Genomic DNA, 44973 nt, shown 5'->3' on the forward strand with positions numbered 1-44973 from the left:
CTTCCCGGTGCTGAACTCCGCCTGGAACAACGGCCAGATGGAGCTGCACGACCACATCGATGTCGGGATCGCGATCGCCATCGAGGGCGGGCTGATCTCGCCGTTCGTCCCCAGCGCCGACGAGAAGTCGCTCGGCGCAATCGCCCGGCTGACCAAGGATCTGGCCAGGCGGGCCCGCGAGGGTGGCCTGAAGCCGGAGGAGTACCACGGCGGGACGTTCACGACCTCGAACCTCGGTATGTTCGGGGTGGAGGAGTTCATCGCGATCATCAACCCGCCGCAGGCCGCCATCCTCGCCATCGGCGCGGCGAAGGCCCAGCCGGTCTGGAACGCGGACAAGGGCAAGTTCAAGCCCGAGACGATCATGAAGGTCACAATGTCCGCCGACCACCGCCTCACCGACGGCGCCGAAGTCGCGCGCTACCTGCAGAAGCTCAAGGCCCTGCTGGAAGCGCCGATGACGCTGCTGGTGGGGTAGGAGGGCTGGCCCTCACCCCTGCCCCTCTCCCAATGCTGGGAGAGGGGTTCTCTTGCGCGCCGGACTTCGCTTTAGTTGTGAATTGCTTGCATCCGGCGGGCGGCGGGGCTAGGATGATCGCGCGACCTGGGGCAAGCGAACGACGATGGTGATGCGTGGGGGGTGGCGTGAGCAACGGGAACCTGAGCTGGGTCACGAACTTCATCTGGGGGATCGCCGACGACGTCCTGCGCGACGTCTACGTGCGCGGCAAGTACCGCGACGTGATCCTGCCGATGGTGGTGATCCGGCGGCTCGACGCGGTGCTGGAGCCGACCAAGCCGGCCGTGCTGGAGATGAAGAAGTCACTCGACGCGGCCGGGTTCGTCAACCAGGATTCCGCCCTTCGCACGGCAGCCGGCCAGGCGTTCTACAACACGTCGCCGTTCCTGCTGCGCGACCTCCGTTCCCGCGCTCGCATCCAGCAACTGCGCGCCGACTTCGAGGCATACCTGGATGGCTTCTCGCCGAACGTCCAGGAGATCCTCGACAAGTTCAAGTTCCGCAACCAGATTCAGACGCTGATTGACGCCGAGGTGTTGGGCGCGCTGATCGAGAAGTTCCTCGACCACTCGATCAACGTCGCGCCGACACCGGTCTTCGCCAGCGACGGCACGGTCCGGCTGCCGGGGCTGGACAACCACGCGATGGGCACCATCTTCGAGGAGCTGATCCGGCGCTTCAACGAGGAAAACAACGAGGAGGCCGGCGAGCACTTCACCCCGCGCGATGTCGTCCGGCTGATGGCCGACCTCATCTTCCTGCCGGTTGCCGAGCAGATCGAGTCCGGCACCTACCTCGTCTACGACGGAGCGTGCGGGACCGGCGGGATGCTGACCGTCGCCGAGGAGCGGCTGGCCGAGCTGGCCGATGAGCACGACAAGGAAGTCTCGATCCACCTGTTCGGGCAGGAGATCAACCCGGAGACGTTCGCGATCTCGAAGGCCGACCTGCTGATCAAGGGCGAGGGGGAGGAGGCCGAGAACTTCCGCTTCGGCTCGACCCTCTCGCAGGACGGCTTCCCGTCACACGAGTTCGACTTCATGCTCTCCAACCCGCCCTATGGCAAGAGCTGGAAGACCGATCTGGAGAAGATGGGCGGCAAGAGCGGCCTCAACGACCCGCGCTTCGTCGTCCACCACGCTGGCGACCCGGAGCACAGCCTCGTCACCCGCACGAGCGACGGCCAGATGATGTTCCTGGCCAACATGCTGTCGAAGATGAAGCACAACACGCCGCTCGGCAGCCGCATCGCCGAGGTGCACAACGGCTCGGCGCTCTTCACCGGCGACGCCGGACAGGGCGAGAGCAACATCCGCCGCTGGATCATCGAGAACGACTGGCTGGAGGCGATCGTCGCGCTGCCGCTGAACATCTTCTATAACACCGGCATCGCCACCTACATCTGGGTGCTGAGCAACCGCAAGCCGGCCCACCGGCGCGGCAAGGCGCAGCTGATCGACGCGACCGGCTGGCGCCAGCCACTGCGCAAGAACCTGGGCAAGAAGAACTGCGAGCTCTCCGCCGACGACATCCGGCGTATCGTCGATCGCTACCTGGCGTTCGAGGAAGACGAGCAGTCGAAGATCTTCCCGAACGAGGCGTTCGGCTACTGGAAGGTGACGGTCGAACGCCCGCTGCGGCTGCGCGGCATCGACCCCGGCCGCGCCTACAGCGCCAAGGAGATCCGCGAGCTGAAGGAGACGGCCGAGCGGGCCGAGGACGCGCCGCCGGTCATCCGCAAGGTGCTGGCGCGCGGGAACGCCGCCCGATCCGCTCCACGGTCGCTTCGAGGCCGTCATCAACGGCCGGCCGGCGATCGTCGAGTACGAGCCGGACAGCGACCTGCGCGACACCGAGCAGGTGCCGCTGCTGGAGGAGGGCGGCATCGACGCCTTCATCGCGCGCGAGGTCCTGCCGTTCGCGCCCGACGCCTGGGTCGTGCCGGACGCGACGAAGGTGGGCTACGAGATCTCGTTCACGCGCTACTTCTACAAGCCCCAGCCGCTGCGGACGCTGGCCGAGATCCGCGCCGACATCGAGGCGCTGGAGCGCGAGACGGACGGGCTTGCTCGACCAGGTGCTGGTGACAGTCGGAGACGGGCGATGAGCCTGGAGCTGCGATCCGTATCCTGAGTACGATGCGCGATGACGAGCCATGGCCGCGATCGCGCACGCTCACCGGCGCACTCGAGAAGCTGACAGTTCGTGATCGAGCAGTTTGCTCGGCGGGACCGACGACCGAATTGCACGCAACCGGATACTGAGACGGTGATATCGCTGTCGGTACGACAGCCTCGAGCTGTTAGCCGACCTCAACGCGCTTCACGATCAAGCGCAATCAGCCTGTCGATCGAGCGGCTGGCATCGTGTACAAGCGTCAGTCGTTCCCGGATGGTAGCGTAGTCTACGAATCGCGAGCGCCAGTTGGCAAGGTCGCCATAGCGGCGCGCTGGAGCTGGGCTCATTAGCCCAGGCTGTAAAGCGATCGTTCCGCGACCGATCGACGATAGTTGACACGCCTATGCTGACTATTCACTGTTGCGGTCCGCGATGCAGGCAGCACTATCGGAGTCGATCTCGAACGGACTCGGCACTGGATCAGCCGAGCTATCAATCGACTCTACTGAGTCGAGCGCTACCAAACGATTCCTGTGCCCTCCGCCCATCCGAACAGGTGCACCATAGCTGGCTTCCTGACGCACCATGTGACGCCGAATCCACCCGCCTCATCCGCGCCAAGCGCCGCCAGATCGAGCTGCTGAACGAGCAGAAGCAGGCGATCATCCACCAGGCGGTGACGCGCGGCCTCGACCCGGCACGTGCCGCTCAAGCCGTCGGGCATCGACTGGCTCGGCGACGTGCCGGCGCATTGGTACACGCATACACCTCGGCAAGATGCGTCGACGTCGAAGCGAATTACCGGTCGCTCATCTTGTCCCGTACTAACGGAACGCCCGATAGTCCAGTGGGACCGCGTGAACACCGTCGGATCATGCCGATGATGGACATCGAGCCGCGTGAGTACGACCGATATACGACTCCAAGACGGTGATCTGCTCGTGGTGTGAAGGTGGGGAAGTCAGCCGCTCATGCGTTCTGGAATGGGTCGTTGCCCGTCTGTGGCTCTCAGCAAGGCGTTACATCGCTGTGATGCGCCCAGCAACACACTGCAGCGCGACGTAGGCGCGATCTCCTGTATCACTTGAGTCCGGATGATAGCGATAGCGTGGAGTGTTCTCTCGGTACGGAAGTGAAAACACCGATCTTGCAGACACCTGACCGATATGAGAAGCTCCGACGGTACCGGATGGTTTGTCCTCCGGTACAAAGAGCAGATGCGACATCGCTGAGTACCTGGATACCGAAACCGAAACGCATCGACTGATGCAGTCGATCGCCGTATCGAACGAGAGATCGACCTCATCCGCGAGTACCGCACGCGGTTGATCGCCGATGTCGTGACTGGCAAGCTGGACGTACGCGGGATTGAACTGTCGGAGGGCGACGCGGCGTGGGACGAGGACGACGAGCTCGACGAACCCGATGACGGCGACGAGACGCTGGACGACGCGGAGGGCGAAGGGGGGTTCGAATGAGCGAGCTGGGACGCATCACGGTCGCGCCGGGGCAGGCCGGCGGGAGGCCCTGCATCCGCGGGACGCGCGTGCGAGTGAAGGATGTCCTGGAGCTGCTGGCGGCCGGGGCGAGCCGTGAGGAGATCATCGAGGACTACCCGTACCTGGAGCCGGGCGACATCACGGCCGCGCTCGAATTCGCCGCCCAACAGGCCGACCACCCGGTCCTGCGCGTCGCCTGATGCGCTTTCTGGTCGACGCGCAGCTCCCGCCGGCCCTGGCGCGGTGGCTGGCGGAACGTGGCCATGACGGCGAGCACGTCGCGGACGTCGGGCTGCTCTTGGCGACCGACCAGGAGATCTGGGACTACGCGCGCAGCGTCGGAGCGGCCGTGGTGACGAAGGACGAGGATTTCGCCCTCCGTCGGGGGCTGGCGTCGGATGGTCCGGCCGTCGTCTGGGTCCGGCGCGGCAACACGACGCGACGCGAGCTGCTGGCGTGGTTCGAGCCGCTGTTGCCGGCCATCCTGGCGGCGCTCGCCGACGGAGAAGCACTGATCGAGATTGTCTGAGGACGACGATGCCGACCGACACCACCGAGCACGGGCTTGAGGATCTGATTGTCGCGACGATGACTGGCCACCGAACGACCGCGGAATCGGGCGGGCTGAACGACGAACGGCCGGCCTACGGCGGCGCGGGTTACATGCTGGGACACTCGGCCGACTACGACCGCGCCCACGCCGTCGACCTGGACAAGCTGCTGGCGTTCCTGCGCCCGACCCAGCCGGCCGTCTACGACCGGCTCGACCTCGCCGAGGACACGCCGTCGCGCGGGAAGTTTCTGGGGCGGTTGCAGGGCGAGATCGAGCGGCGCGGGGTTATCGACGTGCTGCGCAAGGGCATCGACGACCGCTCGGCGCACATCGACCTGTTCTACGGAACGCCCTCGCCGGGCAACGAGTCGGCCGCCGCGCGCTACGCGGCCAACATCTTCAGCGTCACCCGCCAGCTGCGCTACAGCGCCGACGAGACGCAGCTGGCGCTCGACCTCGTCCTGTTCATCAACGGGCTGCCGGTCGCCACGTTCGAATTGAAGAACAGCCTCACCAAGCAGACCGTCACCGACGCCGTCGAGCAGTACAAGCGCGACCGCGACCCGCGCGAGCTGCTGTTTCACCTCGGGCGCTGCCTGGCCCACTTCGCGGTAGACGACAGCCAGGTTCAGTTCACGACCGAGCTGCGCGGCGAAAGCTCGTGGTTCCTGCCGTTCGACAAGGGCTACGACGACGGCGCCGGCAACCCGCCGAATCCGAGCGGGCTCAAGACCGACTACCTCTGGCGCGAGATCCTCACCCGCGACGGCCTGACCGACATCATCGAGAACTACGCCCAGATCGTCGCGGAGAAGGACGACCGCTCCCGGCGCAAGTCGCGCAGGCAGATCTTCCCGCGCTACCACCAGCTCGACGTCGTGCGGAAGCTGCTGGCCGATGTGTCGGCGCGGGGAGCGGGGCGGCGCTACCTGATCCAGCACTCGGCCGGCAGCGGCAAGAGCAACTCGATCGCCTGGCTCGTCCATCAGATGGTCGGCCTGCAGCGCGATGGTGGTGAGGTCTTCGACTCCATCATCGTCGTCACCGACCGGCGGGTGCTCGACAAGCAGATCCGCGACACGATCAGGCAGTTCGCGCAGGTTGGCAACACCGTCGGCCACGCCGAACAATCCGGCGATCTGCGCCGCTTCATCAGCAGCGGCAAGAAGATCATCATCACCACGATCCAGAAGTTCCCCTTCATCCTCGACGAGATCGGCGACGAACACAGCGGCCGTCGGTTCGCCATCGTCATCGACGAGGCGCACTCCAGCCAGGGCGGTCGCACAGCAGCCCAGATGCATCGCGCGCTGGCGGGTGTGACCGCTGAGGATGATGACACCTACGAAGACCAGATCAACCGCATCATGGAGACGCGCAAGATGCTGCCGAACGCCAGCTATTTCGCGTTCACGGCAACGCCGAAGAACAAGACACTGGAGATCTTTGGCGAGCGCGACAACGCCAGCGGTATCGTCAAGCCACGTCCGTTCCACAGCTACACGATGAAGCAGGCCATTCAGGAAGGGTTCATCCTCGACGTCCTCAAGAACTACACGCCCGTCCAGAGCTACTATCGCCTGATGAAGACGGTCGAGGACGACCCGGAGTACGACGTTCGCAAGGCGAAGAAGAAGTTACGCCGTTACGTCGAATCGCACGATCGGGCCATCCGCAGCAAGGCCGAGATCATGGTCGACCACTTCCACGAGCAGGTCATCGACCGACGAAAGATCGGCGGAGCGGCTCGGGCAATGGTCGTCACCGGCAGCATCGAGCGGGCAATCGACTACTACATGGCGTTCACCGACTACCTTCGCGAGCGTAAGAGCCCATACCGGGCGATCGTCGCCTTCTCAGGTGAGCCGGAATATCAGGGCGAGAAGGTCACCGAGGCGTCGCTCAACGGGTTCCCGAGTAGCAAGATCGAGGAGCGGATTCGTGAGGATCCGTACCGCTTCCTGATCTGCGCCGACAAGTTCCAGACCGGCTACGACGAGCCGCTGCTGCACACGATGTACGTCGATAAGCCGCTATCCGGTGTCAAGGCGGTCCAGACCCTCTCGCGGCTGAACCGCGCGCACCCGCAGAAGCACGACACGTTCGTGCTGGACTTCCAGAACAACGCCGACATGATTCGCGCCTCGTTCGAGCCGTACTACCGCACGACGATCCTTAGCGAGGAGACCGACCCGAACAAGCTCCACGACCTCAAGGCCGACCTGGACGGCTATCAGGTCTACGAACAGGGGCAGGTCGACGCGCTGGTCGAGCGCTACCTCGGCGGCGCAGACCGCGACAAGCTCGACCCGATCCTCGACACCTGCGTGGCGACCTACAATGAGGAACTGGACGAGGACGGCCAGGTCGACTTCAAGGCCAAGGCCAAGGCGTTCCCACGGACCTACGAGTTCCTGTCGTCGATCCTGCCCTATTCCAACGTCGGCTGGGAGAAGCTGTCGATCTTCCTGAACTTTCTGACGCCGAAGCTGCCGGCCCCGAAGGAGGACGACCTCTCAAAGGGCATCCTCGAAGCGATCGACATGGACAGCTACCGCGTCGAGGTTCGCTCAGCGCTGGCGATTGCGCTGGCCGACGCAGACGGCCCCATTGGGCCAGTGCCGATGTCAGTGGGCGGTTATGTTCCCGAGCCGGAGATTGAGCCGCTCAGCAGCATCATCAAGACGTTCAACGACCTGTTCGGCAATATCGAATGGCACGACGACGACAAGATTCGCTACCTGATTGCCGAGGAGATCCCGCGCAAGGTCGCCGCCAATCGAGCGTATCAAAACGCAATAAGAAACTCCGACAAGCAGAACGCAGAGATTGAGCACGAGAAGGCGCTAAAGGGCGTTATCACTGACCTGATGTCAGATCATCTCGAACTGTTCAAGCAGTTTCAGGACAATCAGGCGTTCCGCAAGTGGCTCAGGGACACCGTCTTCGCCGCGACGTATACCGGGCCGCCATCCTAGAGGCCGACGCCTGCATCGCGACCCGCCGACGGATACGGCTCACCTGAGCTGGCTCGTCGATATCCTGCGGGACAGCGACTGGCCCCGCGTAGGCCCTCTCCAGGGCGCCGGCCAGGCCAGAGGCGCTGTCCCTACGGGCCGGTTGCTCGCTCGTCTCCCCTCTCCCAGGGTTGGGAGAGGGGCGGGGGGTGAGGGCCGTCCCCCCGGCTCACTCCATCGTCGCGCCCGGGTCGCCGTACACGAGGAAGGCGAGCCAGGTGGCGTCGCCGAGGGTCTTGGCGGCGGCGCGGGCGGTGGTGGTGGCTGCGCCGAGGGTGGCGCCGGCCAGCAGGGCGTCGTAGAAGGCGCGAGCGAACGCGGTGGCCGGCTTCTCGTGGACCGACCAGGAGGCGCCGACGAACGCGCCGGCCCCGGCGGCCCAGAACGCGGCCGGCCAGCCACCCAGCCGCGTCAGGCTGGATCCCTCGCGGCCCGACTGGCAGGCGTTCAGGAAGACGAGCGGCGACCGCGCGCTCAGGTTCGCGGTCTGCTGGACGGTCAGCGCGTCGATCGCGACCGGCTGGATGCCGTGGCGGACGGTCTGGCGGTCGCCGATGATCAGCCGGGCGTCGTCGGCCCTGGCCGGGTCGGTCTGGCCGTGGCAGGCGATGTGGAGCACGTCGAACGCGCCGGCCTGGAGCGCCAGCAGCGCGTCCTTTTCGGTTGCGTCAATCTTTGCCGGGTGGATGCCGCGGCCTGGCAGTGTCGTCGCCAGGTAGCTCACGTCCTCGGAGAGCGTCGCTTGCGTCTTGTTCGGATATTCGCCGGCGAGATAGGCCCAGGCGGCTTTGCCGATCTTCCGTGGGCGCATCGTGCCGCCGAGGTTGCGCACCAGCCCGTATTCGCAGAGGTAGCGGTCGTCCACCTCGCCCGTATCCGGGTGGCGCAGGCGGACGAGCTCCCACGGGATCGACGGCTCGCGGGAGTAGACCTTGATGCCGTGGATGGCGTCGCGATGCTCCCAGATGGCGCGGACGAAGACAGGGTCGAAGAGCTGGTCGGACATGTCGGTGCTGATCGCCCGTAGCTTGATGTCGAACACCGCGAAGTCGTCGTACGTCTCCAGCACCTGCGACTCGATGCGCGTGTAGATGCCGTCGACGTAGCCCTGCGCGGCCGTGCCGCCGGAGCCGGCCAGCCGCCCGAACGGCTTCGACTGGAACGGCGCATGGTCCAGCTTGAGCGCGTCGGACGAGACGGAGTAGGCGAAGACCAGTCCGTCGCCGAAGGGAAACTCGGTGATCAGGAGCACGAGGTAGTCGGCATCTTGCGGGGCGGGGGGCTGGGCGGTCGTCTGCGCAGCCTGGCGGACGGCGCGCGGTCGTGACGCGGTGATCGTCACCGGGAAGGAGAGGGCGCCGAGGTCGGACATTCCCTGCTGGAACAGCACGTCGATCGTCGTTGCGCCAGCCACCCGGCCGGAGACGGCGAACGCGCCGAGGCTGGGGGCGTTGGGAGCCGGCGGCGAAAGCCGGAGCTGGTATGGCCCGTCGATCGACACCTTCGTCGCGTCGACCGAGAGGGTGGCGACGACGTCGGTGGTTGACGCAATCGTCACTTCTGGCAATGCGGTCGGCAGCGGGGTGGCGCCCGCGGCAATCTCCAGCCGGATGTCGATGACTGCCTTCTTGCCGACCCCAAGCTTCCTCGGCGCGTCACCGGAGAGGATGACATCGAGCGATTCGGACGGGTCTGGAGCGGGGGTGGGGAGCGTGGCCGGCAGCTCGTCATCGATGCCCATCGCCGGGCCGAGGTCGGGCGCGATGGCGGCAGCCTCGGCAATATACGCCTCGAAACGCCCGGCGACCTGACCTTCCCAGCCGACCATCTCGCCGATCGCCGTGACCCGCCGGGCCGAGCGAAGCTGGATGATCCGCAGCGCCGATGGCTGGCGCGCCTCGGTGGGCGGGATGATGGTGGACTCCGGCTGCCCGGGTGGCGCTTCGATGCTGCGGTCGTCTTCATGCAGATCGAGCGCGATCGTCGCTGGCTGCGGGCCAGACCCGACCACCCGCCAGCGGAAGGCCGCAAGCTCGCGAGGGCGAAAGGCATAGAGCGCGCCTGCTTCCGGCCGGCGCAGGATTACCCAGTCTGGTGGATGCTCGGCAGCCTCAAGCTCGTCGACGATCTCATCGAGCGTCTGGCTGGCTTCGAAGAAGCGGAACGTCGCGCCGACGTGCCACTCGATCCGCATCTCACGCTCCTTCGCTTGCTCAGGCCGGCGGGGTCAGTGTCGTGAAGATGTCCGCAACCTGCTCTACTGCCGTCCCGCCGCTGACGGTGACGCGGTAGACATCCGGTGGCAGCGGATCGAAGGTTGCCTCCTGCCAGGTGTCGCCGGCCGGCGCGAGCGTCTTGCGAACGACCACAGCGCCGGTGGTCGTGCTGGAGATGGTTGCATCGATGGCAGTGCCATCGACGCTTGGCCGAACGCGGACGGGGATCGTGTCGTCGGTCCAGTAGATATCGTCGAGATCGAGCGAGAGGGTGATATTGACGACGGCGGGGGCGAGGTATTCGCCGAGCGGATCGTAGAGGCCGAAGATGGCGCCCTTGAGGTGCGTCAGGCCGGCGTCGGCGTTCTGCAATGAGGCGTGCCGGTCGGCAGCGTACATCCCGCGGGCAGACCCCTCCAGCTCGATTGGCGTCGCCGAGGCGCGCGGCACGGTGCCATCGCCGAGATCGTCGTGGACGCTGCCATCGGCGTAGGTGTATTCGCGCAGCAGCTCCACCCGGCCATCCGTCAGCCGGCCGGACTGGTTCGTCGGCTGCTCGATGCCGACGATCGGGAAGATCTTGTAGCCGCGCTGGCGGTATTCGTCGTCCTGCTGGTTGCGCGTCACCGCGTCGCGGATTTCGTGGTGGAAGGCGAGCGCAGCGGCGGCGCGGCCGGGGTCGACGTTCGGGATGCCGGTGGTCTCGCCGATCCGCACCCACGGGCTGCCCGGGCCGGCCGCATAGCAGCGGTAGGTCGGCAGCAGCTGGTATGTTGAGGTGAAGGAGCGCACCGTCTCGGACAGGTCGAGTAGTTGTCGCGGGCCTTTGTAGCAGCCGTTGGCCAGCGTGTCGAGCGAGTTGACCGAGCCGCGGTAGGGCGTGCCGAAGGTCAGCAGCGCCCGCGTGTCGCGCCAGCCCTCCATGCATTCGAGGTAGTAGCGCGCGACGAGCCCGCCCATCGAGTGGCCGACGATGATCAGCTTTGCGTCGGGGTTGTTGGTGTCCTGCCTCCATCGACGCAGGAGGCCTTCGCCCAGCTCGGTCTGCAGCCGCTTCGCCGCCAGTCGGTTGTCGAGCCGCCAGTCGTAGGGGAATTCGACGAAGTTGACGCCGGGGCTGACCTCGAAAACCGCCTGGATCGTGTCACTGGCCTTGCGGTAACCGTCGATCTTCCACAGGCCGGGGATGATGTGGACATCGGGCATCAGCCGCTTCGGGGTGATGCCATCCTGTGGGTCCAGGCCATCGCTGCCGGCCGGCAGGCGCAGCTCCTGGAGGCTGTCGCCCCGGCTGAAGAGCGCAGACAGCACCGCGCCGGTCGAGACGTCCCAGACGTCCTTGCCGCCCTTCCGCAGCGCGCTGCCCATGATCCCGGGGATGAGGACGATGACATCAGGCATCGGTATGCGAGACATGGTTGCCTCCTGATGCGTGGTGCGAAGACGTATAGCTTCATCATAGGGAGAGTCAGGTCGATGTCAATGATTTCTCACACGCGCCACTTTGCGCAGCCGAACAGGCAGACGCGCGTTACTCCGGGTGATCCAGCTCGTACAGCGCCACCTGGTTGCCGTGGTAGATCGTCTGTCCTGCGTTTCGCATGCCGGCCTTCTCCAGCACGCGGCACGAGGCGGCGTTCGCCGGGATAGTCACCGCGACGATGCGATCCAGCCCGAGGGCGCCGAACCCGTGCCGCAGCAGTCCGATGGTCAGCTCGGTCGCGTACCCCCGGCCCCAGACGGACCGCGCGAAGTAGTAGCCGACCTGGACCGGGTTGTCGTCGCCGATCGCCGCGTGGTCGAGCACCGCGCCGCCGACTGTCTGCCCCGTCTCTGTCTCGATCGCCGCCCAGAAGCCCAGCCCGCTGGATGGATCGTGGCGGGCGATACGCGCGTCCAGCCAGGCGCGGGCTTCGTCGCGGGTGGCGCAGGACATGTGGTCGGGCAGGTAGCGTGTGACGTCGGGGTCGCGGTTCATCGCGTAGACGGCGTCGAGGTCGCCGGCCTGCCATGGGCGGACGACGAGGCGGTCGGTGCGGAAGATCTCGGTCACGGCGGCGCCCCTTCAACGAGCGACAGTGGAGATGGCAACCACCGTTATACTGGCTTGGCGCGGTATTGGACAGCGGTGAGGAGGAGAGTATGAAGATCGGGATCATGCTGCTCTCGGGCGGGTCGCCGGCCGAGATCGGGGCGCAGGTCGCCGACGCCGAGCGGCGCGGATTCTCCAGCGCCTGGCTGGCGAATATCCGCGGGGTGGATGCGCTGACTGCGCTGGCGGTGGCCGGCGCGCAGACGGAGCGGATCGAGCTCGGCACGTTTATCGTCCCGACCTTTCCACGCCATCCGACGGCAATGGCGCAGCAGGCGCTGACCGTTCAGGCGGCGACGGGCAACCGGCTGGCGCTCGGCATCGGCCTCAGCCATCGGGTGTCGATGGAGCAGGGGCTAGGCTTCGACTGGAGCCACCCGATCCGGCACACCCGCGAGTACCTGGCGACGCTCATCCCGTTGCTGGCGCAGGAGCTGGTGAGCTTCGAGGGCGAGGAGTACACCGTCCGCGGCTTCCAGCTGGCAATCCCCGGCGCGACGCCGCCGCCGGTGCTGGTCGCCGCGCTTGGCCCGCAGATGTTGCGTCTGACCGGCGCGATGGCCGACGGCACGGCGATCTGGCTGGGCGGGGCGCGGTACATCGCCGAGACGGCGACGCCGACGATCCGCGAGGCTGCCGCGCGGGCTGGCCGGCCGGAACCGCGCGTCGTCGCCGGACTGCCGATCTGTGTCACCGACAACGCCGGGAAAGTTCGCGACAAGATGGCCCAGGCGTTCTCGCGCTATGGCGAGCTGCCGTCGTATCGCGCGATCCTCGACCGCGAGGGCGCCGCGGGGCCGGCCGACGTCGCGATCGTTGGCGACGAGGCGGAGGTCCGCGCCGGGCTGGCTGACCTTGCCGCGGCCGGCGTCACCGACTTCGCCGCCTCCCTCTTCGTCCCCCGTGGCGAGGACATCGAACGCACGATGGCGGCGTTGCTGGGGTGAGGGGTGAGCCATTCCCAATTCCCAACCCCTTAGGGGTCAGGAAATTAGGAATTTGGGAATGACCGTCGCGGCAGACCGGCAGCCACCCGGCATGGTTTGTCATCCTGAGGCGCGCACGCCGAAGGATCTCTCCTGCGTTCGGACGTGTATCGAGCGTGGTGGGAGATGCTTCGCTGAGGCTCAGCATGACAAAGGGTGGGGTCGGCAGCCACCCGGCATGCCTTGTCATCCTGAGGCCGCAGCCGAAGGATCTCTCCTGCGTTCGGACTGTGATCTGGCGTGGAGGGAGATGCTTCGCTGAGGCTCAGCATGACAAAGGGCGGGGTCGGCTGCCACCCGGCTGGCTTGTCATCCTGAGGCGCGCACGCCGAAGGATCTCTCCTGCGTTCGAACGTGGCATCCGGCGTGGGGGAGATGCTTCGCTGAGGCTCAGCATGACAAAGGGCGGGGTCGGCTGCCACCCGGCTGGTTTGTCATCCTGAGCGCGCACGCGAAGGATCTCTCCTGCGTTCGAGTGGCATCCAGCGTAGGGAGATGCTTCGCTGAGGCTCAGCATGACAAAGGGCGGGGTCGGCAGCCACCCGGCTGGTTTGTCATCCTGAGGCCGCAGCCGAAGGATCTCTCCTGCGTTCGAACGTGACTGGCGTGGAGGAGATGCTTCGCTGAGGCTCAGCATGACAAAGGGCGGACCGGCAGCCACCCCGTATGGCTTGTCATCCTGAGCGCGCACGCGAAGGATCTCTCCTGCGTTGGACTGTCACATGCCTGTGGGAGATCCTTCACTGCCGGGCGCCCTCTGGGCGGAGGAAGACAGGACAAAAGGCAGGCTGCCAGACCCGACAGTCTTTGGTCGCAGCGTGCTCAGGACGATTCCCAAATTCCCAAATTCCTGACCCCTAAGGGGTTGGGAATTAGGAATCCGGACGGCGTTTGACGAAGATGTCTCAATCATCGTACCATCGCCACAAACACGAGCAACATTTACGCGATCCAGCGATCCAGCGGAGGGCATCAGCGGCGATGAACGTCGAGACGATCCTGTCCCAAATTGAGCTTGGGGCAATGGCACTGCCCGAGTTTCAACGCGGCTACGTCTGGAACAGAGATCAGGTGCGCGGGCTGATGGACTCGCTCTACCGGCAACACCCGGTCGGCGGTCTGCTTGTCTGGGTAACGAAGACGGAGCACGCGTCTGCCCGCGGTGATGGTCCGCTCTCGGCCGGCACCGTCGAGCTCCTGCTCGATGGCCAACAGCGGATTACGTCCCTCTACGGGATCATCCGCGGTAATCCACCCCGCTTCTTCGAGGGCAACAAGCAGGCGTTCACCGATCTGTACTTCAACCTCGACGACCAGACGTTCGAGTTCTACGGCCCGGTCAAGATGCGCGACAATCCGGCCTGGATCAGTGTCACGCAGGTGATGCAGGAGGGTGCCGGCCCGACGATCCGTCGCCTTGCCCGGCTGCCAGATCTCGCCGACGATGTCGCGGATCTGTACTTCGAGCGCGTGAATCGAATCGACAACATCAAGCAGATCGACCTCCACATCGAGAAGGTCATCGGTGATGACAAGACGATCGACGTGGTGGTCGATATCTTCAACAAGGTCAACAGTGGCGGGACGAAGCTCTCGAAGGGCGACCTTGCGCTCGCCAAGATCTGCGCCGAGTGGCCCGAGGCGCGAAACGAGATGCGGACGAGACTGGACAAGTGGGAAGCGGCTGGCTTCTCCTTCCGGCTGGAGTGGCTGCTGCGGTGCGTCAATGCGATCGTCACCGGCGAGGCGATGTTCACGGCGCTGGCGAACGTCGGGCCCGCCGAGGTGAATCAGGGCCTGCGACAAGCCGAAGGCGCGATCGACGCGCTGCTGAACCTCGTGTCATCGCGACTGGGTATCGACCACGACCGTGTGCTCGGCAGCCGCTACTCGTTCCCGCTGCTGGCACGCTACCTCACCCAGCGGGGTGGCCGGCTGAGCGACTACCGCGAGCGCGACAAGCTGCTCTACTGGTACGTCCACACGTTCCTCTGGGGTCGCTACGCCGGGTCGACCGAGACTGCTCTGAATCAGGATCTCGCGTTGGTCGAGAATCTGGATGGCGGGCTGGATCGGCTGATCGAGCACTGCGCCGAAACCGTGGCGACCTGACGATTCACCCGAACGACTTCCTCGGCTGGAGTCGCGGCGCCAGGTTCTACCCGCTGCTGTATATGCTGACCCGCGTCTACCATGCGCGAGACTGGGAGACCGGCTTCGAGCTGTCCAACAATCTGCTTGGCCGGCTGAGCTCGCTGCAGATGCACCACATCTTCCCGAAGGCGCTGCTCTACAAGCACGGCTACGAGTTGGCGGAGGTCAACGCGCTGGCGAACTTCACCTTCCTGACGCAGGAGACGAACCTGCTTGTCTCGGACAAAGACCCGGCCGAGTACCTCCTGCGCTACGAGCAGCTACATCCCGGCGCTATCGCCTCGCACTGGATTCCGACGGATCCACGACTCTGGCGGGTCGAGAACTATCGCGAATTCCTGGCCGTCCGTCGGGAGCTTCTGGCGAACGCTGCCAATACGTTTCTCGACAGTCTGCTCTCGGGGGCGGCTGCTGATACTGCGTCCGTGCCATCGGTGCTCGACCACGGGCCGCTGTCGATCGCGGCGAACGTTCCGCTCGAAGACGAGGAACAACTGATCCTCGACACCGCGGAGTGGGTGACGCAGCAGGGCCTGCCGATGGGCGAGATGCTCTACGAGTTGGCGAATCCCGAGACGGGGGAACCGCTCGCTATCTTCGATCTCGCCTGGCCCCTTGGGTTGCAGGAGGGTCTGAGCCAGCCAGTTGCACTGCTGCTGAACGAGGCTGAGACGATGGAGCGGCTAGCCAACGACGCCGGCTTTCGCTACTTCACGTCGGCCGGCGCGTTCCGTGTCTACGTCCAGCGCGAGATCCTCGCCGAGGCGTTGGAGGACGTCGCCGACTGATGCCACCGAGGCCATTCCCAAATTCCCAACCCCTAAGGGATTGGGAAATTAGGAATCCCGCCGTCGCAGACCGGCAGCATCCCCTGCCTCCTGTCATTCACTGCCCGGAGGGCGCCCGCGCAGCCGAAGAATCTCCCCCAGCGCAGATGGTGATCGAACCCAGGGGAGATCCCTCGCTGAGACTCGGGATGACAAAGGCACGGGGTGGCTACCGGAACCAACTGCTTGTGGTAGCAGCGTGATCAGGGCGATTCCCAAATTCCTAAATTCCTGACCCCTAAGGGGTTGGGAATTAGGAATCCGGACGGCGCGTTCTCATCCGACATGCCATGGATCGACGCGGGGGGTGCGCTCTGCGGAGCGCGGACAGGCCGGGTCCTGTCCCTACGAACTACGAACCGGTATCCCCCGTCCCCCGTCCCTCGTCCCGCCTACCGTCCCAACGCCCGCCCGATGATGTCGGCGACGCCGGCCGGGCTGTCGGCGACCTCGACGCCGGCGGCGTTGAGCGCGTCGATCTTCTCCTGCGCGGTGCCGGTCCCACCGGAGATGATCGCGCCGGCGTGGCCCATGCGCTTGCCCGGCGGCGCGGTGCGTCCGGCGATGAAGCCGGCCATCGGCTTGGTCACGTTCGCCTTGATGTACTCGGCCGCGTCGTTCTCGTCCGTCCCGCCGATCTCACCGATCATCACGATCGCCTCGGTGCCGGGGTCGTTCTGGAACATCTCCAGCACGTCGATGAACTTGGTGCCGATGATCGGGTCGCCGCCGATGCCAACGACGGTGGATTGCCCCAGGCCGGCCTGCGTCAGCGCCCAGACCGCCTCGTAGGTGAGCGTGCCGGAGCGCGAGACGAGCCCAACCGGGCCGGGGGTGTGGATGTAGGCGGGCATGATCCCGATCTTCGCCTGCGACGGCGTGATGAGCCCCGGGCAGTTCGGCCCGATCAGCCGCGCGCCAACCCGCGACACGTGGTCGTAGACCTTGACCATCTCGTTGATCGGGATGTTCTCGGTGATGCAGATGATCAGCTCGATGCCGTTGTCGGCTGCTTCGAGGATCGCGTCCGGCGCGAAGGCGGCCGGCACGAAGATGATCGACGTGTTGGCGCCGGTCGCTGCCACGGCCTGGGCAGCGGTGTCGAACACCGGCACGCCGGCGACCTCGCGCGCCGCCCCGCCCGGGTGTGACGCCGGCCACCACCGGCGTGCCGTACTCGACCATCTGGGTGGTGTGGAAGGTGGCCTCGCGCCCGGTGATGCCCTGGACCAGCAGCCGCGTGTTGTTGCCGACTAAGATACTCATCTGTTCTCCTGTTGCGCGGCTGCCACCGCCTGCTGGGCCGCCTCGGCCATCGTCTCGTAGCTGCTCAGGCCGGCGTCGGCCAGGATCTGTCGGCCCTCTGCCTGGTTCGTGCCAACCAGCCGGATGACCATCGGCACGTTGACGCCGACGGTGTGCATCGCCTCGACGATCCCCTGCGCCACGAGATCGCCGCGGGTGATGCCGCCGAAGATGTTGAACAGGATCGCCTTCACGTTCGGGTCGGCCAGGATCATCTCCAGCGCCAGCTGAACCTGCGCCGCGCTGGCCCCGCCGCCGACGTCGAGGAAGTTGGCCGGCTCGCCGCCGTAGAGCTTGACGGCGTCCATCGTCGCCATCGCCAGGCCTGCGCCGTTGACAACGCAGCCGATGTCGCCGTCCAGCTTGACAAAGGAGATGCCATGCGCCTTGGCCTGCAGCTCGGTCTCGTTCTCCTCGGCCATGTCGCGCAGCTCCTCGAAGTCGGGATGCCGCGGCAGGGCGTTGTCGTCGATCGTCACCTTCGAGTCGAGTGCCATCCACTGCCGATCCCTGGTCAGGATCAGCGGGTTGATCTCGGCCAGCGAGGCGTCCGCGCCGATGAACGCGGCGTAGAGCTGCTTGGCGATCTTCGCGAACCCGTTGACGAGGTCCGGCTCGATGCCGAGGTCGAACGCCACCTGCCGCGCCTGGTAGTCCAGCAGGCCCATCTGGCGATCTGCCGTCATCCGGACGATCTTCTCCGGCGTGTCGCGAGCGACTTCCTCGATGTCGACGCCCCCCTCGGCGCTGGCCATCAGGGTGATGCCCCGCGCGCCGCGGTCGAGGATGATACCCAGATAGTATTCGCGCTCGATCCCGACGGCCGGAACAACGTAGACCCTGTTGACGATGTGGCCGCGGATATCCATCCCGAGGATCTGGCCGGCCCGCTCGCTAGCCTCGGCCGGCGACGACGCCAGCTTGATCCCCCCGGCCTTGCCCCGGCCGCCAGTATGGACCTGCGCCTTGATCGCAACCGTCCCGGCCGGCCCGACCAGCCGCTCGGCCGCGGCGCTGGCTGCGTCTGCCGTTGTCACAACCTCGCCCGCGTTGACCGGGATGCCATAGCCGGCCAATAGTTCTGCCGCCTGATATTCGTGGATATTCACGCGGTGGCGTCTCCTTCCCCATGGGAGCTGGACAAGACCTGTCCAACATCCCGATGATAGCATCGTGCCTTTGCAGACTGCTTGCCGCAATGCTATACGGCGCGATTCCTGATATTCTCTTCTGTTATCGCACTCGCGCGGCGCAGCGCGAACAGAGAAAGGGTTCACGAGATGATCAAACGAGAAGAAAGTCGCCATGATCTGGCGTTCCTGGCCGGCGTCGTCGTCGGCGCAATCTCCGGCGCGCTTGCCGCGCTGGCGCTGACACCGATGTCTGGCGCCCAGACACGCGAGAAGCTGAAGGATACAACCAGCAACCTGACGCCGGTTCGGGAGAAGGTCGCCGAATCAGCCAGCCACGCTGTCGCGACGAGCAAGGAGAAGTCAGCCGGCTTCACCGCCGCCGCCAGTCAGGCCCTGGTCACTGGCAAGGAAAAGGCCGCCGACGCAGCCAGCCACGCCGTCGCGACGAGCAAGGAGATGGCCGCCAGCGCCACAGCCGCCGCCGGCCAGGCCATGGCCACCGGCAAGGAAAAGGCCGCCGACGCCACGACCGCCGCTAGTCAGGCCCTGGCCACCGGCAAGGAAAAGGCCGCCGACGCAGCCAGCCACGCCGTCGCAACGAGCAAGGAGATGGCTGCCAGCGCCACAGCCGCCGCCGGCCAGGCAGTCGCCACCGGCAAGGACAAAGCCGCGGAGGTGGCAGCGAGATCACCGCTGCCAGTCGGCCAGAAGGAAGCCGAGCAGGACGTGGTCGTGCGCGAGGACATCGCCACGCATGCCCCTGAGCCGGACGGCGCCGCCAAGCCCGGGGACACGGAAGACGCCTAGCGCGGGCACACGCACGCCGGCCGACCTCATGAGCCGTCCGCAGCGACTATGGCAGGGTACAGGCCAACCCCTGCACCCTGCCATCCCGAGCGCACGCGCGAGAGATCTCCCCTTGTGATTGACTGCATCGAGCGAGGAGAGATTCTTCGGCTGCGGCCTCAGAATGACAAAGGGTGAAGAGTGGCGATCAAGGTTGACACGATCACTGCGGACGACTACTCATTAGTCGACCGTAGTGGATGTGTCAGGCTGGCAGCTTCCTATTTCTCTGTCATTCTTCGCTCCGCTCAGTGCATCGACTAGCATGATGTGTCAGGTTGGCAGGCTCCCCGCATCTTGTCATCCTGAGCCGCAGCGAAGGATCTCTCCTGTGTCTGAATGCATCGAGCCATGGGGAGATGCTTCGCTGCCGGGCGCCGCTTTGCGCAGAGCATGGCCAGGGTAATTGTCGAAGGCATATCGACGTGACACATCATGCTAGTCGGAGCACTCAGTACAGCGACTAGCATGAAGTGACTTGTTGGCACAGAACTGGCTGATGGGATGCAACGCAGTTGTGTGCACCAGCGGGAGGGTCTGGCATGAGTAATAAGCAACACGTGGTACGGCTGACGGCAGCGGAACGAACGGAATTGCGCCAGCTCATTGAGACAGGGTCCGCCCATGCCAGGCGCCTTAAACGCGCCCGCATCCTGCTCAAAGCCGATGCCAGTATCGCCGGACCACGGTGGACCGATGTCCAGATTGCGGAGGCACTGGAATGCAGTCCCCGGACGGTCGCGCGACTCCGGGAACGATGCTGTCGTGAGGGTCTGGCCGCCAGTCTGGGGCGACGTCCCTCGACACGGGTCTATCGGCGACGCTTTGATGGCGCAGCGGAAGCCCGGCTGACCACGCTTGCTTGTAGTCCTGCACCAGCGGGTGCTGCCCGCTGGACGCTGCGCTTGCTGGCCGATACCGTGGTGGAGCAGGAGATTGTCCCCCAGGTGTGCCCGGAGACGGTCCGCATGACACTTAAAAAAACGTCCTCAAGCCGTGGCTGAAACGCAGCTGGTGTCTGTCCGGGAAGCCTGATGCGGGATTCGTCGCAGCCATGGAAGATGTGCTCGACGTCTATGCTCGACCGATCGACCCACTGCGTCCACTAGTCTGCTTTGACGAGAGTGGCAAAGCACTCCGGGGCGATGTCCGTCCCAGTCAGCCAGCTGGACCCGGTCACGCGCTGCGGGAAGATCCGGCCTATATCCGCCACGGCAGTGCCAACCTCTTTCTCTGGTGTGCGCCCCATCTTGGACAGCGAGGCATCACCGTCACCGAGCGGCGCACCCGGGTCGACTGGGCCGTCGCCATGCGCCATCTCGTCGATGAGGTCTTCCCGACGGCGGAGCGGATCGTGGTGGTGCTCGACAATCTCAACATCCATGCCGACCACTCACTCTATGCGGCGTTCCCGCCCCGGGAGGCAAAGCGCATTCGCGACAAGCTGGAACTGCATTACACCCCCAAGCATGCTTCGTGGCTGAACATCGCCGAACTGGAGTTTAGTGCGCTGGTGCGCCAATGTCTGGATCAGCGCATCCCCACGCCGACGGACTTGCAGCAGGCGGTTGATGCCTGGACAACCCGGCGCAACAGCCGCGCCAAACCGGTGCAATGGCACTTCATGGTGGAGCACGCACGCATCAAATTGCGCCGGCTGTATCCGGTCCCTGAACTGGACACTTCATGCTAGTCGCTGTACTCAGAATGACAGAACCACTGCGGTCGACTACTCATCGTGACAATGGAAGGACCCCCCTCATGCTCGGCCGAGTCCGGACGGCACTGAAGTTCTTCACGGTCTGCCTCGCGGCCGGAGTGATCCTCGCTCCGCGTAGCGGCGCAGACACACGAGGCCGGTTCCGCGCCTGGGTGAGACGCGAGCATCGCTGACCTGGTCGATCGGGGCTGCGCGATAACGGAACGTCTGTGATCCCCATTGGCGACGACAATCGGGCGCGACGCCGGTCGCCGGTCGTCGTCATCGCGCTGATCCTCCTCAACGCCGCCGTCTTCATCTACGAGCTGTCGCTGCAGCGGCAGGGAAGCGATGTCCTCGGCCACTTCATCTACTCGTGGGGCGCAGTGCCGATCGAGCTGCTTCACCTGCGCGATTATCCTCCGACGATCCCGCTGCCGATCTGGGTTACCGGGCTTACCTCGATGTTCATCCACGGTGGCTGGCTGCACCTGCTCGGCAACATGCTCTTTCTCTGGGTCTTCGGCGACAATGTCGAGGACAATATGGGCCATGCGCGGTTTGCGGTGTTCTACCTGCTCTCCGGCATCGGCGCTGTTGCCCTCCAGATGCTGATCGACCCCAGCTCGGCCCAGCCGATGATCGGCGCCAGCGGCGCGATCTCGGGCGTGCTGGCCGCCTACCTCGTGCTCTTTCCCAGAGGTCGCATCCGGGTGCTTATCTGGCTGGGGTTCTTCGTCACGATCATCTCGCTACCCGCGCTGATCGTCATCGGCTTCTGGATCGCGCTGCAATTCATCAGCGGGCTCGCCTCGGTCGGGCCGGACACCACGCAGACCGGCGGGATCGCCTACTTCGCGCACATCGGCGGCTTCCTGACGGGGCTCGTGGCCGTCTTCTTCTTCCGCCGTCAACCCCGGCGTCGCCTCGCGCGTTCGCGCTAGTAGGCGACCAGAAGCTCAGCGCGATGGGCGAATAACGTAGAGCGCGTCTCGGCCGGCATCCAGGACGTAGAGCGAGCCGTCCAGGCCGGACGCGGCAGCCACTGGCCGGTCGAAGCCGGACGCGAACTCGACAACCGCGCCGGCCGGCACAGCCAGACGAGGCTGATCCGCCGGCAGCAGCCGCACCAGCCGCGCGCCAGAGTCCCCATCGCGCACCACCGCAAGGATGTCGCTAGCTGTCGCGCCCGCCGTCCCGTCGGCTCGGTAGAGCATCAGCCTGACGACCGACGCATTCGCGCCGAGAGACGACAGATCGATCCTGGCGGTCACATCACCCGTCGCGGGGTCGAAGCTCGACAACTGGCGGTCTGCCCCGACGAACCAGACGCTGCCGTCCGGCGCGACCAGCATCGGCCCCGAGCCACCTGGCAGATCCTCGGCCCGCAGGAGGTCGCCCTTGCCATCGATGATGCGCAGAAGGCGTGCGGCGTCGGCAGCTTCCGGGGTGCCGCCTGGCGAGAGCGGCCGGCCCAGCACGACGACGCTCGCCTCCGGCCCTGCGCCCAATGCGACTGTCGGCCGGCTCATCGCGCCACTGACGACCGGCGAGCTCTGGTTCGGCCGGCCATCGAGACGCGCGTCCTCGTAGCGATAGACACCGCGATCGTCAGCGATATACAGCGACGTGCCAGACCACGCAAGCGCGATCGGATTCACGAGGTGATCGACAAACGGTTCGGCAGCCACGCTCCCGGATCGCGGATCGTAGAGATCCACCCGCCCACCGGAACGCAGGAGCGCCACCCGACCGTCCGGCCCGACAGCAATATCAACGACGTCGGTCACGTTCACATCGAGCCGCTCGGATTTGAACCCGTCAGGCGTTGTCAGCCCCTTCAGGTCTCCGCCCGGCAGGAGCTGCGAGAACGAGGAGCGCGTGGGAGCGGCCGGCGCGGCCGGCGTCAGCTCGGCGGAATAGCGCCACTGGTAATAGTGACGGCCAGCGCTAGTGACCGTGAAGCGCTCACCCTCGGGGAGACCGGGCGTGTAGACGATCGCACGCCGCTCGAAGAGCTGGACGAGGCTGAGCCCGATCGGCCCCTTGCCCGAATCAATCCAGTACGGCTCACTGATCGGACGCCCGACTGCCTCCAGCGGCGAGAGCGCGCCAAGCGGCGCGGCCGCCAGCCAGCCATCCGTGATCGCTGGAACATTATGTCCAGTTTGTGGGTCGTAACGGCCGAGGATCACTCGCTCGGGTCCGATCTGCTCCGTCGCGCCGGACGACGTCATCCAGGCGTCAACCTCGGCGCCGGTGCGATCCGCGGTATGCGAGCGGGCATCATCGGCGAAGTTGGCGTAGGTCACCTGGTCGGCGGGGAGGCCGGGCATCGCGCTGAAGATCGGCACAGCGGCTGGCGCGACCTGGACGAACGCATCGTAGCCAACCTGGACGTTGCCAGTTGCCATCTCACGAACCAGGAGGCCGACTGTTACCCGGCTGGCGCCATCTTCTGCTTCGGTCGCGAGCTCCATCCGGCCACGCTCGAAGTACTCGACCAGCCTCCGATTCCCGGGCGCGCCAGTGAATGGCTCGACGATCGAGACGATCGGCCCCTGCCCCCAGAGCAACGCTCGGCCCTGCGTCCCAGTGCGCTGGAAATAGCGAGTGAATGCCGGATCAGCGAAGGTGGACGGCTGGGTCGATTGAATCGGCATCAACGACACCGCCACAACCACACCAACCGCCAGCAGGAGAATACGCAGCACGACGCGCCCAACACGAAGCTTCGACGATAGCCGGCCACCCCGACGGGGCCAACAGTACAACGAACGACACCGCTATCGGTTATGCCCTCGGCCCGGTGAGGCGGCTCGGCGCCCTCTTCCTGTCCAATGGTACAGCACGTCCCTGACCCTCTGTGCGATGGTCTTGCCCACTGTCAGGCACCATAATGAATGAGTGAGCAGTCCCTCGAAGCAGCTCAATGAGGCCGGATGTCGCCGCGGCACGCGCCGAGGCCGAATGCCAGGGTTCGCAGACAGATGCACGATCGTATGTTGGAACACGAGTCAGCTCGCGACACCACAGCCCTGCGCGCGCGGCTGCCAGATGTTCGCGATGCCTGGCGGCGGCTGCTCGTCGAACGCTGCGGATTCGGGACTACCCTGCCGGACGATCTCCTGATCGACTTTCTCGAGACGCTTGCCGTGTTCGTCGCCAACCCCGACCCGGCCATCCCGATCCGCCTCGCAGCCGAATGGCGCGAGATGGTATCGCTCAGCGTCGAGGGGGTGGCAGCAACAGCAAGCGCCATCGGCCTGGTCGGAGAGGCATTGCGCGACGGGCTCGATGGCGACGCCACGCCGGAACCAGCCCCCGCCCACCACGACATCTCGACCCTGCTGTCGTCGTTCACCACAGCATTCTCCGGCGCGCTCATGACGTCCGGCGAGTTTCAGTGCAGCGAGTCCTACTGGTATGGAGTGTCGTGCCGGCTGACGCAGGAACGCGAGCGACGGATCACGCAGCTGGCGATCCTCAACGACGTCTCGACTGCGTTAGCTTCGACACTATCGCTCGACCAGCTGGCGACGATCATCCACGAGCAATGCGGACGGCTCTTCGACGCGACGAACTTCTACATCGCGACGCTCGATGGCGACTCCGACGAGATGAATATCATCTATCACCACTTCGGCGGGCAGCGAGTCTCCGGCGATGGGTTCGATACGGTGAGGATCGGTCTGACCCGTCTCGTCATCGAGCTCGGCGAGCCGGTCGTGTTCGACGATTATGTTGCCGCCTGCAACGAACGCGGCATCGAGGTTCCCCCGCATATCGACCGGCAGAAGACCTGGGCGTGGATCGGGGTGCCGATCGTTGCTGACGACCTGACGATCGGCCTGCTGGCGATGCTCACCGACCAACGCGTCTTCACCCGCGATGACGCCACGTTGCTGGCGGCCGTCGCTCGCCAGGCCGGCGCAGCCATCCAGAACGCCCGCCTCTACCAGGCGCAGATCATCCAGGCCAACCAGCTCATCGTCATCAACCGGATCGCCCGGGCGTTCGCGACCATCCGCGACCCACGGCAGCTCGCCGCAGAGGCCGCCCGACGTATCCAGGATGCCTTCGGCTACGGCGTCGTCATGATCTTCCAGACCAATCGGAGCGACGATCGGCTCGTGCTGAAGACGCTTGCCGGAATCGAAGGCGCCGATAACCTGGTTGGATTCAGCCTCCCACTCGACGAACGAGGCATCGTCGGTCGCGCCGCCGCGACCCGCCAACCGGTCGTCGTCGCCGACGTCCACATCGACGACGACTTCATCACCAGCCCGTGGACGGCGCACATCCGCTCCGAGATCGCCGTCCCGCTCTTGCGCGAGGAGCGCCTCCTGGGCGTGCTCAACGTCGAATCTCCGGAGGTGGACGCGTTCTCGGAGCAGGATGTCAGCCTGCTGACGACGATCGCGGATCAGCTCGCGATTGCGCTGGAGAACGCCGAGCTACTGCGAGAGGAGCAGAAGCGCCGGGCTGAGGTCTCGTTGATCCTCAACGCCTCGCAGGCAGCCAACTCCTCGCTGGTTCTCGATGACGTCCTGCAGCGCGTGGCCGGCGGCATCGCCGACGCGACCGGCCTGGCCTCCTGCGTCATCTATCTGTTCGATGAGGATCGCAAACGGCTGCTGCCGTCGGCGTTCATCTCCCGCGATGGATCCAGGCTAGACACGGCAAGGATCAGCCAGGTTGCGCCGAGCGCGGAGTCGTCCCAACTGCTCAGGCAGATCACGATGGACGCTCGTGAGCCGTGCGCGCTGGAGATGCTGAGCTGCCACGTCGACGACGATCTGGCCCGGGTTCTCTGCGCCAGCGCCGTGCTGGCGGTGCCCTTCCTGGTTCGCGACGAATGTCTCGGCTTCGCGCTGGTCGTCTCGCACGACGACGCCTACCACTTCTCGAACCATCAGCTGCGGGTCGCCTTCGGGATCGCAGATTCGGCGGCGCTGGCGTTGGAGAACGCGCGGCTCTATGCCCGCTCGCGCTCGCTCGGCATGGCCGAAGAGCGCATCCGTGTCGCCCGTGACATCCACGACGGCATCGCGCAGGGGCTGACCGCTATATCGCTCCATCTCGAAGCGAGCGAGCAGATCTTCGACAGCAAGCCCGAGAAGGCGCAAGCCGGGCTGCGCCGCGCGCTCGAGCTGACACGCGACAACCTTGAGGACGCGCGCCGATCGGTTCTCGATCTTCGCGCCAGCGCCCTGCAGGAGTTGACGCTGGCCGACGCGCTCCAGCACCGGCTGACCCAGTTCGCGAAGGAGGGCGCCAGCCGGCCGGTCCGCACATCGTTCACCTCAGAGAGTTCGGGAGGTCGAGCCTCCTCGCGGCTGGAGCTGAGCCTCTACCGGATCTGCGAAGAGGCGCTCGACAATGTTGCGCGCCATGCCGGGGCAACTCATGTCGATGTTGCTCTCCGCCGCGTCGGAGACACCATCGTTCTGCAGATCGCCGACAATGGCTGCGGTTTCGACGTCGACGAGGTAACGCACAACTGCAAGCCCGGTGGAAAGTTCGGGCTGATCGCCATCCGCGAACGGGTCCGGCTACTCCATGGAACACTTGACATCGATTCAACCAGCGCTGGCACAACATTGCGCGTCGCAGCGCCGTTCGAGGGCCAGTGGCGCAGAGAGTCGACAGCGACGTCAACCACGACGTCTTCCATGACAAGTGACCGGGTACTCAATGCGTAGCACGGCGCCTGCTCATCGCGCTGGGCCGCTGGAGGGGACGCATCGCATGATCGACATCCTCGTCATCGACGACCACCCGATCGTTCGCGAGGGACTCGTGGCGATACTCGAAGCCCAGCAGGACTTCAACGTCATCGCCGAAGGCAACGACGGCGCCGAGGCTGTCACGCTCTATCGACGGCTGCAGCCCGACATCGTCCTGATGGACCTCCAGATGCCCGGCGCCGATGGCGTGCTGGCGATCCAGCAGATAAGGGAGAGCGATCCCGAGGCGAAGATCGTCGTTCTGACCGCCTACGATACCGATGAGCGCATTCTGCAGGCTGTCCAGGCCGGCGTGCGCGGCTATTTGCTGAAGGGCGCGCCGCGCGATGAGATTTTCCGCGCCATCCGTGTCGTCCACATGGGCGGCTCGTTGCTGGAGCCTGTCGTGGCCGGCAAGCTGCTCAACCATGTCGGCGGCATCATGCGCGGCGAGACCCGCGAGGAGGAGCTGACCTCTCGCGAGCTCGACGTGCTCCGACTGATGGCCCACGGGCTGCGGAACAAGGAGATTGCTGCCGAGCTGCTGATCACCGAGCGAACCGTCAAGTTCCACGCCAACTCGATCTACCAGAAGCTCGATGTCAGTGGGCGCACCGAAGCCGTGTCCCGGGCCATCCAGCGCGGCCTCGTCAGGGTCTGATTCCAAGCTCGCCTGTGACACAATTCGGCATGATGACCCAACCGGAGGGCGCGGATTCCCCCGTCTGACATCAGCTTCCGGCCGCCTGGCGTCCCTGTCTCCATGCGGACCCTGGAACGACGCCGAGGATGGACGCGATGCTCGACGATATCTCGAGGATCTACACCCGGGACATCATCGACACTGGCAAGCAGGTCCACTTCGTCATCCTGCTGTCATTCCTCATCGCCTTCATCATCGTGCGTGTGATCACCCACCGGATCCGGCGCAGCTCCGGCTCGCATATCCATAACATCTCAGCCCGCGGCGTCCATATCCACCACCTCGTCTGGGGCATCCTGCTGCTCCTCGTCACCGGATACGTGGCGATCGCGTTTGACCCGGCGCGTGGCCACAAGCTTCTCGCGATACTCTATGGCATCGGCGCGGCCCTCACGCTCGACGAGTTCGCACTCTGGCTGGACCTCCGAGACGTCTACTGGGCGAAAGAGGGGCGAACCTCGATCGACGCCGTCGTCATCACCACTGTGATCCTGACGATGGCCGTCCTCGGCACCCAGTTCTGGATCGACATCGCCCGCCACATCGCCTGACGATTCCCAATTCCCAATCCCTTAGGGATCAGGAATTTGGGAATTTGGGAATCCCGCCGTTCGCGTCCGGCAGCATCCCCCGCCTTTTGTCATTCTGAGGCCGCAGCCGAAGAATCTCTCCTGTGTTGGACTGGCATCGAACGGGTGGGAGATCCTTCACTACGGTTCAGGATGACAAAGGCACGGGGTGGCTGCCGACCCTATCGCTTGTCATTCTGAGCGCGCACGCGAAGAATCTCTCCTACGCTGGACTGCATCGAACGGGTGGGAGATCCTTCACTGCGGTTCAGGATGACAGAGGCACGGGGTGGCTGCCGACCCTATCGCTTGTCATTCTGAGCGCGCACGCGAAGAATCTCTCCTGTGTTGGACTGGCATCGAACGGGTGGGAGATCCTTCACTGCGGTTCAGGATGACAAAGGCACGGGGTGGCTGTCGGCGCCAACTGCTTGTGGTAGCAGCGTGCTCAGGGCGATTCCTAATCCCTAAGGGATTGGGAATTTAGGAATCCCGTCGTTACAGACCGGCAGCCTCCCGGTCTTCTGTCATTCTGAGCGCGCACGCGAAGAATCTCCCCCAGCGTTGGCGGCTGTCCGACGTAGGAGAGATCCCTCGCTGAGGCTCGGGATGACAAAGGCACGGGGTCGCTACCGGAACCTACTGCTTGTGGTAGCAGCGTGCTCAGGGCGATTCCCAAATTCCTAATTTCCTGACCCCTTAGGGGTTGGGAATTGGGAATCCGGATGGCGCGTCCTCATCCGCCATGCAATGGATCGACGCGGGGGGTGCGCTCTGCGGAGCGCGGACAGGCCTGGTCCTGTCCCTACGAACGACGAACCGGTATCCCCCGTCCCCCGTCCCCCCGTTATGGTTCACTTGCCCGTCGTGAGCGAGCAGACGACTGCCGGTTGGAAACAGATAGCCCGACATCACTTCCCGGCCATCGCCGTCATCGCGCTGGCCAGCGTCGTGATGACCTGGCCGCTTGTGCTGCACATGAGCGACTCGCTCCTCACCTGGGGCGATCCTGTCTTCCAGACCTGGACGATCGGCTGGAACTGGCACGCCCTCACGACCGATCCGTTGCGCATCTTCGACACCAACATTATGTATCCCTGGCGAAACACGCTCGCCTTCGCCGACCACCTCTTCGGCCAGACCGCGCTGGTCCTGCCGGTCATGGCGTTCACCAGCAACGCCGTCCTGGCCGACAACATCTCGGTCCTGCTGGCCTTCTTCCTGACCGGCCTTGCCATGTATCTGCTGGCCTTCGACATCACCGGCAGCCGCGTCGCCGCGCTCGTCGCCGGCCTCGCCTACGCCTTCGCGCCCTCCCGCATGGCGCACCTGGAGCACCTGAACGTCCTCTCGGCCCAGTGGCCGCCGCTGGCGCTGCTCTGCCTGCGGCGAATCGTGATCCCACGACCCGCCCGCTCGTCCGACGCCGCCCGCCTCGATCCCCAGCCGCGCGGCTGGCGCGCCGTCCGTCCGCGCTGGTACGTCCTGCTCGGCCTCGTCTTCTTCCTGCAGGGCCAGTTCGGCATCTACTATCTCTACTTCACGATCGTCGTGCTGGTCATCGCGGCCAGCGTCTGGACCTCCGGCGCGATCCGCGACCGCGACGCGAGCGTCGTCCAGCGGCTGCTGATCGCCGCGGGCGCCTGCGCGATCGCCGGGGCGCTGCTCGTCCCGACGCTGCTGCCCTATCTGCAGCTCAGCGAGGACCTGCACCTCGTCCGCGAACGCATTGAGGTGCAGGACTGGAGCGCCATCCCGCGCGATTATCTTGCCGTCTGGGACAACGACCGGCTCTGGAACGGGCTACTGGCGAGCAATCACCGCCACATCGAGAAGGATCTGTTCCCGGGGCTGCTGGTTGTCCTGCTGGCGCTGGCCGGCCTCGCCAACCGCCGGGCCGGCCGCGACCGCTGGCTGCTGCTGACGCTGACTGTCGTGCCGGTACTGCTCTCGTTCGGGCCGATCCTGCCCATCTCCGGCCATTTCATCCCGATGCCCTACCGCCTCCTCTACGACTATGTCCCCGGCTTTCAGGCGATGCGCGTCGCAGCACGAATGGGCGTGCTGGCGCTCCTCGGGCTGGCCGGCCTGGCTGCGTGTGGCGTCCAGCAGGTCGGCTGGCTGGCCAACGCCCACCTCCCGCGCCTGCGCGGCTACCCGGCCCGGCTGCGGGCGATCCCGTGGCTGCCCGGAGCGCTCGTCGGGCTGGCGCTGGCCGGCGGCGTGCTGCTGGAGGGCGTCACCCGGATCGACCTCCCCGGCCCGCTGCCGGTCCCCGGCCGCGACGCCTCATCCCGACCCGACTACGACTGGCTGCGCGACCACCCCGCTCCGACCATCGAGCTGCCGATGGGCGACGGCCCGGTCGCCTCGTCCTGGCCAAACTACTGGTCGCTCGGCCACTGGAACCAGGTCGTCAACGGCTACTCCGGCAACATCACCCCGACCTACCTGCTGCTGCGGGACCGGATGAACGAGTTCCCCTCGGCAGACACCATCTGGCTATTGCAGGGCATTGGCGTTGAGAACGTCGTCGTCCACTCCGACGACTCCACGCTGCGTCCCCGCGTCGACGCCGCATTGCCGACGACCCCCGAGCTCACCCTCGCCTTCGACGGCCCCGAGGCCATCTTCCGCCTCGCCCCCGACCCATGGATGTGGCGCCTCGCCGACGCGATCCCTGCCGGTCAGACGGTTGATCTGCCGCACGTCGACGCTGACCCTCTCGCCTTCGGCCTCCTCCTCGCCATCCTCCAACGCACCGGCCACAACGTCACCGGCAACGGGACGGTCGGCTACTACACCTTCACGCCGGCCGCCGGCCCGCAGTGCTACGCCATCCTGCCAGCCAGCGACGACCCGGCGGCGTTCGGGTATGGCGGCGCGGAGCGGGTGCGGGAGGATGGTGGGTGGGTGCTGTGGCGTGGGGCGGGGTGTTGAGTGTTGCCAGAAGCAAGAGAGGCCGAACGTAGCATTATGGTTCGCTACAGCAGACTCACCTGTCTGTCGATACGCTTGACGCCGACGAACCATCACCTCCGCGTCCACAATCGAATCCCAGTTCGGCCGCGGTTGCAAAGCAATTATTCGCATCATCTAAGCGACCAAGGAGTTCGAAAGCGACTGCCTTATTGCAGAACACTTGAGGCATGTCTGACCTAAGCTCAAGCACCTTATCGAAATAGATGATCGCCTCCTCATAACGGCCCAGGTTACCGAGCGCGACACCTTTGTTGTATAGCGCCTCGGGATCTGTGCGCAACGCCAGCGCCGCGTCATATGCCGTGATCGCCCCCTCATGACGGCCCAGGTTACCGAGCGCGGCACCCTTGTTGTTCAGCGCCTCGGGATCTGTGCGCAACGCCAGCGCCGCGTCATATGCCGTGATCGCCTCCTCATGACGGCCCAGGTTATCGAGCGCGGCACCCTTGTTGTTCAGCGCCTCGGGATACTCCGCTCGCAACGCCAGCGCCGCGTCATATGCCGTGATCGCCTCCTCATAACGGCCCAGGTTATCGAGCGCGACACCCTTGTTGTTCAGCGCCTCGGGGTACTCCGCTCGCAACGCCAGCGCCGCGTCATATGCCGTGATCGCCTCCTCATGACGGCCCAGGTTATCGAGCGCGACACCCTTGTTGTTCAGCGCCTCGGGATCTGTGCGCAACGCCAGCGCCGCGTCATATGCCGTGATCGCCTCCTCATGACGGCCCAGGTTACGGAGCGCGACACCCTTGTTGTTCAGCGCCTCGGGGTACTCCGCTCGCAACGCCAGCGCCGCGTCATATGCCGTGATCGCCTCCTCATAGCGGCCCAGGTTATCGAGCGCGACACCCTTGTTGTTCAGCGCCTCGGGATCTGTGCGCAACGCCAGCGCCGCGTCATATGCCGTGATCGCCTCCTCATAGCGGCCCAGGTTATCGAGCGCGGCACCCTTGTTGTATAGCGCCTCGGGGATGTTTGGATCGATTGCAAGCGATTTGTCTAGGCAGTTAACAATACGCAATCGATCGTGTTCGGTTTTACTATCTAGTACTGTACTGAGATAGAACAAGCCGGCAGCGTCCGAGTGCGTCGACAGGGAGTCTGCCAACGCGTCGAAATCGCCGCGCGGACCTCCAGTCCGATGCTCGGCGTAATTGACGACAGGCGGTCGGATATACGCAGGCTCGGGCAGAATTGGATCGCGGTTGGCTGGCTTTCCGATGAAGCTGGAGTCTGCAAGCTGGTTCAGGCCGTCATCCAGATTCACCGCCTGACCGAAGACATCACAAACGACAGCCGCCACGCGTTTCCTCGTTACCGGCGCAATTCCAGCATAATCCAGAAGGGTGATCGCCAGGACGACGGTACGCGGACCAATCGCCAACTGATCAAACCGCCCCGTCATTGCTGACAGCGCGTCTGCCATGATGATCGATCCGGGCGTTGGGTACAGTGCCTCTCGTGCAGGGTCCCAGTCGATGTCAGCCGACTCGGCAAGCGTCCGCTTGTCATCGGCGTTCAATGGTTCGAGGCGCAACTTTAGCGGTATGCGTTCGTAGAGCGTCCGCAAGCCACCCCTGAATCCATCACGGACCCTTCGTTGTTCCGGTCCATCACGACAGGTTGCGACGACGACATAATCTGCCACGCTTCCGAGTCGATTACAAAACGTGGTCAAGTCAACGGCGGCATCGACGAAGTCTGTCAGGTTATCCAGCATCAGAATGACACGGCGGCCCGCCAGAATCTTGAACGCATCCGGCTCCGGTGTGGGCTGGTCGATTATCGGCACGACAACGTGATGATCGGGCAGTCGATGAACGATGTCATAGAGTGTCCTCGTCTTACCGTCGGTGGGTTCGCCGAGGAGTACGACACTCTGACGCTCGCCGATCTGGTCCGCAACCTCTTGCTCGTGCCAAGTCGGACCGAAGCCACCTTCTGCAACAATTGAGCGTGGCACGTATTGATCGACAAAGGGGCGTCGATCAAAAGATCGGTGCTTTCTTGGACACCATGGTTCGAAATGAAGGTCGCCAGCGGTGAGTTGCGATGCTGGCTTCGCTAACCTGAACTTGGACTCGTGAATGAGTTTCAAATGATTGGCGCGAGCCCATAGGGTCATGAGGAGAACAATCAGCGCAGCAAGGATGAGCGCAATGCTGAGAATCCAGGACGATGTACTGAGCGCTCGAAGTTCTGGCCGAGTCCCCTCTCGGAACCACTCATAGAGAAAATTGGTCAGCCCGCCAAGAAGCAATACTACGACGACAGCATTCCCGATCGTGCGCAGCAGTGGATAGAGTCGGCCGACGCGGACCGCCATCGTCTGGGACTCCTGCATAGAAATACTACTCACCGCGCGACTGAGGCACGATATGTTTTCGCTATGCTCACCATTCTAGCGCATCGCCACTGAGTACCCGCCGGATAACGAAGGCGATCACCACCTGAAACCAGGTCGAGCGATCGCCTTCTGTTACACCAATCTGCCCCGTGTTTACGGTTACAACTCGCCCGCCAGCGCCGCCCACACCTTCGGGGCGGAGAGGGGCATGTCGAGGTGGGTGATGCCGGCCGGGGCCAGCGCGTCGAGGACGGCGTTGACCATCGCCGGGGTCGAGCCGATCGTCGCCGCCTCGCCGATCCCCTTGGCGCCCATCGGGTTCAGCGGGGTCGTCGTGACGGTGCGGTGCAGATCGAACATCGGGAAGCTGTCGGCGTGCGGCAGCGCGTACTCCATCATCGTGCTGGTCAGGAGGTTGCCGTCGTCGTCGTAGACGGCCTCCTCGTAGAGTGCCTGGCCGATGCCCTGCGCCAGCCCGCCGTGGACCTGCCCCTCAACGAGGGTCGGGCTGATGACGTTGCCGCAGTCGTCGACCGACCAGAAGTGCTGGACATTGACCCTTCCGGTCTCCGGGTCGATCTCGACCTGTGCAATGTGCGTGCCGAACGGGTAGGTTTCGCCCCGCGTCGAGAAGAAGTCGGTCGTGACCAGGCCGGCCTCGATCCCGGCCGGCAGCTCGCCGCCGTAGGCCGCCCCGGCGATCTCGTTGAAGGTCAGCGCGCGGTCGGGCGTGCCCTTCACCCGGTAGGTCCCGGTCGCGCGGTCGTACTCGATGTCGTCCTTATCGACCTCCAGCGAGTGGCCGGCGATCGCCAGCATCTTGTCGCGGATCTTCACCGCAGAGACCATCACCGCCGCGCCGCCGACCGCCAGGCCGCGGCTGCCCATCGTGCCGTTGCCCTGCGGCGTGTTGCCGGTGTCGCCATGGTGAACGATGATGCGGTCGAAGTCGGCCCCCAGCTCGTCGGCGATCATCTGGGCGAACGTCGTCTCCTGCCCCTGGCCGTGCGGCGAGATGCCGGTGAAGATGCTGACCGCCCCGCTTGGGTCGACCCGGATGCTGCTGCTCTCCCACGGCCCGAAGCCGCAGATCTCGACGTAGGACGCCATGCCGATGCCGACCAGCCGGCCCTGCTTGCGGGCCTCCGCCTGCGCTGCCCGCAGCTGCTGGTAGCTGGAGACCTCCAGCGCCTTGTCGAGCGCCTTCTCGTACTCACCGGTGTCGTAGGTGAAGCCGGCCGGCGTGTCGTAGGGGAACTGATCGGGCTGGATGAAGTTCAGCCGCCGCAGCTCGGCCGGGTCCTTGCCCATCTTGTGGGCCAGGATATCGACCGCCCGCTCGATGTAGTAGGCCGCCTCCGGCCGGCCAGCGCCGCGATATGCGCCGATCGCCGAGGTGTTGGTGTAGATCGCCTGCGCCTTCAGGTCGACGTTCGGGATCGCGTAGCAGCCGACCGACATCATCGTCGTGATCGGCGGCATGTCCAGGCCAGACGCGTAGGCCCCGGCGTCGCCGGTGACGTCCAGCCGCAGGCCGGTGATCCGCCCGTCGGCGTCGGCAGCCAGCTCGATCTCGGCCAGCTGGCAGCGCCCGTGGGTCATCGCGGCGAAGTTCTCCGAGCGCGTCTCGGTCCACTTCACCGGCCGGCGCAGCTTGTTGGCAATCGCCGCGGTCGCGAGATCCTCGCGGTAGACCGGGATCTTGGCCCCGAAGCCGCCGCCGACCTCCGGCGCGATCACCCGCACGCTCGACTCGCTCAGCCCCAGCTGCCTGGCGACGTCGCGACGCACCCAGTGAGGCGCCTGGTTGGATGCCCAGACGGTGAGGCCGTTGGTCAGCGGATCCGGCGCGGCGGCGGTGACGCGACCCTCCATCGGGGTCGGCAGCACTCGCTGCGAGCGGATGCGCTGCTTGATCGTCCAGGCAGCGTCGGCGAACGCCTTGTCGGTGTCGCCTCGCGCGCGGCTGTAGCGGATGCCAACGTTGTGGGCGATGCTGTCCCAGACCAGCGGCGAACCTCCCCGCTGGGCCGCTTCGATGTCGACGACGGCCCGCAGCTCCTCGTAGTCGATCTCGACGAGCTCGGCTGCGTCGGTCGCCTGCGCGACGCTCTCCGCGACGACGGCGACAATCGGCTCGCCCGCCCAGCGCGCCTTGCCACGAGCCAGCGGCCAGGTTGTCGGGACCGGGATCGGAGCATCGGCGTCCGGCTCCTCCTCCATCGGCGCGCCCTCGCCGCCGGCGCCGCCCGGCATCGGGCCGCAGAACTCGGCGAGCTGTTCGCTGGTGTAGACGGCAACGACGCCGGGCGCGACTGCCGCGGCCGACGTGTCGATCCCCTTGATCAGTGCGTGGGCATAGGGTGACCGGACGAAGACAACGTGCAACATACCGGACATCTGCAGATCGTCGACATACATCGACGACCCGGTGATAAGTCGAGGATCTTCCTTGCGGCGCACCCGAGCGCCGATCATTGCGCTTCGAACCATCGGTCGCTGATCTCCTTCCAGTCCTGAGGGTGTAGTACCGTATCGGCCGCGGCGCACGCGCCCGCCGACCGGACGACACGTCCTGCGCGCATACGACGCAGAGTACCAGCACTGAGCGGTTTATGGGAGTGGTGAGAGCATGACGAGCACTGCAGAGACGATTGGCACGGCTGTCGAAGCACTGATGTCCGCCGAGGCTGTCCCGGGGGCAGCGGTCGCCGTCGTCGCCGATGGCGAGGTGATCTTTGAACGGGGCTACGGGCTGGCCGACCTCAGCTCGGGACGCCCGGTCACGCCGGACACGGTCTTCGGCATCGGCTCGCTGGGCAAGTCGCTGACGGCGGTGGCGATCATGCAGCTCGTCGCGGACGGACGGCTGGCGCTGGACACGCCGGCCATTGCGCTGCTGCCGGAGCTACGCCTGCCCGAACCGTTCCCAACCTCGGCTATCACCGTCGAGCACCTGCTCAGCCATGCCTCCGGGCTACCGGTCCTGCCGGTGCTCGAGATGTCGCTCGGCTGGCTGGAGGGCAGCGGGCCGATGGACAGCTACGACGACCTGTTCCGCTATCTGGCGACGATGCCGGAGCGGCCGGCCGGCCGGCCGGGCGAGCGCTTCTCGTATTCCAACGACGCCTATGCGCTGCTCGGGGAGATCGTCGAGCGACTGTCGGATGTCAGCTACGCCGACTACCTGCATACACACCTCTTCCAGCCGCTCGGGATGACCCGCTCGACGCTGGCCGATCCGGCCAGGCTTGGCTGGGACGATGTCACCAGCCTCTACGACTACGAGGATGGCCAGCCCGCGTTCCGGCCAGACTGGCCGGCCAGTGCGCTCGTCGCCCCGGCCGGGCTGCACAGATCGACGGCGCGCGACATGGCTCGCTATCTGATGGCGCAGATGCGTGAGATGCCCGGCCTGACCAACATGCAGCGTCGTGAGATGCACAGGCCACGTATCTGGCGCGACGCGGAGACTGGCTATGCGCTGGGCTGGGGCGTGGCGCCTGACTTCCGCGGGGAGCCCGTGCTGGCCCACTCCGGCGGGATCACCGGCGTCTCGTCCCACGCGATCCTGCTGCCAGAGCTCGATGCCGGCGTCATCGCGCTGTTGAACGTCTCCGGCGGCCCGGCCCGCGAGATCGCAGAGGTGGTCGTAACCGAGGCGCTCCAGCTGCCAGCCGCGCGGGAGCTACCCGTCTACAACCCACCAGCGGCGGATCTGGACCGCGTGGTTGGCCGCTACCGGTACGGACGCGACACCGTCGCGGTCGAACGCGATGCGGAGGGGCTGACGATGACACTCGGCGAGCGGCCGGCGGTGCGGCTCACTCCGGCGCGGCGGGACGAGTTCCGGGCAACGCTCGACCGGCGGATCGTGCCGATCGTCTTCCCTGCCGGGGATTCGCCGGCCTCGCTGATATCCGTCATGGCCCGCGTCTGCTGGCGCGAGGAGTAAGCGCGGAGTCCCCTCAATTTGCCATACTGTGTCAGGCGACTCGGCGTCGCCGATTGCGGCCGCCTGGCTCAGGGCGTCGGAAGGATCGCGAGCGCCTGTGCGCTCGCAGACGGGGGATACGATGCGCTGGTTGTTGCCGCGTGAGGACACGTTCTTCGTGTTGTTCGAGCGCTCTGCTGCCTGCATGGTGGCAGCCGGCGAGGCGCTGGAAACGTTCTTCGCTGGCGAGATTTCCGCCGATCGATTCCAACCCCTCGATGACCTCGAGCACGAGGGAGACCAGATCACGCATGAGGTCGTCGGACGCATCTCGCGTACGTTCATCACCCCGATGGACCGCGACGACATCCACCGGCTGATCCACGCATTCGACGACGTTATCGACGCAACCGAGGAGGCCGGCGAGATCGCGCTGCTCTGCAACGTCGAGCAGGTAACCCGATTCGCACAGGAGCTGACCAGCGTTCTCGCGGCAATCTGCAAGGAGGTTGCGACGCTCGTCCCATACCTGCGCGGCGGCGACGGCTACCGCCAGCACATCGTCCACGCTCACGAGTTGGAGAACCAGGGCGATCAGCTCTGGTCACGCGCATTCGCCGCGTTGTTCGAGGGCGAGGTCGATACGATCGACGTGATCAAGTGGAAAGAGATCTATGAAACGCTCGAGAACGCTATCGATGCGTGCGAAGAAGTCGCCCAGATCATGGAAGAGATCATTTACAAGCAAGCGTAACGGTACGGAAGGGTAGCCTTCAGGTGGATCAGGTCCTGCTTCTCCTCGTCCTGGTCTTTGCCGCGGGCATCGCGTTCGATTTCATCAACGGGTTCCACGACACTGCCAACGCCATCGCAACCGTTGTCGCAACCCGCGTCCTTTCGCTCCGGACCGCCGTGCTGATGGCGGCAGGCTTCAACATCATCGGCGCGCTGACCGGCACCGCCGTCGCCAAGACGATCGGCGCCGGGCTGGTGGACGGAAGCTCGATTACCCAGTCAGTCGTGCTGGCAGCGTTGCTCGGAGCGATCGTCTGGAACCTGATCACCTGGTGGTTTGCCATTCCCTCGTCATCGTCGCACGCCCTCATCGGCGGCCTGCTCGGCGCGGGCGCAATCCACGGCGGCATCAAGGTCTGGCAGTGGAGCGGGATCGAGAAGACGCTGATCGCGCTGGTCGGCTCTCCGGTTCTGGGGTTCATCGGCGGCGTGCTGCTGATTACGATCGTCTCCTGGCTGTCGTTTCGTATGCGCCCGACGACCGGCAAGCATGTCTTCCGCGTGCTCCAGCTCTTCTCGGCCAGTTTCATGGCGTTCAGCCACGGCTCGAATGACGCGCAGAAGACGATGGGCATCCTCAGCCTGGCGCTGTTCACCGCCGGCCGGATCGACACATTCCACATCCCGATCTGGGTCATGCTGACTGCGGCAATCGCGATGGGCGCTGGCACGGCGGCCGGCGGCCGGCGGATCATCCACACAATGGGCGACAAGATCATCAAGCTCAACCCGATCCACGGCTTCGCTGCCGAGACGGCCGCCGCCTCTGTCATCTACGTCGCGAGCCACCTCGGCTTCCCGGTCAGCACGACCCACGTCATCTCATCGTCGATCATGGGCGTCGGCTCCGTCCGCGGCCGCGCGGGAGTGCGCTGGGGCGTCGCCCGGACGATCGTCACCGCCTGGGTCGTGACGATCCCCGCCTGCATGTTCGTCTCCGGCGTCTGCTATCTCGTTCTATCAATCTGGTTCGACTAGTTCGTCGTATACCAGAACACAGGGTGGACGATCGGTGCATCGACTGGCACGAAATGTCAGGATGGCAGCCTCCCCGCACCTTGTCATCCTCTGCCCGGGTGCCCCCCTGGGCGATGGCGCCCGCGCAGCCGAAGGATCTCCCTGCGTTCGACTGTATCCAGCCAGGGGAGATTCCTCGCTGCGGCTCGGAATGACAACGAGCGGTGGTGGCTGTCGCACCACAATACAGGACACAGCCTCCCCGCACCTTGTCATCCTCTGCCCGGGTGCCCACTGGGCGATGGCGCCCGCGCAGCCGAAGGATCTCCCTGCGTTCGACTGTATCCAGCCACGGGAGATTCCTCGCTGCGGCTCGGAATGACAACGAGCGGTGGCGCCTGTCGCACCACAGTACAGGACACATCACGCTGGTCGAAGCACTCAGCACCACAGACGGCGGGGGGTGGCTGTCGCGCCACGTTGCATGACATTTCATGCCAGTCGATGCAGTCAGCGACCGAGATGAGGCGATCGTGCAGTTATGCCAGGCGAGATGGTTGACACTTCTCGTTATCATCGGCCTCAGCGTCGTGCCGATCATCGGGTGCGGCAGCGCGGACGCGCCGCTCGATGCCGGGCGACTCGCCAGCGATACGCCCACCCCGACGACGGAGATCATCAGGGGCGCCGTCACGCCCGCCGTGCCGTCGACCCCCGCGCCAACTGAGCCACCCGTCTATCGCACCCCGGATCCAAGCGAGCCGTTCGGATACGGTGAACATCTCCTGATGGCGACTGATACATTGAGCCTGCGCGGTGTTGTCGAATGGAACCAGCTTATCGTTACTGGTTCCGTCGCTGCCATCCTGCCGGCCCGATGGACGACGCCCGATGGCAAGCGGCCTGACAATCCGTGGGAGGTCGTGCCAGAGAAGGTAACGATCGTGACGCCAATCGTGATCGAGCTGGATGCCCCACCCATCCTGAATCGCACATCGGAGAGTCTGGATTCCGGCCGGGTCATCGCATTGATCCATGGCGGCGTCGTTGGTGAGGACAGCGTGGTCATTCAGGTGCCATGGATGCGCTTCACCATCGGTGAGCGAGTTCTCCTCGGGCTGTCTACACGCGCAAACTCGTTTGGGTCAAACCCATCTGGAGCAATCATGGTCGACGGCAGTCCGGGCTGGTGGATCGAAATGAAATGGACGATCAGTGACGATGGATTGGCTACCTCGTATATAGATTCAAAGCCTCTCGTCGATGTCGTGTCAGGGCTCCGCGCCGTCATCGAACCATTCGAATCCGAAGGATGGCCGACTCCTACAAGCTGACGCTTCTCACTATCTGCGGCTTTGGCACGCGGGGTACATCATCAGGACAAGACGCGCGCCTGAGCCAAACAGGATGTCTACCCCCGCTCGTAGCGCGACGGCCGGCCACGGCCACCGGGGCGCTCCCGGTCGCGGGTGCGTGGGCCACGGTCTCGGTCGCGATCGGTCGGACGAGGGGGGCGCTGCTCGGCCGGACGGGCCGGTGGCGGACCACCGTCGCTCGGGCGCGCGATCTCGACGCGGACGTCACGCCCCCGCAGCTTCGTCCGACCCAGCGCCTCGGTGACGCGCTGAACCAGGTCCTCGGGGATCTCGACGAACGAATAGGCGTCCTTGATCTCGATCACGCCGATCCGCTTGCCGGGGATGCGCGCCTCGTTGGCGATCGCGCCGACGATGTCGCTGGGCCGGACGCCGTCCTCGCGGCCGACGTCGAGGAATAGCCGCGCCATGCCCCGCTCTGCTCCCGCCGCGCTGACCGGCAGATCCGTCTCCTCCGGCTCCGGCTGGAGGAGCATCGAGATCGCCGCCGCCGCGATCTGCGCCGGGTCGTAATACGCGGAGAGCTCATCCACCAGCGCCATCGGCCGAGCCAGCTCGTCGGTCTCGATCACCTCGCCGAGCATTGCCGCCAGTCGCTCGCGCTGCTTGGCCGCGACGTCCGACGCCGTCGGCACCCGGCGCGGCTCCAGCCGCTGGCCGACCGCGCTCTCGATCCAGCGCAGCAGCCGGCGCTCGCGCGGCGTCACCAGCGTCATCGCGCTCGCCGGCCCGGCCGGCCCGGCCGGTGCGGCCGATCCGGTGGACGTACGATCTCCGGGTCGCGCGGCAATGTCGAAGTTGATCACGTGCGACACGTGCTCGATATCGAGGCCGCGCGCGGCCACGTCGGTGGCGACCAGCAGCGTCGACCTGGCTGGTCGCGGAAGCGGCTGCATCACGCGGTCGCGCATGCATCTGGCGTCAGGTCGCCATGGAGCGTCTCGGCCGCGATAGGCCGCGCGCGCTGCAGGCCTGCGTCGCCAGTCGAGTCCACCTCGCTCTTGGTGCGGCAGAAGACCATCGCCGAGGTGGGCATCTCGAAGTCGAGCACGCGCGCCAGGACCTCGAACTTGTCGCGCCCGCCGGCCTCGTAGTAGATCTGGCGCACCTGCGGCACGGTCATCTGCTCCGGCCTGGATGGTGATCCGCTCGGCGATCCGTGCATATATTGCTTGGCCAGGCGCGGCGATCCGGGCCGGGCATCGTGGCCGAGAACAGCGCCGTCTGGCGGCCGTCGGGCAGTCTCCTTCAGAATCGCCTCGATATCCTCGATGAAGCCCATGTCGAGCATCTCGTCGGCCTCGTCGAGCACGACAGTGCGCACCTGGTCGAGCTTGAGCGTGCTCGCGGCTGGATGTGGTCGAGCAGGCGGCCGGGCGTGCCGACGACGACGTTCACGCCGCCTGGCGCAGCGCGCGCAGCTGCCGATCGATCGGCTGGCCGCCGTAGACCGGCAGAACGGCGATGATCCCGCTGGTGACTTGCCATAGGCGATGGAACGCCTCGGCCACCTGCACGGCCAGCTCGCGCGTCGGCGTCAGCACCAGCGCCTGCGGGCGCGCGCAGCTCGGGCACCGAGCCGCTCGATGATCGGCAGGCGCGAACGCGCCGGTCTTGCCTGTGCCGGTCTGCGCCTGGGCGATCACGTCACGGCCCTGCATCAGTGGAGGGATCGCCTCGCGCTGTACCGGGGTCGGCTCCTCGAAGCCGATCTCATCGAGCGCCCGCAGGACATCATCGCTCAGTCCCAGTCCCTGAAACCCGCTCGGCATTATCGCCCCCATCGCTGCCTGCATCCGCGGCCACATAGCCACACTAAGAGCATACGTCAGACCACCACCCTAGTCGCGCGCTTTCGGGTACGATGCAGCCCGCAGGCGGCCCATCGTGACGGCCGCATTCGTTGAATACGGGGAGGAAGCAGGATGGCCACGTTCGAACCCGCCAGGCTGGTCAGTGACATGATGAAGCAGTCCGAGCGCCCGGTCATCGGCCCATCGCCGGCCGGCACCATCGGCCTCGGAGCCGGAGACCCCGACTTCCGCACACCGGCGCACGTCCGCCAGGCGATGATCGATGCCGTGAATGAAGGCTACTCGAACTACCCGCCGATGACTGGAGATCCAGATCTGCTCCAGGCGCTGGCCGATTACCTCGAACGACGCTACGAGGTGGACTGGAACACGTCCGACATCACGATCACCAACGGTGGTTCCGGCGCGCTCTATGCCTCGCTGGCCGGCTATCTGAATCCCGGTGACGCGGTCCTGCTCCCCGAGCCAGCCTACTCGCAGTATGCCGACATCACCCGTCTGGTCGGCGCCGGTCATCTGGGTGAAACAGACCGCGACTGGCACCTCGATCCAGACGCCATCCGCGCGGGCAGCTGTGGCGAACCCTCGGGCGAAGATCCTCGTTATCAACAACCCGAACAATCCCACCGGTGTCGTCTATGGTCGGGCGGAGCTGGAGGCTACGGCGGCGGTTGCCGAAGAGTGCAACCTGCTGGTCCTCGCCGACGAGGTTTACGACCACCTGATTCTCGATGACATCGAGTTCGCCTCGACGATGGATATCGAAGGCTTTCAGGGCCGATTGATCTACTGCAACTCGTTCTCCAAGACGTTCGCGATGACCGGCTGGCGGCTCGGCTGGGTTGCCGCCAGCCCGGGCCTGACTCCGCCGATCGCTCGGGTCTCCCGCACGTCTGGCGGCTGGGTCAACTGGGCGCTCCAGCGCGCGGGCATCGCCGCAATGAACGGGCCGATGGAAGAGACCGAGGCGATGCGCGTCGAATACGCCGCCCGCCGCGACCTGATCGAGGAGTTGCTGGACGGCGCGGAAGGAGTCAGCTGGACTCGCCCACAAGGCGCGTTCTACGCCTTCTTCAAGTACGACGCGCCGGTGACGTCTCGCAGGATGTCGGCATTGCTCCGCGAACGTGGCGTCGCCCTTCGATCCGGATCGGAGTACGGTCCCAGTGGCGAGGGCTACATCCGTCTCGCCTTCGCCGCCGACCGCGCCGCGATCACCGAAGGGATGCTCAGGATGCGCTCGACGATGGCCGAGGCGCGCGAGGGAAAGATCTCGTAACGAACGGGCCGGCCTTCACTCCGCAGCCCCAACCTCGGGGCGTGGAGTGGGGGCCGCCTCTTTGTCCGCTATGCCCTGAACCCCGTCGCGACCAGAACCAGCAGCGTGGCGCCGAGGACAAGGCGATAGATGACGAACACGTCGGTGGAGTGACGCTGGAGGAACCGGATCAGGCCGGCGATGGCGAGGTAGCCAACAATCGCCGCGCTGGCGACACCAGCGACGAAGACCCCGTGCTCTCCGGCAGGGATGCCATCGCGGACGAGGCCGATCGTCTCCTTCAGCCCAGCGCCGAGGATGATCGGCACGCCAAGCAGGAACGAGAAGCGTGCTGCCGTTGCGCGCTCGAGGCCGGCGAATAGCCCAGCAGTAATCGTGCTCCCCGAACGCGACACCCCCGGCACGATCGCCAGCATCTGCGCAAGGCCGACCGCCAGCGCCGTCGGCAACCCGATCTGCCGCAGCGAGCGACCCTGGCGTCGCTGGCCGGCACGGTCGGCCACGCCGAGCAGCAAGCCCATCCCCATCAGCAGCAACGCCAGCGCCACCATCGGAGCTGAGCCGATCGGGTCCTGGTGGAAGTGCTTGTCGATACTCGATTCCAGCAGCACCCCGGCCATCGCTGCCGGAATGGTAGCCACGACGATGAATAGCCCGAGCCGGCCCATCTCGTCTTCGGGCAGCCGGCCACGGACGAGGCTTCGCCAGCCGCCGAGGGCTCCACGAGCCATCGCGACGAGATCGCGCCAGAAGTAGACCAGCACCGCGGCAAGCGTCCCGAGGTGCGTCGCGACGTCGAACGCCAACCCGAAAGGTTGCCAGCCGAAGAGCCAGGGAACGATGATCAGGTGCGCAGATGACGACACTGGCAGGAACTCGGTCAGACCCTGAACGATCCCCAGCACAATCGCCCGCACAATGTTGCTATCCACCATGGCCGATTGCCTCTTCCGTCTTCTGTGCCTCCCGCCAGGAGAAGCTCTCGCGCCAGCCAGTAGATCAGCCCGAGTATGGTCGCCGGGAAGTAGAGCGCGGCATGGACGACGATGGCATACGAGAGCGCCAGCGCCCGCGGTATGCCAAGCGCGCCATTGAGCACCAGCAGCACACCGGTCTCGAACGGGCCCACATAGCCGGGCGAGCTGGGTATCAGAGTCGCGAGGTTAGCGACGGCGGTGACCAGCAACACAGCGGCGGGCGAGAGGTCGAGACCGAAGCTCTGGGCGATCAGCAGATACATCGACGCCTCGAGCAGCCATGCGAGGATCGACGTGAGTCCGACCCCGATCATATCCTGCCGGCGCTTCAGAATACCGAGCCCCTCCGCGAATGAATGCGCCAGCTCCTCGAGTTTCGCCCCGGCCCGCTCCGGCAGGACCCGGGCCCCCAGCCCCACGATCGAGGCCGCGGCCCGGGCGCCCGGACGAACACCGTCAATGCGATCATCAACAGCGGAAAGAGGATCAGCGCGATCAGCGCGACTGTTCGCAGGTCGCCGGTGAGCGCGATCGACAACGAGGCGA

General features: G+C 65.5%; 37 protein-coding genes and 2 pseudogenes (1 of these 39 cut by a window edge). 24 read left to right on the top strand and 15 right to left on the bottom strand.

Going from position 1 to position 44973, the window contains the following annotated elements:
- Positions 1-478: the 3' end of a dihydrolipoamide acetyltransferase family protein gene (locus V9F06_09625; GenBank protein MEI2617876.1), read on the top strand. It extends 860 nt beyond the left edge of the window; only the last 478 of its 1338 coding nucleotides appear in the window; the start codon falls outside the window, past its left edge; its stop codon occupies positions 476-478.
- A 167-nt stretch (positions 479-645) separates the two neighbouring features.
- Positions 646-2607 (top strand): class I SAM-dependent DNA methyltransferase, encoded by a 1962-nt coding sequence (locus tag V9F06_09630; GenBank protein ID MEI2617877.1) that lies wholly within the window; start codon positions 646-648, stop codon positions 2605-2607.
- A 548-nt stretch (positions 2608-3155) separates the two neighbouring features.
- Here V9F06_09630 and V9F06_09635 read toward each other — a convergent pair.
- The gene (locus V9F06_09635; protein MEI2617878.1) at positions 3156-3398 is read right to left on the bottom strand and encodes a hypothetical protein; all 243 of its coding nucleotides are present in this window, start codon (positions 3396-3398) and stop codon (positions 3156-3158) included.
- 565 nt (positions 3399-3963) lie between these two features.
- On the opposite strand from V9F06_09635, the gene V9F06_09640 reads away from it, so the two are divergent.
- The 4 genes from V9F06_09640 to V9F06_09655 are packed head-to-tail and all read left to right on the top strand — an operon-like array spanning position 3964 to position 7668.
- The gene (locus V9F06_09640) at positions 3964-4116 is read left to right on the top strand and encodes a hypothetical protein (GenBank protein MEI2617879.1); all 153 of its coding nucleotides are present in this window, start codon (positions 3964-3966) and stop codon (positions 4114-4116) included.
- The gene (locus V9F06_09645) at positions 4113-4337 is read left to right on the top strand and encodes a DUF433 domain-containing protein (protein MEI2617880.1); all 225 of its coding nucleotides are present in this window, start codon (positions 4113-4115) and stop codon (positions 4335-4337) included. Before V9F06_09640 ends, V9F06_09645 begins: the two co-directional genes overlap by 4 nt.
- Positions 4337-4666, top strand: coding sequence for a DUF5615 family PIN-like protein (locus tag V9F06_09650; GenBank protein MEI2617881.1), 330 nt, complete (start codon positions 4337-4339; stop codon positions 4664-4666). The genes V9F06_09645 and V9F06_09650 overlap by 1 nt, the downstream gene beginning before the upstream one ends.
- Positions 4667-4674: 8 nt before the next feature.
- Complete coding sequence (locus tag V9F06_09655) at positions 4675-7668, top strand: type I restriction endonuclease subunit R (protein MEI2617882.1); 2994 nt, start codon at positions 4675-4677, stop codon at positions 7666-7668.
- A gap of 208 nt (positions 7669-7876) precedes the next feature.
- Here V9F06_09655 and V9F06_09660 read toward each other — a convergent pair whose 3' ends face one another.
- The 3 genes from V9F06_09660 to V9F06_09670 form a co-directional block, all read right to left on the bottom strand.
- Positions 7877-9901 (bottom strand): CHAT domain-containing protein, encoded by a 2025-nt coding sequence (locus tag V9F06_09660; protein MEI2617883.1) that lies wholly within the window; start codon positions 9899-9901, stop codon positions 7877-7879.
- Between the two features lie 19 nt (positions 9902-9920).
- Positions 9921-11339 carry a hypothetical protein gene (locus V9F06_09665; GenBank protein MEI2617884.1) on the bottom strand — a complete coding sequence of 473 codons (1419 nt, stop codon included), beginning with the start codon at positions 11337-11339 and terminating at the stop codon, positions 9921-9923.
- 115 nt (positions 11340-11454) lie between these two features.
- Complete coding sequence (locus V9F06_09670; protein MEI2617885.1) at positions 11455-11976, bottom strand: GNAT family N-acetyltransferase; 522 nt, start codon at positions 11974-11976, stop codon at positions 11455-11457.
- A gap of 89 nt (positions 11977-12065) precedes the next feature.
- Between V9F06_09670 and V9F06_09675 the strand changes: the two genes are divergently transcribed.
- The 3 genes from V9F06_09675 to V9F06_09685 all read left to right on the top strand — a co-directional run bounded on the left by V9F06_09675 (position 12066) and on the right by V9F06_09685 (position 15943).
- Positions 12066-12962, top strand: a complete 897-nt coding sequence (locus tag V9F06_09675) for a TIGR03564 family F420-dependent LLM class oxidoreductase (GenBank protein MEI2617886.1) — start codon at positions 12066-12068, stop codon at positions 12960-12962.
- Between the two features lie 1020 nt (positions 12963-13982).
- Positions 13983-15113 (top strand): DUF262 domain-containing protein, encoded by a 1131-nt coding sequence (locus V9F06_09680; protein MEI2617887.1) that lies wholly within the window; start codon positions 13983-13985, stop codon positions 15111-15113.
- 62 nt (positions 15114-15175) lie between these two features.
- The gene (locus V9F06_09685; protein ID MEI2617888.1) at positions 15176-15943 is read left to right on the top strand and encodes a hypothetical protein; all 768 of its coding nucleotides are present in this window, start codon (positions 15176-15178) and stop codon (positions 15941-15943) included.
- Between the two features lie 431 nt (positions 15944-16374).
- Here V9F06_09685 and sucD read toward each other — a convergent pair whose 3' ends face one another.
- From sucD to sucC, 3 genes and pseudogenes are all read right to left on the bottom strand, one after another.
- The gene (sucD, locus tag V9F06_09690; GenBank protein ID MEI2617889.1) at positions 16375-17097 is read right to left on the bottom strand and encodes a succinate--CoA ligase subunit alpha; all 723 of its coding nucleotides are present in this window, start codon (positions 17095-17097) and stop codon (positions 16375-16377) included.
- A gap of 68 nt (positions 17098-17165) precedes the next feature.
- Positions 17166-17248 (bottom strand): annotated as a pseudogene (locus V9F06_09695) (hypothetical protein).
- A complete protein-coding gene (gene sucC / locus V9F06_09700; protein ID MEI2617890.1) occupies positions 17245-18396 on the bottom strand; it encodes an ADP-forming succinate--CoA ligase subunit beta in 1152 nt (383 codons plus the stop codon). Before sucC ends, V9F06_09695 begins: the two are co-directional and overlap by 4 nt.
- Positions 18397-18567: 171 nt before the next feature.
- Here sucC and V9F06_09705 point away from each other — a divergent pair, with 171 nt between their 5' ends.
- The 5 genes from V9F06_09705 to V9F06_09725 all read left to right on the top strand — a co-directional run bounded on the left by V9F06_09705 (position 18568) and on the right by V9F06_09725 (position 21909).
- The gene (locus tag V9F06_09705) at positions 18568-19227 is read left to right on the top strand and encodes a YtxH domain-containing protein (protein ID MEI2617891.1); all 660 of its coding nucleotides are present in this window, start codon (positions 18568-18570) and stop codon (positions 19225-19227) included.
- Positions 19228-19808: 581 nt separating this feature from the next.
- Complete coding sequence (locus tag V9F06_09710) at positions 19809-20270, top strand: helix-turn-helix domain-containing protein (protein ID MEI2617892.1); 462 nt, start codon at positions 19809-19811, stop codon at positions 20268-20270.
- A gap of 14 nt (positions 20271-20284) precedes the next feature.
- Positions 20285-20959, top strand: a complete 675-nt coding sequence (locus tag V9F06_09715; GenBank protein ID MEI2617893.1) for an IS630 family transposase — start codon at positions 20285-20287, stop codon at positions 20957-20959.
- 68 nt (positions 20960-21027) lie between these two features.
- Complete coding sequence (locus V9F06_09720) at positions 21028-21159, top strand: hypothetical protein (GenBank protein ID MEI2617894.1); 132 nt, start codon at positions 21028-21030, stop codon at positions 21157-21159.
- Between the two features lie 36 nt (positions 21160-21195).
- A complete protein-coding gene (locus tag V9F06_09725; GenBank protein ID MEI2617895.1) occupies positions 21196-21909 on the top strand; it encodes a rhomboid family intramembrane serine protease in 714 nt (237 codons plus the stop codon).
- Positions 21910-21924: 15 nt separating this feature from the next.
- Here the strand turns inward: V9F06_09725 and V9F06_09730 are convergent, their stop codons facing one another.
- Positions 21925-23679 (bottom strand): hypothetical protein, encoded by a 1755-nt coding sequence (locus V9F06_09730; protein MEI2617896.1) that lies wholly within the window; start codon positions 23677-23679, stop codon positions 21925-21927.
- 276 nt (positions 23680-23955) lie between these two features.
- Between V9F06_09730 and V9F06_09735 the strand changes: the two genes are divergently transcribed.
- From V9F06_09735 to V9F06_09750, 4 genes are all read left to right on the top strand, one after another.
- Positions 23956-26670: a GAF domain-containing protein gene (locus V9F06_09735; protein ID MEI2617897.1), complete on the top strand. Its 2715-nt coding sequence runs from the start codon at positions 23956-23958 to the stop codon at positions 26668-26670.
- Between the two features lie 46 nt (positions 26671-26716).
- On the top strand, positions 26717-27355 hold the full coding sequence (locus tag V9F06_09740) for a response regulator transcription factor (protein MEI2617898.1): 639 nt from the start codon (positions 26717-26719) through the stop codon (positions 27353-27355).
- A gap of 137 nt (positions 27356-27492) precedes the next feature.
- Positions 27493-27948 carry a hypothetical protein gene (locus V9F06_09745; GenBank protein MEI2617899.1) on the top strand — a complete coding sequence of 152 codons (456 nt, stop codon included), beginning with the start codon at positions 27493-27495 and terminating at the stop codon, positions 27946-27948.
- Between the two features lie 885 nt (positions 27949-28833).
- On the top strand, positions 28834-30906 hold the full coding sequence (locus V9F06_09750; protein ID MEI2617900.1) for a hypothetical protein: 2073 nt from the start codon (positions 28834-28836) through the stop codon (positions 30904-30906).
- A 55-nt stretch (positions 30907-30961) separates the two neighbouring features.
- Here V9F06_09750 and V9F06_09755 read toward each other — a convergent pair whose 3' ends face one another.
- The gene (locus V9F06_09755; protein ID MEI2617901.1) at positions 30962-32911 is read right to left on the bottom strand and encodes a tetratricopeptide repeat protein; all 1950 of its coding nucleotides are present in this window, start codon (positions 32909-32911) and stop codon (positions 30962-30964) included.
- A 543-nt stretch (positions 32912-33454) separates the two neighbouring features.
- Positions 33455-35788 (bottom strand): xanthine dehydrogenase family protein molybdopterin-binding subunit, encoded by a 2334-nt coding sequence (locus tag V9F06_09760; GenBank protein ID MEI2617902.1) that lies wholly within the window; start codon positions 35786-35788, stop codon positions 33455-33457.
- 139 nt (positions 35789-35927) lie between these two features.
- On the opposite strand from V9F06_09760, the gene V9F06_09765 reads away from it, so the two are divergent.
- The 4 genes from V9F06_09765 (at position 35928) to V9F06_09780 (ending at position 40315) form a co-directional block, all read left to right on the top strand.
- Positions 35928-37250 carry a serine hydrolase domain-containing protein gene (locus V9F06_09765; protein MEI2617903.1) on the top strand — a complete coding sequence of 441 codons (1323 nt, stop codon included), beginning with the start codon at positions 35928-35930 and terminating at the stop codon, positions 37248-37250.
- A gap of 97 nt (positions 37251-37347) precedes the next feature.
- The gene (locus tag V9F06_09770) at positions 37348-37983 is read left to right on the top strand and encodes a DUF47 family protein (GenBank protein MEI2617904.1); all 636 of its coding nucleotides are present in this window, start codon (positions 37348-37350) and stop codon (positions 37981-37983) included.
- A gap of 23 nt (positions 37984-38006) precedes the next feature.
- On the top strand, positions 38007-39002 hold the full coding sequence (locus tag V9F06_09775) for an inorganic phosphate transporter (GenBank protein ID MEI2617905.1): 996 nt from the start codon (positions 38007-38009) through the stop codon (positions 39000-39002).
- Positions 39003-39538: 536 nt separating this feature from the next.
- Positions 39539-40315, top strand: a complete 777-nt coding sequence (locus V9F06_09780; GenBank protein MEI2617906.1) for a hypothetical protein — start codon at positions 39539-39541, stop codon at positions 40313-40315.
- Between the two features lie 77 nt (positions 40316-40392).
- On the opposite strand, the gene V9F06_09785 is transcribed toward V9F06_09780, so the two are convergent.
- From V9F06_09785 to V9F06_09795, 3 genes are all read right to left on the bottom strand, one after another.
- A complete protein-coding gene (locus V9F06_09785; GenBank protein MEI2617907.1) occupies positions 40393-41253 on the bottom strand; it encodes a DbpA RNA binding domain-containing protein in 861 nt (286 codons plus the stop codon).
- Entirely contained in the window at positions 41253-41669 is a 417-nt protein-coding gene (locus V9F06_09790; protein ID MEI2617908.1) for a DEAD/DEAH box helicase, read from the bottom strand. The genes V9F06_09785 and V9F06_09790 overlap by 1 nt, the downstream gene beginning before the upstream one ends.
- Positions 41670-41751: 82 nt before the next feature.
- Positions 41752-42129: a DEAD/DEAH box helicase gene (locus tag V9F06_09795; GenBank protein ID MEI2617909.1), complete on the bottom strand. Its 378-nt coding sequence runs from the start codon at positions 42127-42129 to the stop codon at positions 41752-41754.
- A 192-nt stretch (positions 42130-42321) separates the two neighbouring features.
- On the opposite strand from V9F06_09795, the pseudogene V9F06_09800 reads away from it, so the two are divergent.
- A pseudogene (locus V9F06_09800) lies at positions 42322-42723 on the top strand (aminotransferase class I/II-fold pyridoxal phosphate-dependent enzyme).
- Positions 42724-42745: 22 nt separating this feature from the next.
- Positions 42746-43450 carry an aminotransferase class I/II-fold pyridoxal phosphate-dependent enzyme gene (locus V9F06_09805; GenBank protein ID MEI2617910.1) on the top strand — a complete coding sequence of 235 codons (705 nt, stop codon included), beginning with the start codon at positions 42746-42748 and terminating at the stop codon, positions 43448-43450.
- A 68-nt stretch (positions 43451-43518) separates the two neighbouring features.
- Here the strand turns inward: V9F06_09805 and uppP are convergent, their stop codons facing one another.
- Complete coding sequence (uppP, locus tag V9F06_09810) at positions 43519-44385, bottom strand: undecaprenyl-diphosphatase UppP (protein ID MEI2617911.1); 867 nt, start codon at positions 44383-44385, stop codon at positions 43519-43521.
- On the bottom strand, positions 44331-44973 hold a 643-nt coding region (locus V9F06_09815; GenBank protein MEI2617912.1), incomplete at its 5' end, for a lysylphosphatidylglycerol synthase transmembrane domain-containing protein. The genes V9F06_09815 and uppP, both read right to left, overlap by 55 nt.

This window comes from Thermomicrobiales bacterium, assembly GCA_037045155.1.
In the GTDB taxonomy this organism is placed as follows: Bacteria; Chloroflexota; Chloroflexia; order Thermomicrobiales; family CFX8; genus JAMLIA01.

What these genes read in the sequence shown, in the direction of transcription:
- V9F06_09645 (MEI2617880.1), top strand. Translation starts at nt 4,113, where the DNA reads ATGAGCGAGCTGGGACGCATCACGGTCGCGCCGGGGCAGGCCGGCGGG.
- V9F06_09650 (MEI2617881.1), top strand. Translation starts at nt 4,337, where the DNA reads ATGCGCTTTCTGGTCGACGCGCAGCTCCCGCCGGCCCTGGCGCGGTGG.
- V9F06_09655 (MEI2617882.1), top strand. Translation starts at nt 4,675, where the DNA reads ATGCCGACCGACACCACCGAGCACGGGCTTGAGGATCTGATTGTCGCG.
- V9F06_09660 (MEI2617883.1), bottom strand. Translation starts at nt 9,901, where the DNA reads ATGCGGATCGAGTGGCACGTCGGCGCGACGTTCCGCTTCTTCGAAGCC.
- V9F06_09665 (MEI2617884.1), bottom strand. Translation starts at nt 11,339, where the DNA reads ATGTCTCGCATACCGATGCCTGATGTCATCGTCCTCATCCCCGGGATC.
- V9F06_09675 (MEI2617886.1), top strand. Translation starts at nt 12,066, where the DNA reads ATGAAGATCGGGATCATGCTGCTCTCGGGCGGGTCGCCGGCCGAGATC.
- V9F06_09680 (MEI2617887.1), top strand. Translation starts at nt 13,983, where the DNA reads ATGAACGTCGAGACGATCCTGTCCCAAATTGAGCTTGGGGCAATGGCA.
- V9F06_09685 (MEI2617888.1), top strand. Translation starts at nt 15,176, where the DNA reads ATGCTGACCCGCGTCTACCATGCGCGAGACTGGGAGACCGGCTTCGAG.
- V9F06_09705 (MEI2617891.1), top strand. Translation starts at nt 18,568, where the DNA reads ATGATCAAACGAGAAGAAAGTCGCCATGATCTGGCGTTCCTGGCCGGC.
- V9F06_09710 (MEI2617892.1), top strand. Translation starts at nt 19,809, where the DNA reads ATGAGTAATAAGCAACACGTGGTACGGCTGACGGCAGCGGAACGAACG.
- V9F06_09720 (MEI2617894.1), top strand. Translation starts at nt 21,028, where the DNA reads ATGCTCGGCCGAGTCCGGACGGCACTGAAGTTCTTCACGGTCTGCCTC.
- V9F06_09735 (MEI2617897.1), top strand. Translation starts at nt 23,956, where the DNA reads ATGCACGATCGTATGTTGGAACACGAGTCAGCTCGCGACACCACAGCC.
- V9F06_09740 (MEI2617898.1), top strand. Translation starts at nt 26,717, where the DNA reads ATGATCGACATCCTCGTCATCGACGACCACCCGATCGTTCGCGAGGGA.
- V9F06_09745 (MEI2617899.1), top strand. Translation starts at nt 27,493, where the DNA reads ATGCTCGACGATATCTCGAGGATCTACACCCGGGACATCATCGACACT.
- V9F06_09760 (MEI2617902.1), bottom strand. Translation starts at nt 35,788, where the DNA reads ATGGTTCGAAGCGCAATGATCGGCGCTCGGGTGCGCCGCAAGGAAGAT.
- V9F06_09765 (MEI2617903.1), top strand. Translation starts at nt 35,928, where the DNA reads ATGACGAGCACTGCAGAGACGATTGGCACGGCTGTCGAAGCACTGATG.
- V9F06_09785 (MEI2617907.1), bottom strand. Translation starts at nt 41,253, where the DNA reads ATGCAGCCGCTTCCGCGACCAGCCAGGTCGACGCTGCTGGTCGCCACC.
- V9F06_09795 (MEI2617909.1), bottom strand. Translation starts at nt 42,129, where the DNA reads ATGCCGAGCGGGTTTCAGGGACTGGGACTGAGCGATGATGTCCTGCGG.
- uppP (MEI2617911.1), bottom strand. Translation starts at nt 44,385, where the DNA reads ATGGTGGATAGCAACATTGTGCGGGCGATTGTGCTGGGGATCGTTCAG.